We start from the raw sequence: 57,671 nt of genomic DNA, 5'->3' as shown, positions 1-57,671 counted from the left end.
CAAGGAGATAGATTCGCCCACCGCAAGGTGGATCGCCGCGGACGCCCTGAGGGAGCTTACGAGCGACGCCGTTCTCGACCGCCTCAAGAAGAAGGAAAAAGTCAAATAGCAAACCGAGCCTTTAATGATGAATACCCGAAAATGGTCGGATTTTATCCTTACCCTCACAGCCGCTTTCAAAGCTCAATATCAACAACTTGAGCCGACAGCTTGAGCATCTGGCCTAAAAGATTATACAAAATTTAAATACTTTATCGCACTTTTTATAAAACCCGTTGTCAAAATGGAGTGGTCGAAATTAAACCATATTTTCCTTGGCAAAAAAGAGTCTCCTATGCTATTATTTAAAGATACTTTTTGTTCGGCATGGTTTTTTTGGGAAGACTGAAAGATGAATACTAAAAGACTTAACGCGGAATTAGGGGGATTAAGGGCTATCGTCCCCGTGATTCTCGCGATCTTTGTCCTGTCATCCTGCATAACGGACACCTCCGGCAGGGGAAGACGCTTCCCCGAACCGAAGAGCGGCATGGTGGAGACATACCGTGCAGCCGAGACCGACTTCAAATCCGGGAGATATTCCGAGGCCCTGAACGGCTATCTGGTATGTATCGAGGAATACCCGGCCAACACCCTTACGGACAACGCGCTTGTCAGGGCCGGAGACATATATCTGGCCAGGGGAGACCTCTCTTCGGCCCGCACACACTATCTCAGGGTCGTTCAGGAATTCGTCTCGTCGGACAGCTACGACGAGGCCCGCTACAAGCTGGGATACGTGTACTTCAAGTCGGAAAAATACTCCGATGCCGTCGGGATACTCAGCTCTCTCGTCCGCGAGTCGGAGGAGACCTGGGCGGATAACTCGATATATCTGATCCTCGCAAGGAGCTACATCAAGCTGGGGGATACATACCAGGCAGTTTACTGGTTCTCCGAGGCGATAGACAAAGCCGCAGACATATCCTCTAAGAGCGAGGCAAAAAAAGAGCTCAAGCTCTTGGTGGAGGAATACCTGTCGGAGACGGAGCTTATCAGGGTATCCGAGAACATGGAGGGGAAGGAAGCCGGCGGCTACGCCTCCTACGTCCTGGCGAAGAGGTACATCGCAGAAGGCGAGCTTGAATACGCGAGAACGGAGCTCTTGAAGATAGTCAGAAACCAGCCCGACCACGAATACTATTACGAGGCCCAGGGCCTTTTGAAGGAGACCCAGGGCGCCCCGACGTCGAGCGAGATAACCGTTGGGGTGATTCTCCCCCTCTCCGGGCGCGCCTCGATATTCGGCAGAAGGGTAAGGGAGGGGCTCGAGCTCGCCTCAGGCAGCAAGGGCTTCACAGAGGGACCGAAGGTAAAACTCATCTTCAGGGACTCCAAGGGAGACGCCACAACGGCGTCCTACGCCGTCAAGGAGCTTGCGGGCAACAATGACGTCGCCCTGATAATCGGGCCGATGATCAAGGAGGCGGCCATCGCCGCCGCCGAGGAGGCCCAGCGCCAATCGATTCCGATAATCACCCTCACAAAGGAGAGGGATATCACCGATATAGGCCCTTATGTATTCAGAAATTTTCTAACATATCCTGACGAGATCCGCTCTCTGGTAAGGTACGTTATTCAGTCCAAGGGGCTTTCCCGGTTTGCCATCCTCTATCCGGAGGACGACTACGGCAAGGTCTTGAAGGAGCTTTTTTCCAGGGAGGTAAGCCTATACGGATGCAGCGTTGTCGGGGTCAAATCATACACGTCCGAAACGGCGGATTTCAGGGCCACCATGAAGGAACTCATCTCCGCCACCGGAAGCAGCAAGGAGAAGGTCACGTTCGACGCCATCTTCATCCCCGATCACTACAGCTCGGTTGGAATGATCGTGCCGTATGTCTTCTTCTACGACCTTAAAGGAGTCACCCTCCTTGGCACCGACGGCTGGAACAACTCAAATATCTTAGATATCACGGGCGATATGCTCATCGGTTCCTACTTCGCCGATTCCTTCACGCCGCACAGCGACAGACCCAATGTCAAGAGCTTCGTTGAAGATTTCAAGACCGTTTACGGAAAAGAGCCCGGAACCTACGAGGCCTACGGCTACGACACCATCAAGATGATACAGTTCCTCATGAGAACCCAGGGCGTAAGCAAAAGGGATGAGATGATGCCGGCCCTCCTTTCCATCAGGGACTACAAGGGCGTAACCGGAGATACCACGATAGAGAGAAACGGCGATTCCACCAAGGAGCCTTTTATTCTAACGGTAATCGAGGCCGAGGCGAAGCCGACCCTGACCATAACCGAGGAGCCGGAAGAGGGGGTCGCGATAGCAGCGGAGAAAAAGGAAGAGAAGAAGGTAAACCTGATCATAGTGGAGGTCCCGGGCTCATACCGGAGGTAGAGATGCGTAATGTTGATATTAATATTAAGAGGGCGGCATTAATAGCCGCCCTTTTCATTTTTTCGGCTTTCCTCGCGGTTCCAAGGTTATCCCCTCTCTACGCCCAGACCCCAAAGACGGTTTACGTAAAAGAGGTAATCGACGGGGACACCATAGTGCTGTCCGACTACAGGACGGTCCGCTACATCGGGATCGACGCCCCGGAATCGGGGGGACTCAAGCCCGTGGAGTATTACGGGATCGAGGCCAAAAAAATCAACAAGAAGCTGACCGAGGGGAAAGAGGTTAGGCTCGAAGCCGACCTCGAGAGAACCGACAATTACGGGAGGACGCTCGCTTACGTGTACGTGGATGATATGTTCGTAAACCTGAGGCTGGTCGAGCTGGGGGCCGCCGTTGCCCTTCCATATCCCCCTAACTTAAAGCACTACGGTGAGCTCTCTCACAAGATGGAGATTGCCAGAAAAGAGGGGCGAGGCATATGGGCGGATGTCAACAGATGGGTGATACCCGCCGAAGACGCGGGAAGACACATCGGCCTTTCAAAGACTGTGGTGGGAAGGGTAAAACGTACGGAAGACAAGGGCTTCGGCGTCTTTTTGAACTTCGGCGAGGATTTCTCCACCGACTTCACGGTCTTTATACCGGCGAATAATCTCCAATATTTTAAAGACGAGGGGATCGGCGATCCCGCATCCAAATACAGGGGAAAGGTCGTGGAGACGACCGGAACGATAAGGGAGCGCAACGGACCCTCGATAACCGTCAGGCACCCTGGTCAAATATATATCAGGAGATAGCCCCCCTAAAAAACACACATTTGGACAAATCACTCGACAGATTATAGAACAACGCTATTCTCCACCCTAACGCTCCTTTCATCCCCCCCCATGATATTTGTCTAACAGAGACCGGACCCCCCGGACAATCCGAACGCCCCTCAATCAGAGCGGTGTATCCTATACGGCCGGGCGGAACATACTTTTTTCTACTCCACACCCTTTGGATCTGAAGTTCATCGGATCGCTTACTGCGCAAGGTCAAAGGAATTTTTTTCACAGGAGGCGGGGTTTTGAGGGGGGCAAAACTTCACTCTTCTGCAACCGGCGGCGACTATGACATTGGCCGTTTATTATTCAGCTCCTCATAGATTCAACCGACCTGTCGTGATTTGCCCACAAAAAAATTAAGGATGGAAAACAATTCCCGCCGAACCTCGAAGAAAAGCGAATGTATTTGATCAAAACGCTCTTGCTGGGAAACCGTAATACAATCCCCGCCCATTAAAAAGCTGAACTATCTTTTTGATAGCCCAAAATCCAAGGGAGCGGATTGAAAAAGATCAATCCCCCCCATTTAAAAATCCCCGGCATCTCTTATCTAAGGATCAGCACCTCAAGTCCCCGACCGGCAAACCCCCTTATTGGTGTGAAACAGATTAAGCAGGCCGTTTTTTTCGGCGAGGCCGCTACTTCTTGGACGGAATCAAGACCTGCGGCTCGGTCAGGTAAAAATTCCCCTTCACGATCCAATCCTTCAAAATGTCGGCTATCTCACGCGCCTTCACAAAGCTCGACAAGGGCACCGTCTGTATCTCCTTCCCGTTAAGGACTATTGTCCCCGATTTCAGGGCGGCGTAGGTGGTCGTCCCCAGGGTCTTTCCGGTTCCCTGGGGGTAGTCCACGCTGTAGTCTACGATCTGGGCCGTTATCTCCTCGTCGGAGACGGAGGTGTGATACGCCATCTCCTCGTTGAGGATGGGGATCGGCACCCCGACCCCCACGGCCATGGAGCTGCCGTACCCCATAAGGCTCACCCCCACGAGGAATTTGGGGCTCATCTTCTTTAGCTCCCCCATTACGGACAGGGTCCCGGCGGGAACCATGGGGACGCCCTTCTCGCCTCTGACCGGCTTCGGATTATGCTGGGTCCCGTGCCATATCACGTAGCCCTCTCCGCCGCCCAAAAATATCCTCGTGCCGAGCCCGATCGTCCTGAAGTAGGGATCGTTAAATAGAGGGGACAGCACGCCGGCGCTGCAGTAGTTGGCGTTCTGGAGATTCGGCCTTAGAACGCCCATATAAGTATATATGGTCTTTTTGCCCAGGTTGACCCCGACGTTGTAGTTCTGATAGGCGTTTCTCGGATTTAACAGCATCGCGTAGGGGAAATCCTTGAGCCCCATCTTCTTTTTCAAGACCTTGCTCGGGTAGCAATCCGTGCCGTAGGACTCGGCGACGAATTCGACCCTCTCCCCGGCCACTAGGTCCTGAATCACGTGTCCCCCCCCGTACGGGAAATGTCCCGGATAGACTTTGTTCAGGGGGTCGTCCAGGGAGGGCTCCGTCACCCCGAGATAGAAGTCCACCGCCGCAATCCCGGAATAGGCGGGGACGTTGTTCAGAAGTACCCTTGACGCCCTTATCTTGGGCGTCGAGTGACCGAAGTTGAAAAAAGCCCCGGAAGAGCACATAGGTCCGAAGGTTCCTGTCGTGACCACGTCCACCCTCTTTGCGGCGTTCACCTCCCCCTCGCTTCTCACTATATCGACCATCTCCTCCGCGGTGACCACCACGACCTTTCCGCTCTTGATCTTCTGGTTGATCTCTTCAATGCTTTTTTCAACCTGATATTTGCCCATTTCGCTCCCCCGAAGTCATCATATGACAAATAAACGGGACATTAGTCCCCTGATTAAAACAATTCGCAAATTTGGATTTACCAACGCGAGTGCCCGTTCGCACTCCAAATGATAAAGTGCCGTTGAGGACATGGCACAAGGCCGACAAGAAATATAGACCGCTGGCCTGCCCGCGTGTTCGAACCACTCGCCCTTTCCGCCTGTTCTACCCGCCCGCCCTGCACGCTTCGGCCCTCCCCCGCATTAGCCCCTAACGGCATTTGTTGATCGGGAGGTGCCTCGGCCTTACGTTATTCTCCCCGATGTAGATCCTCCTGATATTCCTCTTTCCGTCTATCATAAGGTCAAATATCACGCACGGGGAGTTCCCCTTGACCTTGAAATTGAAGCCCTTTTTCTCGTCCTTGGAATTAAAGGAGAACTCTATCTTACGCTCGTTCACCACGGAGACTTCCCTTCCCTTTAAATCATCTTTCAATACCTTGTCTCCCGACTTATCCACATCCGTCCCCTCTATCTTCTTCTCAAGAAGCTCCCACTTTTCCCCCTTCTCCTTCTCGTCTATCCGCTTTTCCCTCTCCTTTTTCAACTTCCCCTTCTTTTTGTTCGCCTCTTCCTCCTTCCCCATGATCCTCGAGACGTATTTAAAGATCGTCTCGACGATCCCCTTTTCCTCCTTCTCGACCACATCAAACTCCCCCCTGGTCAGGATGATCTCCCCGGAAAAGGTGTGCGGTGTATCGCCGGTTATCGTCACTATATGCCAGACCTTGTTGTTGTCCCTCCATAGATAGTACCCGTAGTCGCCGTCATCCTTGATCTTCGGCTTCCCCTCATAATTCACCGCAAAACAGCAGTCGGCGGAAAATATTAAAGCCGCGAGCAAGATTACGACAACCACCGTAAAGATATGTCTTAATCGCCACCTATATAACATCCTTTACGATCCCCCCTATCTGTAAATCCTCACCGGCCCCGTCTCGGCATCAACCCTCCATGTAGCCCGTTATCTCCCCGATTCGCTTGTAGAGGGGTGCCAGGGCGTCGTAGGTTTTCAAAAATACTTCCTTGTATAGCCCGTCGTATATCTTGTGGTTCTCCTTTATGGGCTGAAACTCCTTTCCCGTTCTGACCATCGCCTTTACCGCCTCGTCAAAGCCGCCGAACATACCCGTTCCAACGGCGGCGTCTATTGCGGCGCCCATGCCGCACGTCTCGTAGGTGGCCATCCTCTTTGTGGGGAGGTTGAAGATGTCCGCGGCGATCTGAACCGCCATGTCGCTCCTGGAGCCGCCCCCCCCGACCCGAAGCTCCTTTAAGGGCACCTTCGTGTCTCCCTGGGCTATCTCGCCTAGCCTCCTCAATTCATACCCTATCCCCTCTAAGATGGCCCGGTATATGTGAGCCCTTGTGTGGACGCTCCCGAAGCCGATTATGGAGCCCTTGGAAAATTTCAGGGATGGATGGGGTGTCCAGTATGGCTGGAGCATCAGCCCCATTGAGCCGGGGGGAATGTCCTTTATGACCTCATCGAGAACGGCCTCGGTAGCCATGTTCCTCTTCTTCGCCTCGATCGCCTCTCTGTATCCCAACTCCTGGGTGAACCACCGCGCCATCCAGAAGCCCCTATAGATGAAACACTCCAGGTTCCACGCGTCCGGCATGGAGGAGCACCAGGTGAAATAGCGGACCTTTTTGTTCTCGATGAATTTTTTAGTCACGATTTCGAGCGTGCTGGCCGTCCCGAAGGAGATCATACCGATATCCGGGGTAATGGCGCCGGCGCCGAGGGACTCCGACTGCTTGTCGCCGGCCCCCACCACGATGGGAAGCCCCTCAGGAAGTCCAGTCTCTTTCGCGGCCTCCTTGGTCACGTGACCCAAGACCTCGTTCGGCTTGAAAAGCTTGGGGAGGTGATCTCTCTTTATCTGAAATACGTCGAAGACTCCCTGGATGCCGAACCAGTCGAACTTCTTCGATTCGATGGGCCAGTAGCCGACGTACATCGACGCCGAGTCGTTAAACTCCCCGGTGAGCTTGTGGACGAACCAGCTAGTCACCTGGCAGAACTTGTGGGTCTTTTTGTAAATCTCCGGCTCGTAGGCATATATCCAGGTGAACCTGGAGTTTTTCTGTATAAGATTGATCATCTCCGACTTGCCGATGAGGCCGAAGAGGAGCTTTACCGAGGCGCTTACCGGTGGAGGGTCTTCGGTAAAGCGCTGGTCGAGCCAGATGATGGAGTTCCTCAGCGGATTCCCCTTCTTGTCCACAGGGATCACATTTCCCCGCTGGGCGGTTATCCCCAGCCCGCCGAGCTTCTTCGGGTCGAACTTCTTGCTCTTCATCACCTCTTTGGTCACGACGCAGAGCTTATTCCAGTAGTCTTCAGGCTTCTGCTCCGCCCAGCCGGGCTTGACCGAGAAGTAGGGATCGTGTGGGGCCTGGGCCTTCGCAAGCTCGTTGCCCTCCCTGTCGTAGACTATCGCCCTGACGCTCTGGGTGCCGCTGTCGACCGCCATTACAAATTCTTTTTCCATAAATACACCTATTATAAGATTATGTTAAAAAAACGGCTCCCATGTGGGATCAAACTTTTTATAGTAGTCAAAAAAACGCTCCCTGGCCGACCTCGCCTTTTTGATCAGGTCTTCCTTCGTAATTACCCCCCTATCGAGGAGGATCTCCTCCAGCTTGATCATCGCCTGCTGGTAGGGGAGGCAGCCGTAGAGGAAGGTGTCATGGCCTTCCAGGGTTATCCTGTTTCTTATCTCCCTCGTCTCGCCGGAGGCGCCGATGGCGCAGTCGCCGAGGAAGAAGGTGTTTTTGTAGTCCCATTTTTTCCCAGGCGGGACCTTGGGGTCGACCCCCACGATCAGGCTTGCCCCCTCCTTTATCTTGGCTAAGCTCCCCAGCACTACCGCCGCCATCAGCCAGCAGGCGTGGCACGCCCCGCCGATGTAGACGTCCACGTTCGGGTAGACGCCGGTGACCATGGAATCTATCGGCTGGGTGTAGTTCAAAGGCAGTGCGAATTTCTTCGCCACATCTTCGATTTTTTTCCCCACTACGTCGATTCGGGACGGATCGGCGACGCCGATTCCGTCGTGGGCGGCGATCCGGGTCGTCCCCACCACGAAGGGGTTTTCTATCCCCATGACCATCGACGAGACGGAGTCCACCGAGACCACGTCCTCCCCGGCTATGATAACTCCCATCGGGACCGGAAGCCCCGCCTCCCCGGCGCCCATCCCCTCCATGCCGATGAGTCCGTCAACTAAAGTAAGGTCAGGCTTTCTCACCTTTACGATGTCCACCATGTGCTGGTCGAGGTCGTCCCTGTGGCCGAAGTAGCGGTCCCCCTCGTTCAATATACCCTGGAGGTTCTTTATCCCCAGCGTCACCATCGTCATCGTGTGGGTCTTGAGGGCCGGAACATCGATGAACACGTCCGCGTCCTTGATCGCCTTAGGGTAGTCGATAAAGTGAAGTACCTTCCCGCAGGGCACCATCACACACTCCTTCTCGGCGTCCTCGACGCCCATGACCTCCCCGCCTGCGCCCTCCACGGCGTCCTTTATCCCAAGAAGCCGCATGACATCGACGGTCTTCATCCCCCGGGGCAGTTTATCCGATCCCGACTCCCTATCGATATTCACCCGCTTGATGAGGCTCCCCACGCTGACCCCCTCTATCACGGCCACCTTCTTCGCCCCGGCCCCGACACATAGAGAGACGAGGGCCTTGATTACCCTCCTGTCAACTGAGACCGGCGGGGGAAAGGGGGCAAAAAGGTTCGGCTTTATCGCCACGGTCTGTCCCGGTTTTACGAAGCGCCCTATCCCCCCCACAAGGTCGACCGCTTCCTTTACCATCTCCGCGATCCCCCTTTCATCGATCGGCGCGGGGGGTGCTGTCTTCGATTTTACTATTGATACCTTGAGCTTTTCCGTCATATGTTCTCCAGAGACCTCGATATCTCTTCTTTTATTCAACATTTTCCGATTATCTTATATCACATTTAAAAAATATTCTCAACGAATTCTATCAAATAATGCGTTACATTTTAAAATGGCATATAAAAACACCAAAATAAAAAGGCCGGGACAGATACGCCCCGACCTTCTTATATGTAACAAATCCGGTTATGGTGCCGAAGGCGGGACTCGAACCCGCACAGGCATAACCCACCACCCCCTCAAGATGGCGTGTCTACCAGTTCCACCACTTCGGCACGGCCTTTATATTTATATAGTAAGAATATATTTGTCAAGTTATTTTTGGCAATCACCCTTAAAATATTTGTAATGGGAGCATCGGGACAAGACATCGATAAAAATCCCTGCCCAAAATAAATTTCTGCTCCTCAAAAAAACCCTGCCCCCCCATGAAATCCGCCCCCAAACTCTTTGCCCACGCCTTTTTAAAGTTTTATTCGGCGTCCCCGCCGAGGTCTTCGATGTCCGGGCCCTTAGGAAGCTCTTTCTCCACCCCGGGTTTTGCCTCCTCGTCCTTCATAATCGACGACGAGCCAACGTCCACGGAGAAGTAGGCGAGGGTGAGGCTTGTTATCATAAAGACCACGGCGGCTATGGTCGTAATCTTATTGAGAAAGGTCGCAGGCCCCGAACTTCCGAAAAGGGTTTGGCTTGACCCCCCGAACGCGGCCCCCATATCCGAGCCCTTGCCGGTCTGCAAAAGCACGATAAGAATCAGGGCGAAGCACACGATGACGTGAAATGCCGTTATAACCGCTGTCATTATCTTCTCCTTATTACATTCCCGATCAAACGACCGGGAATTAAAATATTTAATTTGCTGATATATCCACCCACCAACACTAACCCCTAATCCGCCAACCCACCTAATCCGCCAACCCACCTAACCCGCCAACCCACTTAATCCGCCAACCCACGATATATCGGATCCGGGGCAACCTTAAGCGCCACCCCGGGATAGAAACCAGATTGTTAAGTTTGAATCCCTTGATGAAATTGACAACCCCCCCCCTTCCCCAATCATCTCCAACCCTCCCCTTTATTTACTCTCCCCTCTTTATCTTCCCCCCTTTCCCCCTGCTCCCGGCCCCCCCTAACCTTCCCACTTCACTATCTTCTCGAAGGAGTCTGCCTTCAGGCTTGCCCCCCCGACGAGCGCCCCGTCGATGTCGGGCATGGAGAGGAGCCCCCAGACGTTTTCCGGGGTCACACTACCACCATACAATATTTTTAGATTATTTGCAAGAGATTTATCGATTTTATCCGCTGCGAGCCCTCTTATGAACTCGTGCATCTCCTGGGCCTGTTCCGGTGCCGCCGTCTCTCCGGTGCCGATGGCCCAGACCGGCTCATAGGCGATGACGAGGTCTCCCAGCCCTTCTTTGATAATGCCGGAAAGGCCGGCGACTATCTGTCTTTCCACCACGTCCCTTGCTCTTCCCTCTTTTCTCTCAGAGAGCTTTTCCCCCACGCAGAAGATCGGGACGAGGCCTGCGTTTATTGCCGCCCTTATCCTTTTGTTTATCTCTTCGTCGGTGTCGCCGAAGACGTTTCGTCTTTCGGAGTGTCCTATGATTACCATATGAGCGCCTACCGCCTTTATCATCTCGGCGGACGTCTCTCCGGTATATGCCCCCTTCTGTTCGTAGAATAGATTCTGGGCTGAGAGTTTGATGTTTGACCCGTCCAGAACCTCGCCCACGGCGTAGAGGACCGTAAAGTTCGGCGCCACGGCAATTTCTCTGTCCTCAATGTCCCCGATCCTCTTTACCAGCTCCGACGCAAGGGAAATGGCGTCTTTCAGCGCCATATTCATCTTCCAGTTAGCCGCTATCAGCTTCTCTCTCATCTCTTATCACCTTTTCTTCTAGGGCGGCGATAGCCGGGAGCTTTTTACCCTCGAGGAGCTCGATAAAGGCGCCGCCGCCCGTTGACACGTATGAAACATTTGCGAGCTCCCCGGCCTTCATCACTGCGACGTCCGTATCGCCCCCGCCGACGATCGTCAGGGCGTATGATTTGACCACATTGGACACCATGGCAAAGGTCCCCCGGGAGAAGGCGTCCATCTCGAACACCCCCATGGGCCCGTTCCAGATGATCGTCTTTGCGTTGTGAAGAACCTCTCCGAAGAGGGTTGTGGTTGCGGGCCCTATATCCATAATATGCCAATGCTCCGGTATCTCCTGAACGGGCACGATTTTCGTCTCCGCCCTGGAATCAAACTTTTCGGCCACAACGGCATCTACGGGGAGATACAGCTTTACGCCCTTGATATTGGCCTTTTCCATAAGGCCCTTAGCCTTCCAAACCAGGTCTGTCTCCACGGGGGAGCTTCCCATCTCGTAGTTCATCGCGGAGAGGAAGGTAAAAGCCATGGCGCCGCCGATTATGAGCTTATCGACCTTGTCCAAAAGATTTTCGATGGCCCCGAGCTTATCGGCGGCTTTGGCCCCGCCGAGGATGGCCACAACCGGCCGAGCGGGGTTTTTTACGGCCCTGTCGAAATAGTTGAGCTCGTTTTTCATCAGGAACCCGGCGACACAGATATCGAAGTACTTCGTTATGGCGTGGACCGAGGCGTGGGCGCGATGGGCCACCGCAAACGCATTATTAATATATATATCGGCAAGCTCCGAAAGCTCCTTTGCGAACTTCTCGTCGTTCTTTGTCTCCCCGGGATGAAACCTGAGGTTTTCCAGCAGCATAACGTCTCCGGGCTTCATCCCCTTGACAAGCTTCTGCACCTCGGGGCCGACGCAGTCTGGAGCCATTATCACTTCCTTGTTAAGGAGTCTGGAGAGCCTTTTGGCCACGGGCTTCAGGCTCAATTTCTCGACGACCTCCCCCTTGGGGCGTCCCATGTGAGACATCAAGATCACCTTACAGCCCTCGTCGAGGGAGTAATTGACGGTAGGGAGGACGCTCCTTATTCTGAGGTCGTTCGTTATATTGCCAAGCTCATCCATCGGTACGTTCATATCGACTCTGACGAGCAATGTCTTCCCCTTGATATCAATATCATCTATATATGTAATACTCTGTCCGGTCATAACCGTTTTCCTCAATAAATCAACGCTAACTATATTATATCCTAAAACGCCCTCAATATCGGCCTTGTTCTCGACAAGCCAAAAAAACAAATCCCCGGCTGACCGCACCCTCCAACCCAAAACAAGCCGAGCCGTAACCTCCCATCAATCTAAAAACACGATTCAAGTATCCTCGGGGGCCTTTCGGTTTTGAGTTTACAGCCTCTCCCCGACGTAGCTCGTGAGATCTACAAGCCTCTCGCTGTAGCCGCTCTCGTTGTCGTACCAGGCTATCACCTTTATCAATCCACCCTCGATGGCGGACGTGAGCTTTGCGTCAAAAATGGATGAATAGGGCGAGGACTGGTAGTCGATGGAGACCAGCTCCTCCTCGGTGTATTTCACGATCCCCTTCATCTTCCCGTCGGCGGCTTTCTTCACGGCTGAGTTTATTTCGTTCACATCCGCGGTTTTTTTCAACTGGGCGGTGAAATCGACCAAAGACACGTTGGGCGTAGGGACTCGAAGGGCCATCCCGTCGAGCTTTCCCGAGAGCTCCGGGATCACCAGAGAAACGGCCGCCGCGGCCCCCGTGGTTGTGGGGACGATGGAAAGCGCCGCCGCCCTCGCCCTTCTCAAGTCTTTATGGGAGCCGTCCAATAAGCGCTGATCCATCGTGTATGAGTGAACCGTGGTCATAAGGCCCCGCTCGATCCCGAAGCTGTCGTTAAGAATTTTAACTATCGGGGCCAGGCAGTTTGTGGTGCACGACGCGTTTGAAATAACGTGGTGAGATTTCGGGTCATATGTATCTTCATTTACGCCGATCACTAAGGTTGCGTCCACGTTCTTTCCCGGCGCCGCAATCAAGACCTTTTTTGCCCCTCCGGCAAGGTGTCCTTCCGCCTCGCTCCGTTTTCTGAATTTCCCCGTTGATTCGAGCACGATATCGGCGCCCAGATCTCCCCAGCCTATCTTCGCAAGGTCTCCCGTCTCCCGAACTATAGCGATCTTCTTCCCATCGACCGTGATGGAATTATCGTCGTATTTAATATCTTTATCGTAAACACCGTGGATGGAATCGTATTTCAAAAGGTGGGCGAGAATCCTGGATTCCGCGCGACTGTTTACTGCGACAACATCGATGTTTTTTCTTTCGAGAATAACCCTCAAACAATATCTTCCAACGCGGCCGAAACCGTTTATGCCAACTTTCAGATTCATATTGTTACCTCCGAAAAGTCGATTTTTATCACATTTTTTTTTATCAGTCAACAATAAAAAACAACCAACAAATACAGTGGTACAATTCCCCTTGAGCTATTATTGAATCGATATTTTTTGTATTTGTCTTGGCAGGACGGCGAGATTTGTATTTATATCACCGACTATGTTTTATTTTATAGAAACATTATACTTGATTGCGGATTTATTGCCGAAAGAATCTTACCCTTGATTTGTGTTTTTTTACGCTATTAGGCTGACTATAAAAAGAATCCCGTTTTTAATAAAGCATTTTCAGTATATTTTAGATTGGATAGAAAGTGGGGGGGCGAGATGGGGTGGGGGGGGTATCGTCCTTTTATTTATGCTCTTTGCCTGTTGAGGTAATGTCTTCGTGTACAAAGCCGACCAGTTTCCCGGAGAAGTCGAGGATTTGGCCCGGGTCGTACCCGTTCTTTTTCAACTCCCGGTACATCGTCTTAGCGAGAAGATCCATTCCCTTGGAGTTCCCATTGGCGCAGTGGTTAAGGCCCCCGTTACCGAGAAGTTTCCCATTCCCGTTAACCTTGCCGTTTACCGATTTTTGTATGTCTACCTTCTTGCTGTCTGCAACCATTTTTTTTGAAGAACTCCCGATAATACTAAAAAAAACCCACTGCCAGGCTGTCCGCTGTATTGTATAAGTAGCAAAATCCTTGCCACAACAGCCCTTTTTTCATAGAAAAGATTTCAATGATATTAGGTAGTTAAGAAAGCCAAGACAAGGTGTTGAATTTTTTGACGGATTTTATGTCACAGCTGACACATGTGTGTGTCAATTCTGACACATTTGTCCTAAAATGGGGCCGTTAATGTGTCTTATCCTTCATAAGCGCCTTTACCTCCTCGACTATCTCCGGGAGGATCGTGCCGACCTTTCCCTGAATCAGGTAGTCAGACACCCTTCCCGTCAGCTGCGTCGGCTCATCGTTGACCTCGATAACCACGGCACCGACGTTCGGAGACGGCTCCGTAACTGATGTGGAGAAGAATCCGCCCCCCCTCTTTGCGACGAAGGGCAGCTCCGCCGCTGGATAGACCACCGCTGAAGTCCCGGCCACTATCATCACGTCCGCCTTTTTAGCCTCGCTAATCGACCTCTGGAGGGCCTCCGGCGGTATAGGCTCGCCGAAGAATACGGCGTCCGGCTTCAAGATACCCTCGCACTTTTTGCACCTCGGGGGAAGGCCGTTTTTGGCTATGATCTCCTCGACCTCGGAAAGCGAAAACCGCAGGGAACAACTGATGCAGCGGCCGAACAGGAGGTTTCCGTGAAACTCGATTACGTCTTTGCTCCCACCCTTTTGATGGAGGTTGTCCACGTTTTGGGTGATTACGCACTTGATAAAACCCATTGCCTCCAACTCCGCAAGGGCGATGTGGGCCGGATTCGGCTTCGCCTCGGCCATGTCGAGATCGCCCTCGTGCTTCATCTTGGTGCTCATCTCCCATATCCTCTTCGGGTCCGAGATGAAACGGTCATACATGAACTCCATCGGATCGTATTTTTCCCAGAGGCCGCCCGGGCTCCTGAAATCGGGGATGCCCGACTCGGTGGACACGCCTGCGCCGGTCAACGCCACCACGTGCTGGGCGCCGAAGATGTCCCATGCCGCCCTTTTGATCAGGTCTTTCATCGTATGGTTCCTCTTAAAGTCTATCCTCAGCCCAAAGAATTATCACAGTAGGCGGACGATGACAAGAAAAAAAGATGGAGTACAAGACGAACCTCTTAAGCCGTTGAATAGTTCATCCGAAGACAGATTTAATCAATTAATCACCCCAGCCTGCAGGATATATGACACTTCTCACTGTTTACGTCGGTGTATGTCCCGGAGAGGCACTCCCGACAGAAGGAGGGGGGACGATTCTCGTTGAACGACCTCCTCAACTTCTGATATTTCTTGTTGTTCCAAATATCTGAAAAAGGGTCCTTAACGATATTCCCGAGATAGAGGAGGGGGAAACAACAGGGCCTGACGTTCCCATCGTATCCCACGTAGGCGAAGTCGTAGGGGCGGGGACACATCTTTTCAGGGGTTCTCTCCTTTTTTCCGTTTCCGGTCAAAAACGAATCGGGAAGCCTCGCCTCGATCCCCAGGGCTTCGCAGCGGGCTTTTACCTCTTTCAGTGCGGCGTTTGCCCCATCCTTGTCGAAGAAGAGGCTCCTCTTGACAAGAGGCTCCTTGTACGCTATGAGGTAGTTTATCTCCACCGCATCGGCGCCTATATCATTTACAAAATCCACAAGCGAAGGTAATTCGTCAACGTTATCGACCATGGCCACCGCCGCGATTACCACCTTGGGCTTCATCCCGCCGGTGCCGTTTCTCATTTCAACAAGCCTCTCCACATTTTTCTTCACCCTGTCAAACGACGCCCCGGTCCTTATCGCCTCGAAGGTCTCCTTGACGGGGGAATCGATGGAGACGGTAACCTCGTCTATCCCGCCGGCGATTATATTTCGGGACTTCTCCTCCGTAAGAAGCGTTCCGTTTGTGTAAAAGGACTTGTGACATGAGTACGGGGCCACGATCTCCATGATCTTTGCGAACTCCGGGTGGGCGAGGGGTTCCCCGTATCCGTGGAGGATCAGCTTTTCGAGGTAAGGAAACAAGAATGCGAGGGATCTGAAAAGGTCAATCGGGAGGTTACCGGGCCCGTACTCGAACTCGTTTCTCGCGCAGATATTGCACTTGAGATTGCAGGAGGCGCTTATCTCCACCTGGAGGATCTTCGGATACGACTTTAAGGCCGTCGCCCCGCTTGCCCTCTCCTCGTCGTTCAGCCTGCTGTTTGTTACCGCCCTATCACCGTTAATCAAAACGAACCGCTTTCCTATAAAATCATGAAGTCAGGTCAAATGCCTGGCGAATTCCGAAGATCAGAAAATCCACGGAAACCGCAAGGAGAATGATCCCCATTATACGGCCCAAGACCTTGAGGCCGTTGTGGCCGAGGAGCCTTTCTATCTGGCCGGCGAGACTCAAGAATACGGGGATCAACACAAAGGGATTCAATATGACGAAGAGGCCGGTCGTTATTTTAATATAGTCCAATGAAAATCCCTCGCATGTTTTATTTCAAAAACCGTCAGTCCCCCCAAGAGAATTTCCCCGACTTAGGCACAGAGCTTCAGGATGAGGTTGTAGACGAACTTCACGCCGTTTGTAAGCGATCTCTCGCTTATCCTCTCGTTGTGGCCGTGAATAGCCGCGAGCTCTTCCGTTGTAAGCTCAGCCGGGATTAATCCGTAGGAGACCATCCCGATATCCCTGAAGAAGCGGGAATCGGTAAAGCTCGATGTCACCATCGGGACGACCGTCACGTCCGGATACATATCCTGCGCCACTGCTTTTACGGAGCCGTAAAAGTCCGTATCGACCGGCGACCGGGACGCCGGGCTGTGAAATATCTCCTCGATTTCTATCGAATCGTCCTTCATCGTCTTTTTGATCCAGTCGAGGTATTCCGACTTGTCCGTCCCCGGCAGGAGCCTGTTGTCCAAGGTTGCCGCCGCCTCGTCCGGGATGACGTTCTCCTTGACGCCGGCGTTAAATGTGGTAACGCTTACCGTATCCCTCATCATTGCGCCTATGGATAGATTTTTGCCCATAATATTTCCTATCAGGCCCCGAAGGGGTGGGAGCGCGGTCAACCTCAAAACGCCCCCCTTTATACCACCCATACCGTCCCCCAGGCCGGCCGCAAAATCGACCATTACATCGCTGAAGATTACGGGCCTTTTTCCCCTCTCGATCCTCAACAGCGCCTCCGAGAGGCGAAGCACGGCGTTGTCGGGAAGCGGAACGGAGCCGTGCCCGGGCGTCCCCCTCCTCTTGAGCTTGAGCCAAAGCGGCCCCTTCTCCCCGGCCCCGACGGTTACGAGGGGCCTTCCCTTGGGCAGGGCGTCGGTCACTATCGCCCCCCCCTCGTTCAAGAGGTATTTCCCTTTGAGCCTCTCCCTCTGTTCCTTAACCATGTACCCCGCGCCGTATTTTCCCCCCGTCTCCTCGTCGGCGGTGGCGAGAAAGACCAGGTCTCTCTTTAACTCTATCCCTATACGCTTTACGAGGATTGTCGCCATCAGGTTCATTACACCCATCCCCTTGTCGTCAACGGCCCCCCTCCCCCAGATATGGCCGTCAACGATCTCGCCTCCGAAGGGGTCCCTCTCCCACTTGTCCTCCTCCACCGGCACGACGTCGATATGGGAGAGGAGGATAAGTCCCGAGGTATCGCCGCCGGAGATTTTCGCCGAGAGCCTGGATATTAAGTTGGCCCGCCTTGGCGCAGACCTCATTATCAGGGGCTCTATCCCCTCCCTCTTCAATATCGATTCGAGGAACCGGGCCGCCTCCTCCTCGTCTCCGGGGGGATTTACGGTCCTGATCTTAATATAATCGGAGAGGATTTTTGCGGCCTCCCTTCCTATCTCCTCCCAGTCGATTCCTATTTTTCGGTCCTCAATCTTCATGGGCCGTGACCTTACCTCTCATTGACTTTTTTTCCCCGATAAGCCTCTTCCCCAAAAGGCGCCTCTCCTCGGCGCGCCTTGGGGTTCGGGTGGGAAGCCTCGGCCTCGTCTTGCGGCTCCGCAAATCCAGCTTTTCTCCAAGACGCATCAGGGCGGCCCTCAGGTTTCTGCTCCTGTACCTGCTCTCGGTCCCCACCGCCCTTATCCCAGTGGGCAGGTGGGTCACCCTCACCGCCGTGTCCTTCTTATTTCTCCGCTGGCCCCCTGGGCCGGACGCCCTGAAGTACTCAACCTGAATGTCTTTTTTTCTAAACATCCCTTATAAAAAAAGGGGTTTCCCCCCTTCCTTCTCACCCATGAATATCCTTTAAAACCTGTCTCAATTGAAAACGCCGGGCACGTCCTCTTCGGTTATCGGCCCCATAAAGACACAGCACATACTTTCCGTGTCGATGATCTCTCTTGCAACATCGATTACGTCGTCGGGGGTGATACTGTCTATTCTATCGATTATCTTGTCAGCGTTGACCTGCCTTTTGAAGAATATCTCGTTTCTGACCATCCTCGAAAGCCGGGAGTCGGTGCTCTCCATACTCAACAGCAGGTTACCCTTTATCTGTCCCTTGGCGGAGTTGAGTTCGCCGTCGGTCAGGGGGATTCTGTTCATCTTCACAACCTCCCCGGTCATCACGTCCATCAATTCCGCAACCGACCTCTTGTCCGTTCCGGCGTAGACCCCCAGGGTACCCACCTCCTTGAACGAAGAGAGAAACGAATAGACGGAATAGGCGAGCCCCCTTTTTTCCCTTATCTCCTGAAAGAGCCTTGAGCTCATCCCGCCGCCCAAGACCGTATTCAGGATATACTGGGCGTACCTCTTCGGATGGGAATAGGGGAGGGCTGGAAAGGTGATTAGTGTGTGGACCTGCTCTGTATCCCGCCCTTTAATTATCCTCCCCGGCGCGAAGACGGGACAGGATATATCATTAGGCACTCCTTGGCCGATGCCGCCGAAGGCAGTGTTCAAGAAACCTTCCGCCTGGTTAATGTCGAAATTTCCAACGAGGCCGACTATTATGTTGTCCCTCGTGTGGTGGGCACTCCTGTATTCAAAGAGGGTATCCCGATCGAAGGAGCTTACGGTTTCTATCTCACCAAGAATGGAATAACCGAGGGAGTGCCCCCCCCACATATTTTTGAAGGCGAGGTCGTGGATGTACTCGTCCGGGGTGTCCTCCACCATCTTGATCTCCTGGATCACCACGTCCTTTTCCCGGTTCAGCTCGTCTTTCGGAAAGGTGGAGTTTTTGAAGATATCGCTGATTACGTCAATGGCAAGCTTTAGGTCTTCCTTCAAGACCTTTACGTAGAAACTGGTGTATTCCTTTGAGGTGTATGCGTTCAGGTGTCCGCCGACGTCATCGATCTCCCTGGCGATGTCAAAGGATGTTCTCTTCTCGGTGCCCTTGAAGATCATGTGCTCGACGAAGTGGGCGATTCCGGCCGTCTCCTTGTGGTCAAATATTGAGCCGGACTTGACCCAGATACCCATCGAAACGCTGTGGACATAGGGGATATATTCGGAGAGGAAAGTTATTCCCCCCCCGATTTCGCTTTTTCTAAACATATTTATTGAGGTCGTCTCTTGTCCCTGGGGCTCGGCCCCTCATCTTTCAGGGCGTCCTTTCTGGAAAGCTTGATCCTCCCCTCCCTGTCGATGTCTATGACTTTTACCCTTACGATATCCCCCTCTTTCAGGACGTCCGTGACCTGATTGACCCGGTGATGGTCGAGTTGGGATATGTGGACAAGGCCGTCCACGCCCGGCAGGATCTCCACGAAGGCCCCGAAATCCATAATCTTGACTACCCTCCCCTCGTAGATCTGCCCGATCTCGGCCTCCTTGGTCAGGTTTTCGATTATGGAGACGGCCTTTCTTGCGGCCTCCTCGTCGTGGGTTGCGATATCCACCCTGCCGTCGTCGGTCACCTCTATCTTCGCCCCGGTCTCGGCTATAATCCCCCTGATGATCTTGCCCCCGGGGCCGATGATGTCCCGAATCTTGTCCGGATTGATGTGTATCGTCAGTATCCTTGGGGCGTATTTAGACAGGTCGGGCCTCGGCCTTTCGATGGCATCCATCATCTTTTTCAGGATGAAAAGCCTTCCCTCCTTTGCCTGATCGAGGGCCTTTCCCAGAATCTCCCTGTCGACCCCCTTGATCTTTATATCCATCTGGAGGGCCGAGATTCCGCTGTCGGTCCCCGCTACCTTGAAGTCCATGTCCCCCGCGTGGTCTTCGTCCCCCATGATGTCGGAGAGAACCGCGACCCTGTCTCCCTCCTTGATGAGACCCATGGCTATCCCGGCCACGTGCTTTCTGATCGGCACCCCGGCGTCCATGAGCGAAAGGCTCGCCCCGCATACGGTGGCCATGGACGAGGAACCGTTCGACTCGAGGATCTCGGAGACGATACGGATCGTATAGGGAAATCCCTCCTCTTCGGGGAGCACCCCGGAGATGGCCCTCTCGGCTAAGGCGCCGTGACCTATCTCCCTCCTGCTCGGTCCCCTAAGGAACCTCGCCTCCCCGACCGAAAACGGCGGGAAGTTGTAGTGAAGCATGAAGGATTTCGTGCTCTCACCGCGCAAGGCGTCTATCCGCTGTTCGTCCTGGGAAGTACCCAAGGTAGCCGTGGATAGAGACTGGGTCTCGCCCCTTGTAAAGAGGGCGCTGCCGTGCGTCCTGGGGAGAAAGCCCACCTCTATATCTATATCTCTGATCTCGTCAAACTTCCTGCCGTCTATCCTGACACCGTCGTTGAGGACGATCGATCTCATGACCTTTTTCTCGGCATTATCAAAGGCGGATGAGGCCTCCATTATCTTCGAGGCGTCTTCCTCTACGCCGAGGGTATCAATATAGTCGGCCTTCAATTGACCGAGGGCGCCGTTTCGCTCCCGCTTGATTCTGATCTTAAGCGCCTCGGAAATCTTTTTGCTGTTCTTTTCCTCCGCGTCGGAAAAATAGTCCTTCCCGAAAGGCCGCTCCTCGAATTCCCTCTTCTTCTTTCCCACCTCCTCCATCAGCTCATACTGCATATCTATCAGAGGCTGAATGGCCTCGTGGGCCTTGAAGATCGCCTCAAGGGCGACCGACTCATCGGTCTCCTTGAACTTCCCCTCGACCATCACGACGCTGTCCCTGCTTCCGGCGACCACGAGATCCATCTCGCTTATCTCCAGCTCGTCCTCGCCCGGATTTATGATGAAATCCCCGTTTACCCTGCCGACCCTCACCGCCGCTATCGGGCCGTGAAATGGGATATCCGAAATGGAAAGGGCACATGATGCCCCGGTGAGCGCCATTATGTCCGGGTCGTTGTCACTGTCCACCGAAAGGACGGTCGCTATTATCTGGGTCTCAAAATTGTAGCCATCGGGAAAAAGGGGCCGAACCGGCCTGTCGATGATACGGCAGGTGAGAATCTCCTTCTCGCTGGGCCTCCCCTCCCTCTTGAAAAATCCGCCGGGGATCTTGCCCGCGGCGTACGTCATCTCCTGATATTCCACCGTCAATGGCAGAAAATCGGTTCCCTCTTTGGTGGAATCGAGAGAAACAGCCGTAACGAGGACCCTCGAATCTCCATACTTTACCATTACGGTCCCGTCCGCCTGCTTTGCAAGCTTCCCCGTCTCGAGGGAAAACGGACGCCCGTAAAAATCCACTCTCTTTTCTGTAGCTTTTGTCATTTACTTTTTTGCTCCTAAATATTCTATGCGGAGCTATTTTCTGATGCCCAGCCTCTCTATAAGCTTCCGGTATCTCTCGATATCTTTTTTCTTGAGATACTCTAAAAGTCTTCTTCTGTGGCCGACCATCTTCAAAAGCCCGCGCCTTGAAGTATGATCCTTTTTGTGGGTCTTGAAATGCTCCGTCAGCCCGTTTATCCTCTCGGTTAAGAGGGCAATCTGAACCTCCGGAGAACCGGTATCGGAATCATGCTTCTTAAAATTATTGATAACTTCGTTTTTAGTCTCTCTCGCCAAAGACATGTTGTTATCTCCCCTTAATCAATGAAAAACCTTGAAAGGCTTTAGATTCATTTTGTTTTCTCTTTCAGCCTTACTTTTTATAACCACTCTGGCCAGGGCCAGCAGCTTCTCGTTATATATCAACTTTACGACCGCGCCGGGGATATCATATGCATCCCCCTTTCCCCCGGAAACCCTATCCTCAAAAAGCCCTTTATCGAAGAGTAGGGGAGCGCCGTTCACCACCTGATTCGCCTGCCCCTCGTTTATCGATATCTCCATCATGTCTCCCACGGCCTCCCTTAACCCGATGACCTTAGACCATCCTTTGGGCCCCCTCTTCCCGTTGCCGCCTCCCCTTGCATCCCCCAAAACCGCAAACTCCTTAAGTGCCGTCGATTCCTCGATTGAGAAGGGGCCGGATCGCGTCCTCTTAAGGCCCTCGAGGTGGGCCGGCAGTCCAAGGGCCTTTCCTATATCCACGGCCAGGGAGCGGATGTAGGTCCCAGGGGAGCACGTGGCGTCGATCGTGATCCTGGGCCTGGTGTAGTCGACAAGCTCGATGGAAAAAATCTTTACCTCCCTCTCCTCAACGTCAACCGTGACCCCGCTCCTTGCAAGCTTGTAAAGCCTCACCCCGTCGACCTTCAGGGCCGAATAGACGGGCGGACGCTGTCTTATCGTCCCGGCGAAGGACCCTACCGCCTTTCTTATATCCTCCTCGGATACCCCCTCAATATCCGCCTCATCGCATCTCTCGACAATCTCCCCCGTGGAGTCGTAGGTGTCAGTGGCCATCCCCAATACGATCACCCCTCGGTACGCCTTGTCGGTCTTGTCCAGAAAGGGGATCAGCTTGGTCCCCTGGTTTATCCCCATGACGAGGACACCGGTGGCAAACGGATCGAGGGTGCCGGTGTGGCCGACCTTCTTTGCCGAGAGAGCCTTCTTGACCCTCATAACCGCATCGTGGGAAGTAAGCCCGGCGGGCTTGTCGACTATCAGGATCCCGTCCTTAGACATCTTCAACTCCCCCGCTTTTCTTCATTCCGCCGTTTTTTTTTAAGCTCCGCTTCCACGACCTTGAAGACCTCGGCCTTGACATCAAGGAGATTTCCCTCGACCGTGCAGCCGGAGGCGTTCATGTGACCGCCCCCGCCGAAGGCGCCGGCGATCCTTGAAACATCCAGCGGATTTCTCGATCTGAAGCTTACCTTGTACTTCCCGCCGCCGGAAAGCTCACGAAAAAGGATGGCGACCTTTACGCCGGAGACGAATCTCGGGTAGTCGATAAATCCCTCGATAATGTGGGGGCCGCTGTCTGTCTTTTTAAACATCTCCTGCGATATCGTCATCGCCCCGATCCTTTTATCGGCGCTGAACTCCAGTGTGTCCAGCGCCATCTTCAACAGGAGAAGTCGGGACACGGAATAGTTCTCGTTCACCTCTTCCGCAATGGCGTCAGGGACCACCCCCACCTTGACGAGCTTTTCCGATATGCCAAAGGCCCGGTCGTTGGTGTTGGAATATGTAAAAGAGCCGGTGTCGGTCATGATACCGGCATATATGCAGGTGGCCACCTCGAGACTCAGGGGAAGCCCCATAACATTCAATAAATCGTATATTATCTCGCTTGTGGCGGACGCCTCCGTTTTAACGAGATTGATATCCCCAAAATTGGTGTTGGACTTGTGGTGATCTATATTGATAACCTTTCTGAAATTTACCTCAGGCTCAAAAGGCCCTCCGGTCCTCATCCAATCGGTGCTGTCAACGACGATCGCGAGATCAAACGTCCTCCCACTTATTCCATTCATATGATGGATTATTTTATCCGAGCCGGGGAGAAACTTGAAATTCTCAGGCACGGGGTCTTCCATGTACAATACAGGGTCGTGGCCCAATTTGTTTAAAATGCCCTTGAAAGCCAAAATCGAGCCTATGGCATCACCGTCCGGATTCAGGTGACTAGTCAAAAAAAAGCTTTCCGCATCGTCGATAACCCTGGAAATTTCTCTCAGCATGGAAATCAGGACTCTTCCTTCAAATCTTCTAATATTTTATCGATCTTTTCCCCGTAATCCAGAGTTTTATCATACACAAAAAAGATCTCCGGGGTTCTCTTGAGATTAAGATTGGCCGCCAATGTGCTCCTGATGAATCCGGATGCGCTTTCCAGGCCCTTCTGGGTATCCTTAATCAATGAACCGTCCGCGTCCTTTCCCACGCAATAAAAAAAACGGGCTATCCTTATGTCCTGAGACAACTCAACCCCGGTCACCGTAACCATCCCTATCCTGGGGTCTTTGACCTCCATGAGTAGCACCCTGGAGACCTCTTCCAATATCAGATCCTTCAGCCTCTCGATACGCCTTGAGCCGCTTTTTTTCAATTAAAGAAAATCTCCGTCGGAGTAGCTCAATATTTCGATCTGGTGGTTTATCATCTCCGCCAGATCGAGGGACTCCGCATAGTTAACTATCTTGTCCAAATGGGAGTTGACAAAAGACGCGTCATTCCCCAGAACGGCCACCCCTATCACGGTCCTCTGCCAGAGGTTCCCCCCGGCGACTTCCGCACAGGCCGCATTGAATTTATTTTTTATCAAAGAAACCAGCCTTTTAACCACCCGCCTTTTGGACTTCAAAGAGTCAGCGTGATGAATAAAAAACTCCATCCGACCTACTCCCACAACCATTTTACAACTCCCGGGCTACTTCCTCAATCTCGTAGGCCTCGATGATATCTTTAGGCTGTATATCGTTGAAGTTATCTATCTTTATTCCACATTCGTAACCGCTGGCAACTTCCTTGGTGTCCTCCTTGAACCGCCTCAACGAAGACATCTTGCCCTTGAAAACCACCTCGTCATTCCTGATCAGACGAACATTCGATCCACGGAGTATCTTTCCGTCAATAACATAGCTTCCCGCCACGGCGCCTATTTTGGGCACATTAAAAATCTCCCTGACCTCGGCCCTTCCCAGGGTCTTCTCTACATACTTCGGCGCGAGCATTCCGGTCAGCGCCTTTTTGATATCATCCACACAGTCGTAGATGACATTGTAGAGCTTGATCTCCACGTTCTCCTTTTCCGCCAGCTCGGCAACCTTCGGCTCTGGACGAACCGAAAAACCGATAACTATCGCATCGGAGGCGGATGCCAGTATGACGTCCGACTCCGTGATACTTCCCGTGGCTCCGTGGATGATCACGACCTTTATTTCATCGGTAGAGAGATTGATGAGATTTTCAGACAGCGCCTCGGCAGACCCCTGAACGTCGGCCTTTATAATCAGGTTGAGCTCCTGTTTGCCCTCCCTCTTGATCCTTTCATACAGGTCTTCGAGGGTTACCTTTGCCTGCGGCACCACCATCTCCTTTTCCCGTGATCTCATCTGCCGGTGGCCCGCTATCTCCTTCGCGTCTCTTTCGCTTTCGACCACTATCATCGGATCACCGGCATTCGGCACTCCACCAAGACCGAGGACCTCTGTGGGGATGGAAGGTCCCGCGCTTTCTACATTTTCCCCCTTATCGTTGATGAGGGCCCTTACCCTCCCGCCGTAGAGACCCATTACAAAATGATCTCCAACCTTCAGCGTCCCCTCTTTGATCAAAACCGTCGCTATAGGTCCCCGTCCCCTGTCAAGCTTCGCCTCAATAACCACTCCCCTGGCATGCTTGTTCGGATTTGCGCTGAGCTCCAGAACCTCGGCCTGAATAGCGATCATTTCCAAAAGCCCGTTGAGATTCTTCTTCTCCTTGGCCGATATTTCAACGAAAATGGTATCCCCCCCCATCTCTTCCGTGATGAGGCCGTACTCAATTAGACCTTTCTTTATCTTTGAAGGATTTGCCTCCGGCTTGTCTATTTTGTTCACAGCGACTATGATCGGAACGCCGGCGGCCTTTGCATGATTTATCGCCTCAACCGTCTGCGGCATCACACCGTCGTCCGCCGCTACGACCAAGACGACAATATCTGTAACCTCGGCCCCCCTGGCCCGCATGGTGGTAAAGGCCTTATGGCCTGGTGTATCCAGAAATACGATCTTCTTGTCGGCAATGTCGACCTCATATGCACCGATGTGCTGGGTTATCCCCCCAAGCTCCCCTCCCACGACGTTGGTCTGCCGAATAGCGTCCAGCAGCGTCGTTTTGCCGTGATCCACATGCCCCATTATAGTCACAACGGGGGGCCTTAAGACCAGGTCCTCCCTCCTGTCGTCGACTTCCTTTATTATCGATTCTTCCTCAAACGCGACATTTTCCACCTCGTACTCGTAATCCTGCGCCACGAGGGAGGCCGTGTCCATATCTATGACGTTGTTTATAGAGGTGGTCGTTACTCCTAATTCCATTAACTTCTTAATAATGTCCGCCGCCTTTACCCCCATCTTCCTGGCCAGCTCTCCCACGCTGATTACCTCCTCTATCTTGATAACCCGCTTACTCGCCTTGGGAGTGGTAATCAGGGGCTTTTTAAAGACCTTCTTTGCCGGTTTTGCGGCCTTTGCCTCCTTCTTCTTCGGCTTTTTCCTCTTCTTCTCTTCCCTGAACTGCTTGCCCTCGTCCCATTTAACGGCATCATCGGTCCTTATCAAGATCTCTCTCTTCTTGAGCGACCTCTTCTGGGGCTCCATTGAAACATCTTCCTGTTGACGCTTCTTCTTTTTCCTTCTCTTCTCCGCCTCCTTCTTTGCGGGGGCCGGGGCCGTACCAACAACAGAGGGTGATCCTTCCTTCTCCCCTTTATCTCTCTTGAACTTTTTGTCTTTTCCGTGGAGGATATCCTCCTTCGTAGGCTTCTGAATTACCTTGGGCCTTAAAATCTCGGTAATCTCATCTTTGGAAACGGTCTTCAGCCTTTTCCTTAAGACCCTCTCTCCCTTAACTTCCGGCGCTTTCGCAGCCTTATCTGCTCTATCCCCTCCCTCAACCGGAATGTCTTCGATCTTAGGCGTAGATTCTTCAGCAGTTTTTAACTCCTCCTTCGCCTTAATCTCTTTATCCGCCTTTTTTGGCATCTCCCTCTCATCGGCCCTCTCTGCCTTTTCAGACTCTCTCCTCCTTATCTCTCTTTTGTCCTCCAGCTTCCTTTCCTCCTCCCCCTTGGACACGGCCTCAACCTCACCTTCAGCCACCTCAACATCTTCGGCCGCCTCCTTTTCCTCTTCCTCCATGCCCTCCTGTACAACACGCTCCTGGGGCTTCTTCTTGGCTCTCCTTCTTATTACGGTGGGTTTTATCCTCTCTTCGACCACATCGGCGCCCTTCTCCTTGATGATCTTGTCCTCGAGAATTTTTACCTCTTCCGGTTCAAGGATCATTTCCGGGTCGTCGATGTCTATGCCCATCTCCTGAATCTTCAACAGGAGCGCTCCGTCGTCCACCTTTAACTTTCTTGCAAGTTCAAAGACTTTCATCTTTGCCATAAAAGAATTACCCCGTTTTCTCTGACACTGCGTTACATTTAAGACCTATATTAATACTATTATGAATACCACGATGAAATTTACAAAAATCTGTGATTGCCTCTTTATTGTCAAGATTCGCCGTCCAGAAGCTTCTTGGCGGACTCTATGATACTCTCTGCCTTCTTCTGTCCGATTCCTTCGATCTTGCTCAGCTCGTCTATGCTGCTCTCGGCGATCTTCTTTACGTCATCGAATCCCCCCGAAATAAGGAGCTCCCTCGTCTTTTCCCCGACCCCCTCCAAATTCACGAGGGAGACCGACGCCTTATCTTCCACCGCCTCGGCCGCGGCCCCTTCCCCCTTGACTATCTCCAACGCCGAATTGTAGAGCTTCTCGGCGGTTTTATGTCCAAGGTGCGGGATATTCGAGAGAAATTCGAGGCCCGCGTTCACGACGCCCTCGGGGGATGTAATCCCTTCCTGATAGAGTATCTCCGCCGTCGCAAGGCCCACCCCTGGGAGCGCGCCCAGGGAGTAGATCGCCTCGGCGAACTGCTTTTCCCTCTTCGAGGAGCTCTTGATGTCCAGCCTCCACCCCACAAGCTTTGAGGCGAGGCGCACATTCTGTCCCTTTTTGCCTATTGCGAGGGAGAGCTGATCGTCCTCGACGATAATCTCCATGCTGTGCTCGTCCTCATCTATCACCACCTCGCTGACCTCAGCCGGGGAGAGGGCGTTGCAGACAAACTTGACCGGTTCTTCGTTCCATGGGACTATATCGATCTTCTCGCCCCTCAGTTCCTGGACGATGCTCTGAACCCTGGATCCCTTTATTCCGACACAGGCCCCCACCGGGTCCACATCCTTGTCTCTGGAGTAAACCGCTATCTTGGAGCGTTCCCCCGCCTCTCTCGAGGCGCCCATTATCCTGACTATCCCCTCGCTTATCTCTGGGACTTCAAGCTCGAAGAGCTTTATCAAAAGACCGGGGTGGGTCCTGGAGAGGATTATCTGGGGGCCCTTCGATTCCTTCAGCACCTCGAGGATATAGGCCCTAATCCTGTCCCCCTGACGGTAACCCTCCCGGGGTACCTGCTCCTTCTGGGGGATGATCGCCTCGGCCCTGCCAAGATTGACGTATATTTGACCGCGTTCGAAGCGCTGTACCATTCCGGTGATCAGCTCGTTTACCTTTTCGTGGTATTCGTCGTAAATATTCTCCCTCTCGGCGTTCCTCACCTTCTGGATTATCACCTGCTTTGCGGTCTGGGCGGCAATCCTTCCGAAGTCGGAGATATCCATCTTGAAGCCGAGGCTGTCTCCGATTACAGCGTCCGGATCTGATTTATGGGCTTCCTCGATGGAGAGCTCGTTTTCGGGATCTGTGACCTCCTCTACTACCTCCTTGAATTCAAAAAGCTCGACCTCGCCAAGCTCATTGTTGAAGGTGGCCTCGATCTCCCTCAAGGTCCCATACTTCTTCTTGGCGGCGGTGAGGAGCGCCGACTCGATAGCCTCGATCAGAACCTCCTTGGATATGCCCTTCTCCTTTTCGATCTGCTCCAAGACGTTGTTAAGGCTGTAGTATTGCATAGTCTGCCCTGCGGCCGGTTTCACCTTAAGAATCCTCCAAAATATGTAATGCCTTCAATTATAATAACTCTAAAAAAAACCCTGTATTTCATTTCCCCCCAATTTCCGTCGTCTATAAAACCCTTATTCTATATAACCTTTTCACGAGTATCATTCAATCATTTTGACGCTTAATCATACCGCTTTTTAATCATGTCGCTTTTACTCATATCTATATATGAGCCTTGCTCTCTTAATATTTTTCAGAGGGATTGAGAGCTCCTCTTCCGTCCCCTCCCTTATCAACACACCCTCCCCCGACACACCCAAGATAGTCCCAGTAAAATTTTTCCTCTCTTTAAGAGGCTCCCTGACCCTGATTTTGACCTCACTTCCCGTATACGCCCTGAAATCTTCCTCCCTCCTCAAGGGCCTTTCCAATCCCGGCGAAGAGACCTCCATGGTATACGGGGAATCGATCGGATCCTTGGCGTCGAGCATCTTGCTGATGGCCCTGCTTACTTCGGCGCAATCTTCCACGTCCACACCGCCCCCCTCGGGACCCTCGCGGTCGATGTAAAACCTCACGAGCCACTTCCCCTTCCCCCTTTGAACCTCGAGCTCCACCAAGGAAAGACCGTGAAGGTCACACGCCTTTTCGCCTATGCGCCAGAGGACTCCCTCCAGTCCTTCAAATATCCCTTCCTGTTCCAAGATAACAGCCTACCCGACCGATTCGCTTTGTCAAAGCCTAAAAAACTATCGCAAAGACCCTAAAAATAAAAAAAGCGGGCCTTAAGAGCCCGCCCTTTAAAAAGCAGACCCAAAACTCCATATCACCTAAGAATGCGCACTAACATCGTCTATTAAAACAGAGACAATATTCAACAAAAAGAGCGATACCAAATACATCAATCTAACGGCCCTTTCGCTGTCTTAAACTGGAGCGGGCAACGGGGATCGAACCCGCGACTTTAAGCTTGGGAAGCTTACACTCTACCATCTGAGTTATGCCCGCAAAATTAAGAATTGACACCGTAATAAGCTGTCAAACCCTCTATTTAACCTTAAATTATATTTAATATTGCCAAGAAAGTCAATATTTTTATCACTTATTTCTATATTCAACCATATTCAAACGGAAAAGGGACCCTTCAAGAACGTTCAAGACGCGATTGAAACGGGTCCCTGACCGCTTTCTTAGTCTATCTCCAGGGCGTCCAGAAGCTTGTCTATATCCACATCACTTCCACCTTGATCTTTCACTTCCGGCTTCTTTGCAACGATCAAATTATCCTCTGCTTGAAGGTTCATCGCCCCCCGGGTTATAGGAGCGGAGTCGTTTCTCTGTCTGGCAATCAATCCCATATCCCCCAATTCATCGATATGCTCGGCCTCGAGCTTGGGCCGTACAAACTCCTGGGGAATAGGGATCGGAATTATCTTCTGAGACTCCAATTGTTTCAACAGCTCCTTTGACGCCGCCCTGAGGCCCAGCTCCCTTGCGACGTTTTCTATTATCTCCCTCCCTATTACATCAAGCTTTTTCAACATACCTTCCAGAAGGGCATTGTCGCATATATTGTTTATGAGCCTCGGGATCCCCTTGGAAAAGGTCTGGATTACCTGGACCGCCTCCCTGGTAAAAAGCATCTTTTTTGCGCCGGCCACCCTCAACCTGTGTTTTATGTAGTTTTCGGTGGATTTGAAGTGGAAACACCCCAGCTCGTATCGAACCGCAACCCTCTGGTTGAGGGGCTCATCCTGCCTCAGGTTTTCTTCCATCTCGGGAAGCCCGAAAAAGATAAACGATATGAACTTTCTGCCCGGAATCTCGAGGTTCAAGAGCCCCCTGAACTCCTCCATGATCGACCTGTCTTTCAGCATCTGAGCCTCGTCAACAAGGATCAGCGCCGATCTTCCCTCCTCCTGTATTTCAACAAGCCTTTCATAGAGCTGACTCAAAAGCTTCATCTTGTCATCGTTTGGACTCTCGACACCGAGCTGGGTCGCGATCTTCTTGAGGAGCCAGTCCGCCGTGATCCCGGAGTGGATGATAACAAGCATCGAGGCCTCGAACCTGTCTTCGGGAAGGGACATAAGGAGCTTTCTGGCAAGGGTGGTCTTGCCCGTCCCAACGTCCCCCAAGAGAATTGCAAGGCCCTTCATCGACTGGGCGACATACAGGAGCTTTGCCAGGGCGGTGGTATGCTGGGCGCTCTCGTAATAAAACCTGTTGTCCGGCGTGTTGGAAAACGGATCCAACTTCAAGCCGTAATATTCGTAATGTTGCATCTTTAGAAACGGTATTTATAGGTCTCTTTACACCAAAAAAACCTCGCCTTCGAGAAAGGCACTATGAAGCGTTAAAAAGGTTTCCTATTTATTGACAAGCAAGACAAGAAATTTTCAACTCTTTACCAAAAATCTTTATGAATTCCCTCGCCCCTTTAATTATGTACCTCACCCTAAACGAGCGGATTGTCGGCAGCTATTACAGTATTATATAATATTTTTCGGAAAAATAAATGAAATGCTCATAAAACCGACCAACCCCCTTTATCTTCTCCGGAGCTGAAGCCCATCCTCCCAGCAAACGACCAACCCCCTTTATCAATCCCGGACTCGAAGCTTATCCCCCCTGCGGCCGACCAGCCACACCTTTCATCCCCCCGACTCTAAACCCGCCCACCCTGAGGCTACCCCACCTATCATCCCCCAGACTGAAAATCCATCCCCCCCGCGACCGACTACCTCCCAACCCCCTTCTTATATATAGGGCACCCGACCTCTTAAAACAGGGACGGAGCCGTTGTCAGACGTAAGATATCTTGTCTTTCTTCCCCACTACGGAGGGCTCCTTCTCCTTCTTTATTTCGACAGGCTGTGACGTCAGGCCCGCCAGGGTCTTCACCTTTTCGGAGACGTCCCTGAAATCTTCCTTTTCATTAAAGATGCTCTTATATATCGGATACGCCTGATCTATGTCGTTGTCGGCCTCATAGGAAAGCGCAAGCTCGTATAGGAGGCCGTGTCTTTCGTCGGCTTTTATTTCCGGGGTGTCGAGGGCCTCGCGGAAGTAATCGATGCTCTTTTCAAAATCCCCCATATCCCTGTGGGTGACTCCCATCATAATGAAACTGTCGAGCCTTTTTTTGGGGTCGTTTACCGAGATATTAAATGACTTTATCGCATCGTCAAAAAGTCCCATCTCCCTGTATGCGATTCCGAGGTTGTAGTGGGTGTCATAATCCTCTTTCCCGAACTGCTTTTCAACGCCCTTTTTGAACTCGTCGAAGACATCTTCGAAGGAGTAATGCTCGTCCTCGCCCAAAAGCCCCGCTCCACCCTTCGATTCCAGAGACATGTCTTCGTCGAGGACCACCCCCTCCAGCTCCTTCCTGAGATCGAAATACTCCTCCCCCTCGCTCAGGGTATCGTCCTCGGGGGTCATGCTGATAAGTCCTCCCCCTCTATCCATATCTCCAATGTCAACATGCTCGGCAACGACCTCCTCCGTGGTGAATTCCACGCCCTCATCCAAAAATCCGTCATCCACCGATATCTCGATCGGCTCCGCGCCCATATCGCCAAGCTCTATAGATTCCGGTATCTCCATATCTTCGATGGGCTGCATCATCTCTTCATCCATTGCCAGCCCCATCTCTTCGACATCATCCTGTACGATATCGAACGTATCGATATCTTCCGAGGGAATCGCCTCGTCAATCATGGTCATATCGTGCCCGGAATCGAGCTCCATCGCCCTCGTTTCCGCATCGTCCGCTACATCATACATTCCCTTTCTCTTGGCGACGGAGGAAATATCAAAAAAAATCTCCGCCGCGCGCCTGAGATATTCGTCTTTCTCCTCCCCCGACTGGGAGATTTCGAGATACAGCTCGGCGAGTCTCATTTTCGGGGATATATATTCCGTATTTTTATTGTTGTATGCTTTCAGGACTTCGGCCGCTTCCCTGTACTGTCCGTATTTTACGTATGTGTCGACCTTCAACATCACCATTCGTCCTTCGTTGTCAATTACCTCATCTTTTAGATCCACTCCCGGCTCTACTTCAAAGGTGGCCGGCTCGGACATCTCGTCGGCTCCCGTAACCTCCTCGAATACCTCCGCCTCCAGAACATCCCCGTCCTCCATCTCTATGACATCGGCCTCAATGACATCCTCTATGACGTCGCTTTCGCCGGAAAACCCCCTTACGTCCCCTTCTATTCCAGAGCTCGTCATGTCCCCGGTAACAGCGCTTGTGAGATTGTTATAGAGCGCCTTGTAATGCCCGGCCTTCTCCTGCTGTCTCTTCCCCTGGAAATAGACCATGAGCTCTGTGTAGAGCTTGCCGAGGAGATCGGTCCTCCCCAGCTTCTCGTAGACCCGGGCCAGCTCTTCTTTCGCCTCCATAAACTCTGGATTGACTTCGAGCAGCTTGTTCAGAATATCGGCGGAAGCCTTATAGTCCTGCTTTGCCAAAAGGATCCGAGATTTCATATAGAGGAGTTTTCTGTCATCCGGGGCAACCTTCAGACCCATATCTATGCGGCCGCTGGCGAGATCGAGCCTGTTGCTCCTGATATATATCTCGGCGAGGACGGAAATCATGTCAACCCGATCGGGATGATGTTTGATGAGCTTCTCATAGAGACTCACCAGGTCTTCCCCCCTCCCCTCCTTTTTGAGCTGTTCGCCTATCTTGACGTATTCGTCGAGGCTCTTGTCAACGAATTTACTGCGATAGTACGCATCGGCGAGCTTCATCCTCAAGGCGAGATTCGAGGGAGCCATCTCCGCCATCTTGTCAAGGGTGTCCAGCGCCTTTCTCGTATCCCCCTTCTTATCGTAGTAGGAATAAACGAGCTGGAACTGTTTTATGGCGTCTCCGATCAGGTTTTGCTTGTGGTATAATTCCGCGAGCTTGAGGTTGATCTGAATCTGGACGGGATCGAGCTTAAGAACTTGTTTGTAAACGGCTATTGCCCTCAGGTAAAATCCGTCTTCGGAATAGAAGTTCGCCACATAGTTATATTCCGATATGGCCTCGGCCCTTTTGCCCTCTCTGGCGAATAAATCACCGAGTTTTTGGCGTACCTTTATATCCTTAGGATCTTCCTTTACAATCCTCTCATATTCTCTTATAGCCTTGTCATACTGGCCCTTCTGAAAGAATTTCTGAGCCGCCAGCATTGACTTGTTTTTATCAAAAGCCATGACTAAAAAAAACAATTAACCTTTTGTAATATACTAAATTAGGCAAAAAAAGTCAATAGTATTACGCCAATTAATTTCCCCATTCTTTCCGAATTTACGCAGGAAAACCCTCCCCCAGACCCATCAAAACACACACTTACCGCCTTCAAGGAGTCAAAGGCGGAAGGTGAACACGGTATTCCTTCAATCCCAAGCGAAAGGAGAACACCACGCCCCTCCTCCAAAAACGCTGACGTTTGCCTAAAACAATTTTCATTGAAATTACATTGTATAAATAACTATTTTTATATAAAAAATATGTGAGCACAGTCACTTAAGGATCAATTAGAGACCAAAAGCCGAAAACCCGCAGTCACGGCGAAGATTCATATATATTTGTTCAAAAAGCGGATATCGCGATACCCATCTATAAACTCCGGATCCTTCATTATCTTCTTGAACAGGGGAATGGTTGTCTCTATCCCCTCTATGTGAAACTCCGAAAGGGCCCTGCTCATCCTCTTTATGGCCCCATCCCTGTCCCTGGACAGTGTTATCAGCTTCACGATCAACGGATCGTAGTAGGGATTTACATACGCCCCGGAGAAGATGGCGGAGTCTACCCTGACCCCAGGCCCGCCGGGGGGGATGTATCTCGTTATCACGCCGGATGACGGGGTGAATCTGAAGGGGTCCTCTGCCGTTATCCTGCACTCCAGGCTGTGTCCCTTGTATTGAACATCCTCTTGACTCAGTCCGAGCCTCTCCCCGAAGGCCAGCATGATCTGCCACTTGGCCACATCTATTCCGGTAACCATCTCGGTCACCGTGTGCTCAACCTGGATTCTCGTGTTCATCTCCGAAAAGAAATATTCACCGCCGTCGGTGACGAGAAATTCCACGGTCCCCAGATTTGAATAGTTCACGGAGCGGGCAAACTTAACCGCCGCCTCCCCCATCTCTTCGCTGAGCTCCCTTTCGACCACCGGCGACGGGGATTCCTCGATAATCTTCTGATAACGCCTCTGGATCGTGCAGTCCCTGTGCCCCAGATGGATTACGTTCCCCTCCATATCGGCGACGATCTGGAATTCTATGTGTCTTGCCTTGTCGAGATATTTCTCGACGTATATCCCCGGATTTTTGAGATAATCCTGGGCCTCCCTCTTGGCATTGTGGAAGCTGTCCAGGAAATCCACCTTTTCCGGGACCACCTTGACCCCCCTGCCGCCGCCTCCTCCCACAGCCTTGAGAATAACCGGAAATCCGAGGGATTCCGCAACGCTCAACGCCTCCCTGTCATCCACGAGGGCCGTGTCGCTTCCGGGGACAACGGGGATTCCCGACCTGTTCGCCTCCCTTTTTGCGGCGATCTTGTCGGCCATCAGCGACATCGTATCCACGCCGGTCCCAATAAAGACGATGCCCGATTTCTGGCACGCCTCCGCAAATTCCAGGTTCTCCGAAAGGGGGCTGTACCCGGGGTGTATTGCGCCCGCGCCGGTAATCTCCGCCGCGGACAGAATCGAAGAGAATTTTAGATAGCTCTCCTTGATATCCGCGGGCCCGATACAGACCGCCTCGTCCGCGAGCAGGACGTTCAGGGCGTCCCTGTCGGCCTCGGAATAAACCGCAACGGACTTTATCCCCAGCTCCTTCAAGGAGCGGATTATCCTTATTGAAATCTCACCCCTGTCGGCGACAAGAACTTTTTCAATCATTTTTTTTCTTTATAAGAAAGAGCCTATATACTATATGGGCTCCAAAAGGAATAACGACTGGCCGTATTCAACGGGCTGGCCGTTCTCGACAAGGATAGACACAATGATACCGTCGGACTCCACCTCTATCTCATTGTTGAGCTTCATAGACTCGACAATACAAAGGACGTCCCCCTTTCTGACCTCGCTGCCCACCTCGACAAAGGGGGGGGAATCGGGCGAAGGCGATCGATAAAAGCTGCCCACGAGGGGAGATACAACCGCGACGAGCTCGCTTCCCTCCGGGACGCTCCCCTTCGGCTTATCCAAAGACGGATTTTTCTCTACCGATCCGCCCAGGTTTCTCTTGATCATAAGACGCTCGCCGGAGCGCTCGATCTCTATCTCAGAGATATCCGTTCCATCGATCACCTTGATAATATCTTTTATCTCCTTGAGATTCATTCCATTTACCGCCTTTTTTATTCAGCCTCTCTATTCAGGCTCTGTTTAGGTCTATTTGGATATGCGCTCGATATACTCGCCGGTCCTCGTGTCTATCTTCAAGAGATCCCCCTCGTTGAGAAACAGGGGCACCTGCACGACCAATCCGGTCGACAGCGTAGCAGGCTTTGTGCCACCGGTGGCGGTATCTCCCCTAACCCCCGGATCGGTCTTTTCGATCGGGAGCTCCACAAAGGTCGGGAGCTCAAGGGAGATGGGGTTCCCCTCGTGATAGAGGACGGTAATTTCGAGCCCGTCGGAAAGGAAATCCGCCGAATCCCCCACCTTATCCTCCTCAATGAATATCTGCTCGTAGTTTTCCATATCCATGAAGTAAAATCCCTGATCGTCACGATAGAGATACTGCATCTCCTTCTCGAGGAGGTCCGGTTTGTCAACTTTCTCGCCGGACCTGAAGGTCTTTTCCGTGACCGCCCCGTTTATCAGGTTTCTCAGCTTGGTGCGGACAAACGCCCCCCCCTTCCCCGGCTTTACGTGTTGAAATTCCACGATTATATAGGGCTTCTTGTCTATCTCTATCTTCAATCCCCTTCTGAACTCCGCTGTAGAATACACTTAAAATCCCCCCAGCAAACTATTTATAAGACATTACTTTAATCAGGCTAATACTTTAAAAGATTTCTCAAGCGTTGTCAATACATTAGGGGCATCTTCCGTAACCAGGACCATGTCCTCGAGACGCACCCCGCCCCATCCGGGGATGTATATCCCCGGCTCAACGGTAATCACCATTCCCGGCGATAAGACGGCGTCCCCCAGGGGGCTGAGGACCGGCGGCTCATGGACGTTCAGCCCCACGCCGTGGCCCGTGCCGTGGGAGAAATATTTGCCGTATCCTTTTTCTTCGATATGACCCCTGACCGCCCCGTCCAGCTCCACCGCGGAGATCCCGGGCCTCGCCCGTTTTATCCCCTCTATCTGTGCTGTGCGAACGACCTCGAACACCTCCCTCTTCTTCTCGTCGGCCTCTCCGACCGTATAAGTCACCGTCTGGTCCGAAGCGTACCCCATAAACTCCGCCCCGAAGTCGATTATCAAGAGGTCTCCCTTTTCAAGCTTCCTTTTCCCCGGCTGAGCGTGGACGACGGCTCCGTTTTCCCCCGACGCGACGATGGTCGGAAAGGGCGTCGGCCCCGACCCCCCCCTTCTCATCGCGTAATCCAGCTCCGCGGCGATATCCGCCTCGGAAATCCCCGGGGCGATCATCGGAATTATCCCGTTTAGGGCGTCTTCCGAGATCTTTATCGCCCCGATTATCATCTCAACTTCCCCCTCCTCTTTCACGGCGCGAAGCCTTGACAGGTCGTCCCTTATCGGCGTTATTGATGCCGATCCTTTGACTAAGGGGACCTCCTTCAGGCTCTCATAGAGAAACAGGGTCATGTTGTGAGATTCGACGCCGATCTCCTTGATGGATAGATCGGCTATCGCATCGGCAATGCCGTCGACCTTTTTTTTGTACTCCTCGACGGGAAAGTCTTTAACTTCTGCTGAGGCCTGGGTCGTGTAACGGCCGTCAGTCAAAAAAACCCCCCGGGCCCCGCCGACAACCAGGACGCCGTCGCTTCCGGTAAAGCCGGAGAAGTACCTGACGTTTTTCATGTCGGTTATTACGATTCCGGAGAGGGACAATCCCTTGAAGAAACTCCTCAGCCTCTTGATCCTGTCCTCGATCATATCAACTCTCACCGACGAGGGCCTCAATGGCCATGAGTCCGAGGCGGTATCCCTCCCTGCCGAATCCGGAAATTACGCCCACGGCCACGTCCGAAATATATGAGTGTCTTCTGAAGTCCTCCCTCGAAAAGATGTTGGTCAGGTGAACCTCCACAAAGGGGACCGCCACGGCCAACAGCGCATCCCTAATAGCCACGGATGTATGGGTGTATCCCCCCGCATTTATCAGGATTCCGTCAAAGACATCCGCCTCTTGAATCCTATCAACAATCTCGCCTTCCGAGTTGGACTGGAATATCTCGACTTCGATCTTCAGGCCCTCGGCGGCTTCTTTTATGAATTCCTCCAGATCTGCATAGGTAAGGTAGCCGTAGACCTCCGGCTCCCGCAGGCCCAACATGTTCAGGTTGGGGCCGTTTATCACCAGGACATTCATGTTTTTACCTTCCAAAGATCCAAAAAGAAAAAGCTGCGGGATTAAATACGCATTGCACAATACTTAAACAGCCAAAACAGAGTGTACAATGCTAAATATGCAGCCTTTATATTTACAGGATTGATAAACCGGTTTTTTACATAAGCTCCCTGAGCTTCAGTGATCCAATCCTGATTCTGTATCTGCTTAACGCCAAGTCCGTCTTTGGATTGATTATAAGGATGAAATAGTAATCCTCGGAAATCATATGGGAGATGACGACGAATTTCTTCATGGTTATGGTAACGTCTTTCAAATCCTCGAGGTGAAGTATGGAGATAACCTTTTGAACTTCGGCCATAATACCCGCAAATTCCGCACACACCATGTCTGCATCAAGCCCGAACCTGTCGCTCTGATATTTTTCAATGGGAATACCGTCCCTCCCTATAATCATGCCGGCGAGGCTTCCGGGGACCAAGTCAACTACCTCCTCCAATACACTCCTGAAATCGACCATCTTTAAGCGATTCCCAAAACGATTAAGAAACGACCTGTTTGCCGTCATCTGCTTTATATAAATATTATACGCCGTTAGAACTTAAGTGAAATATAAAAGCATGTTTTTCAGTCAAACCAGAACCGCATATCTTGAGGTGATACAACCAAAATCTCTTTCGGCAATTCATCCAACCCTTTTTTCAACAGACTTCTAAATAGAACTTTTTATCAAAATCGAACGAGTTAAAGACACCTTTACTAATACAAACACATTACAATCATCCGTTTTTTTCAAAGCCGAAATCTCCCTGCCCACCTCCCTCTTTCCTCCCCCCCTTTCCTCTTCGTCCTTTCCAGTCCTGAAATCCCCCAACCTCTCTCCCCCTTTCCTTTCCCCCTTTCATCCCCTCCTTCCACCCCCTACTTCCATCCTCCAACCCCCGCAACCACCCAAATCCTGCCATCAACGAATTACGTCATCCTCCTATACTTCCTCACATTCTGCAACCATTTCTGCAGGCTCTGGATGTTACTGTTGAGGATATCCTCGCTGACAACCGCCGTATCTCCCAAAGCTTCTTCGTCTTCCATCGAGATTTCTCCCTTTCCCTCCGTTGCCGTTATCCTGCCCAGCTCGTTTAACTTCTTCCTAACATGGCTGAGCTTTTCTTTTAAGGTTCTCCTCGTGGGAAAGGCGTCGCTGAGATCTTCGTAAATCGCCAGCGCCCTGTCGAAATATCCCTGTTTTACGTATATATCCGCTATGGTCTCCGTGGAGATATCCACCTCTCCGCCCAAATTTCCGGCGCTTGACTTGTCTTCATATTCTTCCATATCCGCCGGACGTACCTCCTCCACGTCGTCGTAGTAATCTTCCGAGACTGTATCCTCAACCGCCGTCTCGTCCCCGAATTCCGCTATTTCGGCCTCTTCCTCTTCAAAATCCTCCGGAGGTTTAGTCTCGATCTCGACTTCGACGGCTCCCTCCTCCATTTGGGAGAATTCCTCGACGGCCCTTGAAAGGTCGTCCATACCCTCCCCCGAAGTAAACACCTCGTCGAGAATGCCAAACTCATCATCCAAATCGGCCTCCTCCCCTCCCGCACTTTCCCCGTACCCCTCCCCCTCCGTTAGATCTACAACTTCCACATCATCGGCAGATATATCCAGCTCATCCTCCCCCACAGTCTCGGCAGGTTCTGAATCAAGGGGGATTTCATCAACTTCGGTGAACCTTATCTGCTCGTCTTCAGTAAAAATATCTTCATCCACCCCCCCAGCCTCGATGTCCTCCCCTCCCTCTTCGAGATCCAGCTCTCCCTCTTCCTCGTAAATCCCCAGCTCTTCCTCGTCCGGCTCCGGCTCGACCTCCTCTATATCCTCCAATATCTCTTCATCCGCCGCTTCATTTTCGATCTTCCGAACCTCGCCCGCAGGCTCGGCCGAATCGGGGCCGACCTCGATCGTCTCCCGCTCGGCCCCTTGAGCAGCTTGTTCCGCCTGTTTCCCTTCCAGGACCTCTTCCTCTACCGCTTTGGCTTCTCCCTCTTCCTCTTTTTTCGCCTCCTTGATTGCCGCGGAGAGCGGATTTATTCCGGCCTTAACATCTTTTAGCTTCGCCGCAACCTCTTCGTCTTCGGGCGACATAGAGAGGACCTTCCCGAAAAAGACCCCGGCCCCGTTAATATCCTCTTCAAAGAGGTGGACATCGCCGAGGACCTTATTTGCGACGATATTATTAGGAGTTATGGAAACGACCTTTTCGAGCTCCTCCTTGGCCTCCTTGATCATCCCCTTGTCAAAGTAGGCCCTCCCCAAGGCAACCCGGCCGCTCATATAGTTCGGGTACTTCTTGACCCCTTCGACGCAGAGGTGGATCGCCTCGTCCAGCATTCCCTGCTTGCGATAGCACTCGGCAAGGGCGGCAAAGACCCGGGAGCTCGGATTCTTTGCGAGCATAGACTGGTACTTTTCCATCTCCGGGGTGATGACTCTGGTGCCGAGATGGGACGGCCCCCTGATCACAACGGGAATGGATTTTTTCCCGACGACCGGGGAGGCGGGTTTCGGGGCTTTTGGCCCAACTCCACCGGCACCCCTAATCCCTGCTTTATCATCAGCCATGAAGCACCCTAAAATTCAATAATATCAACTATATCTGAGACCCTCTCCATTTTTAAGCTAACACACCCTATGCCCTCTGTCAAGACAAAATTAATTGCCTCGCCACTGGCCTTTTTATCATAATTAATCACGCTTTCATATTCTCCTTTTGAAAATTTTGGCAGCGAAAGATCAAAGCCGTAATCTTCGAGAAGATTCAACATCCTGTCTTGTTCCGATCCCGACAACAACCCCATCTTTCTTGAAATCTCGATCGATACGGCCATCCCCTTTGCAACGGCCATTCCATGTTTTACAACCCCGTACCCGGTGAGATTCTCCACCGCGTGCCCAAAGGTGTGCCCGAAGTTAAGGACGGCCCGAAGCCCGGCCTCCCTCTCGTCCCTCGACACTATATCCGCCTTGATTTTAAGAGAGGACTTTATTATATACTTAATCGCTTCCCCGTCCTTATTCAGGATTCTATCCCTCTTCGATTCCAAATAATCGAAGAGCTCCCGATCCGATATTATACCGTACTTGATTACCTCGGCAAGACCGGAGAGAAACTCCTCCTCCGGAAGCGTTTTGAGGGTATTGATGTCAATAAGCACGAACTTGGGCTGGTAAAAGAGCCCTATCAGGTTCTTCCCGCTGGGGTGGTTTACGGCGGTCTTTCCTCCAACCGAGGAGTCGACCTGGGACAGGAGGGTTGTAGGTATCTGCACGTAGGGGATGCCCCTCATGAAACTCCCCGCCGCGAACCCCCCCAAGTCTCCGATCACGCCCCCCCCGAGCGTCAAAAGTGGGGTTGATCTTGCCGCCCCGGCCGTAACAAGGGAATCGTAAACCTTGCATAAAACGTCAAAATTCTTGGATTCCTCCCCGTCCGGCACTATGATCCTTGTGACCTCGATCCCGGCGTCCTTTATTGCCGCCTCGAGTCTCCCGAAGTAAAGGGATTCCACAACCGGATTTGTGAGGACGCACACATCTGCCGCTTCTAAAAGCGAGCCGGCATCGTCCAATATTCCAAATCCTATATAAATGGGATAGGACCTCTCCCCCAGATTGACCTTAATCTCTTCCATCTTTCACGTAATCAGAAAACGCCTTAAAAACCTCCGCCGCAATCATATCCGGCCCCCCCTTTTCCGTATCTACGCTCAGGTCGGCGAAAGCATAGAATCGGCGTCTTTCCTCGATCTTCTCCTCTATCGCCCCAATCTTGTCCTCCACGTTGAGAAGTGGCCGGTGGGTCCGCCCCCCCACCCTTCTTAAGATCTCCCCTGCCGAGGCCTCGAGACAGACCAAGACACCGTTTTGTTTGAGCATCTCTACATTCTCCTCCCTGATGAGCACCCCGCCCCCCGTGGATATGACGAGATCTTCCATCGAAGACACCCTCCTTACGGCCTCCGACTCCAGCTCCCTGAAGCGGTCTTCTCCGTACCTGTCAAATATCTCTTTGATGCTGATGCCGCTTTGTCTAACTATCTCATCGTCGAGATCTATAAATCTCCTCCTCATCTTCCTTGCGAGGATACTCCCCACCCTCGACTTCCCCGTGCCCATAAATCCGACTAATACGACGTTTTTCCCCATATTCAGTAAAGGCTTATCCTGTCGAGATAGCTCTTATAGCTCCTCGATATATCCTCGAGATTGTCTCCCCCAAATTTTCCCAGAAACTCGCCGGCCAACACCACGGCAACCATTGCCTCCGCAATAACGGAGAGGGCGGGAACGGCCATGACGTCGGACCTCTCGGCCTGGGCGCTTATCTCCTCCTTCGATCTGATGTCCACGGAATGGAGGGGGCTCATGAGGGTCGGGATAGGTTTCATGGCGGCTCTCACAACGATCGGGGCTCCATTGGTTATCCCCCCCTCTATCCCGCCGGCCCGATTCGTCTTTCTATAAAATCTCCTCGACTCGTCGAAGAATATCTCGTCGTGGGCGTCTTTCCCCCTTTTCCTTGCGGTTTCAAAGCCGTCTCCGACCTCGACACCCTTTACCGCTGGGATGCTCATGAGGGCCGCCGCAAGCTTAGCATCAAGCCGGGTGTACCATTGCTCCGGGCCTCCGAGCCCCGGCGGGACTCCGGCGACAACGACCTCCACCACGCCGCCGAGGGTATCCCCCTCCCCCTTTACTTTGTCCACGGCTTCCTTCAAGATTTCATCCTCGTCGGTAACCGGCAGGGAAAATATTGATTTCTGGGCGTTTTGACCCCTGACGCTCAGCGGGGTTTCCCCCGGATCGATTACCATATCTCCAATGGACAGGACATAGCCGAAGAACTCCACATCAAATTGAGACAGGATGATCTTTGCCAGCGCCCCTGCGGCGGTTCGGGCGGCGGTTTCCCGGGCGCTCGCCCGCTCCAGGACGTTTCTGAGATCGGTATGGCCGTACTTGATCCCTCCGGCGAGGTCGGCGTGGCCAGGCCGTGGTCTTGTCACCTCCCTGCCGGCATGGATAACCTCGACGGGATCCATGTACGGGGCCCAGTTTTCCCAATCCTTGTTCTCGATTAAAAAAGCGACCGGACTCCCTATGGTAAATCCGCCCCTGATCCCCGAGAGTATCTGAGCCTTATCCCGCTCTATGGCCATCCTCCCGCCCCTCCCGTATCCCTTCTGCCGCCTCTTGAGCTCAGAGTTTATATCGTCCAATTTTACCGGGAACCCCGAGGGGACGCCGGAAATCAACGAGATTACACCCGGCCCGTGGGATTCCCCCGCCGATACGAAATGAAACATAATCCTAAATAAAAAAAGTCCTTTAAAAAATTCAGGCGATCAAAAAACAAGACATTATGTGGCTGTCCCGCCCTTCGTGAAAACTCTTTTATGAGAATCCGGCAAAACTTGTCCGATATACCGCCGTAATCGAACGCCTCAATCACACCTCACACTTTAAAAATCCTTTATTGCGATTCGACAACGGTGGAAAATAAACAAAAAATAAGCGCACCCGAAAAAACGGGCGCGCATTTATTATGGGGAGAGATAATCTCCCTACTCGTTGATCTCGGAGACAACACCCTCGCTCTCTCTGACAATTGTGGGAGTCACAAAAATCAAGAGCTCCCTTCTTGTATCTTCCGTTGTCCTTGTCTTAAAGAGCCATCCCAAAACGGGGATGTCCTTAAGCAGCGGAAGTCCCAGGTCAACATTCGACTTTCTCTTTCTGTAAAGCCCACCGATCACCACCGTGTCGCGGTTATTTACCAATACCTCAGTGTCAATCTCCTTGGTATCGGTAATATAGTAGGTATTCAGGACACCGTCCAGCGTAATGCTGACCGCGTCTCCAAGAGTTGTATGGGTGAGCTCCACATCCAGTCTTACCCTCTTGTCCGCGGAGATGGTGGGAGTAATCTTGAGATCCGTGACGATATTTTGATATGTAATCTCCGATTCCGTGCTGACATTGCCTTCTTCACTGGTTTCGGTTGTAACGTTTCGTATCGGTATCCTCCTCGTAATGGACAACTCCGCGGCAACGTTGTTCAGCACCCTTATCTTCGGGGATTCTATAATCTCCACCTCCCCCATGGATTCGAGTGCCCTTAATTGAATATCTAGCCTCAAGGTATCTTCGAGGAGACCGATTACAACCGAGGCGCCGCCGACGCCGAGGGCGGAAGACGGGACGGAGGGGAAGATCGCCCCGAAGCCGGAGTCAAAAATATTCGTGTTGTTCAAAAATGTGTTCGCCAGGGTACCGCCGGTGGTCTTACTTCCGCTGTACCCGTTGTTGGCATCATCGTCAAAGTGTGCAATGACCCAGTTGACCCCCAGCTCCTGCGTGAAGGTGTCGCTCGCCTCCACGATCCTCACCTCGAGGCGTATCTCGGGCGTTGCAACGTCGAGTTTTTTGATCACCTTCAAGATATCATCGAGCCGGGCGGCAATATCCGTGATCAGCAGTGACTGGGTCTGGGTAAAGGTCGTTATCGATCCCCTGGCGCTGAGCATCGGCCTTATAACGGCCTGAACGGCTGTCAATGGCGCGTAGCTAAGATCGACTTTTCTCGTAACGAGATCCTCCAGCTCCTCCTGGGCCCTTCTGGACGCCAGCTCCGTGGTGCGCTCCCTGGCAAGGGTTGTCCTTCTGGCAATACGTATTACGTTACCCACCCTCGTCATGCCGAGACCGGTGGTAGACAGGATAATATCGAGGGCCTGATCCCACGGGACCTTCACCAGACGTAGGGTAATCCTGCCGCGAACGTCCGAATCGACCAGCATATTGAGGTTGCTTACCTCTGCAATAAGCTGGAAGATGTTTCTAATGTCGGCGTTTGTAAAAACAAGGGATATCTTCTTTCCCGTGTATTTGGTCTCCCCGTCCCCCGTCTCTCCGAACGTATCGCCTCCGGGACCCGTGACCTCAGGGGCCGCCACCTCGGACTCCGTGGTGGATGGGGTTTCCCCTGGCAGTGTTGCGGGCTGTGCAAGGGTTATATCTTTGGGCTTTACGCCCTCATCCTCGATCTTCGTAGTATCGGGAGCCAAAGATACCCCCTCCCTCTTAGAGAAATCGACTATTATATTGGTGCCCTCGGAAAAGTAGTTGTATGCAACCCTCTTTGAAAGCTCAACGATAACCCTCGCAGACGATACACCCCCGGTCTCGGTCCTGTACGTTTTGATACTCTTTATTGGGCCATCGGACTTCGATACGTCGAGGCTCTTATTCAAAGATTGATCTATCACGGCGTTTGGAATGTCCACGACCACGCTAGAATCCGAGATCATCTTCGCCGTATAGTCCGCCGTGCCGCTCGCGCTTATGATCACCCTTGAAACGTCCGCCTTGTCTTCATATTTAATCTCGTTCAGCTTTACCGCTCCTCCCGATAAAGGCGCAGACGGCGTTTTCGAGGCAGGCGTCGTGGTCTCCGCTGTATCGGACTCAAAGGCGGTATCGATGGCCTTGCCGAAGACCACCATCAACTTGTTCTCTTTGGAGTAAACATTGTATTTATTGAGACCGCTCGAGATCCCCGACTCGAAAACGAACCTCACCTTGTCCGGATGAATCCCTATCCTGATATTCTTTACATCCTTGCTGCCCACCTCGATCGATTTATTCGGATAACTGCTCTTTACACCGCTGATATCAACCACAAGACGATACGGGTCTTCAAGGACGAAAGACTCGAAGTCCTTTACATATCCGTCCGCAAATATGGTGATCTTGGTTCCGGAGACGTCATCCGATTTCTCCACGTTGATGATCTTTGTGGCGGAATTGGTCCATTTCTTCTCTTCGGTCTTGGGGGCGACTTCACCCGTTTTCGGAACGGCACCATCCTCAAGGGCCGAGGTTCCCGCCCCATCGAGCCTCTGAATCTCGATCTTGAGGGTGTTGCCCACCTGCTCAGGAATGAGATAGTTGGTATCACCGACGAGATATATCTCCAACCTGGCGACATTCTTCCCGTCTGTGGTCATATTCTTTTGATTGATGGTGCTTATAGTCCCGTTTTCAACAGATACCTTCTTTTCGGATTCCTCGAAGAGCGCATTGGGCATATCAACCACCAACCTCAATGGAGACTCCAACCGATAGGGTGTGTAATCAAGCTTGCCCTCGGATTTCAGGGAAATGATCACTTTGTCTTTCATCTCCGTAACCGATTCGAGCTGGACACTCTTTCCCTTCATCGACGTTGAAGTGCCCGGACCTGTAGCCGTGGTTGCACATCCGAAAATAATTAGTGTGAGTATCAAAAGGAGTATCGATCCAAAAGGAAATTTTAATAATTTTCTAAGTAAAATCATCTATTTCCCCTCCATTACTTTACTTTCAAGGTCTCAATTGTAGTTTTAGGATTGTCAAAATAGTCCGTAAATTCAACCTGAACGCGAATCTCGCTGGGAGTGATTGCAATGACCTTCCCATTCGCTATTTCCGTGCCCACATAGATGTTGTAACCCCTCTTTGTGGGATCCTCGATCATGGCCACCCCCGTATCCGTCTCGGGATCGTAAATTATCGCCTTTACCGTTAACTGGGAAAGTTTAAATTTCTGCAACGGCGTAAGCTCTTCCTCAGGCTTTTCAATCTTCTTTTCAATTTTTACATTATACGGCCTGAAGGGATCCCTCTTCTTCGTAGGATCATATTTAAATTCTTTATCGATAATGAATCCGTCTTTCTTGGCCGCAGTATCATCCTTAGGCATTTCGGATCCAGGAGAGGCCGGAAGGAGTGCGATATCTTCCCCGATGACATTCCCTTTCCCGGAATCCTTCTCCGTTCCCTTGTCCTCCACGGAAGGCTTTTCCGGTTCGAGCTTTTCGGGCGCTTCCGCGGTTTCGGTGTCCGACTCCTTCTTTTCTCCCTTCTTCTCGGGCTTTTCTCCCTCAACCGTCTCCGGAGCTTTCGTCTCCTTTGGAGTCTTTGCATCTCCGTTTGGAGGCTTTATAGGCACGCCTTTCCCCTTATCCTCAACGGGAGTCTTGTCCTCGGGTCCTGGGGATTTCACTTCTTCCTTCTTTTCCGGTACGGGTCCTTTGGCGATTTTCTCCTTTTCGGGCTGAACCGTTTCATCACCCTCGGGCTTGGCTGGAATTCCCTCCGTTTCTTCCTCTTTCACCCCCTCGCCAGGGGGCGTCACCTTATCCTTGGGCCCGGTACTTTTCTTGATTACATTCGGATCATTTGGATCGCTGAGTTTTTGCCTCTTGGACACTTCCTTTTTTGTCTCGGACTTTAAAAAAGGTATCTTGTCCATAATATCCGAACATCCCCCGAAAAGGGACACGCACAAAACAACCACCAACAAGCTTAAGTATTTATGTTTTCTCAACATCATTCTTATTACCAAAGATTCTTAATTAGGGAACTTAAACGTTACGGCCGTGCAGGATATCTGAAGGATTACATTTCCTCCGCTTATGCTGCTTTTCTTCATGGTGATATTTCTCACATTAATAATCCTGTCCAAGGTTCTGATCTTATCCAAGAATACGGCGAAGCTGTTGTAAGTACCCTTTACACTAATGGAAACCGGAACCTCGATATAGTTTTTTTCTTTTATGTTCTTCTCCTTGCCCGGCTTGAACAAAAGGAAATCAAGGCCGGATTCCTTTCCGCTGGTCGAGATATATGACAATATGTCGGGTATTTCCGAGCTCTTCGGAATCTCTATCTCGAGGATTCCGAGCTCCACCTCAAGCTTCTTCGCCTTCGCTTCAAAGGCCGCCAGATTTTTCTTGGTCTCTTCGAGCTTTTGAAGATCCTTCTCTAATTTTGCCACGGCATCTTCTTGCTTTTTCAGCTCCACTTTTTTGCCGGTATAGATCCCGAAGTAATACCCCACGCCTAAAAGAATCATCAATCCAAGAAGTATCAAACCCCTTTGATACCCCGGTATCTTGTTTATTACATCCAACGAAAAGGCCACAGGTTAGATCCCCTTTAACTATTAACTATTACTTAAAACGACAACAAAAGGAAGATTCAATTATCCACATCGATTCCATCTCAATAAACAACATGACATTGTCCATAAAAATTACTTTCTAGATCCGCAGGGCATATAATCATAAGTCCACTCAAAAAGGAACAATACTAAGATACTATTTTTTCTTTTTCTTCGCCGGTTTCTTTTTTGCGGGCTTCTTTTTCTCCGCCGGTTTCTCCGCTACCTTTTCTTCTTCGCCCTCCATCTTTGGATACATAACCCCCATACTCAGAGCGAAAGTATTTACCGTAAGACCCTCCTTTTGGGACTTCTTGCTCTGAGTTAAAGTAATGCCCTTGAAATAATTACTGCTATCCAAATTTCTCATAAAGGTTGCAAGGGTTTCGTTGTCCGCCGTATACCCCTTTATGGTCAATTTCGAGCCCTTAAGCTGGAAATCATCGATCCAGAGCTCCCGGGGCATAACGTCCGCTATTTCATCCATCACCATAACGGGGCCGTTCCGCTCGGACTGGAGGTTCCTGATAACATTTCGCCTCGATTCCAGATCACTCACCTGTTTCTTGAACTTCTTCAGGGCCTCCGCCTCTTTTTGCAGCGTCTTTATATCATTGTCTAACTTTTCCTTCTTCTCAATCGTCTCTTCAATTTTTTTCGTAATTCCAAGATGGAAATATCCGATAATCCCCAGCGTGGCAATGAGCGCCAGAACCGCTATAACAACCTGCTGACGCAGCGTTTCTTTCTTTTTTACTTCCCTTGTTTCGAGGAGATTTATCTTTATCATTTGTCGCCACCCCGCCTCAAGGCCAAGCCGACCCCCACCGCTCCAAACGGCGCTATATCCTGAATATATGATGCGTCGAAGAGCTTCTCGTTAAAATCAATGTTCGCAAAGGGATTTACCATTTCCACGTTTGTGCCGGATTTGTCCTTTATGACCCGGCTCAGCCCGGGAGTCTTTGACGTTCCTCCGCTTAAATAGATTTTGCTGACCGAATCGCTGGTCCCCTGGGACAAGAAGTAATCGATAGTCTTCTGTATCTCGGATGCCACGAGGTCCCCCGAGACCTGATTAATAACGTTTATAATCTCTTCTTTGGATACGTCCCTTCCGCCCTTGCCCAGCTTTAACGACTCGGCCTCGTCATAACTGATCGAAAAGCGCTTCTGAAGCTCCTCGGTATATTGATTTCCCCCGGAAGATATGTCTCTGGTAAAGGCGGACACTCCGTTCTTGATAATATTGATATTGGTAAAGCTGGCGCCGACATTTATAAGGGCTATGACATCCCCGCTGTCAAACTGATAGTTGACGTCATACATATTCTCCAGCGCAAAGCAATCGACATCTACAACCACGACGTTCAGCCCAGCCTCACTTATAACCGCAATATATTCACTTATTACATCCTTTTTCGCCGCGGCAAGCATTACCTCCATCTGCCCCGATCCGTCCTCCAGGGTTTCCAGTATCTGGAAATCTATGTTGACATCGGAGATATCAAAGGGTATATACTGCTCCGCCTCCCACTGAATCGACTCCTCCAGCTCTTCCTGAGACATGGTGGGAAGGGTGATTTTCTGAATCCTGACGGCGTTTCCGGAAATCGATGTGGCCACATCCTTTACCTTCACCTTCAATCCGGTCACAAGACTCTGGATAGCGTCGACAACGGCCGCCGTATCCATGATTGCACCGTCGACTATCGTCTCGGGATGCAGCTCCGCTATCCCGAAATTTGTCAGGTTGTAGCCCCTCTTAGACTCCTTTATCTCAAGTAATTTTATCGAGCTGGAGCCTATATCTATGGCTATCAGATCTTTCTTTTTCCCTATCATTTCTTAGCACCCAGACCGTTTATGCAGAATCCGTAAAAACCTTGTCCTTATCGTTCAGTTTAAGATCCAAGGCAAAGAGAATCTTCCTCTTGGTGTCCATGCGACAGTCCTTCCCCTTTTCGATCCTGTCAATCGTAAGAGGCGAAACGCCCGCCTTTCTGGCAAGCTCCGCCTTGCTCATCAGGAGCTTCTCCCGGTACTTCTTAACGTTGTTCTGATTAGAATTTCCACTCATGATACTTATCAAAAAAAATTAAATAGATAAAACCAGTTACCCTTTTGGCTATATTATAGTGAAATTAGCGCTAAAGTGTCAAGTATTTTCTAATTTTATGTATAAATTATATAAAATTATACTTATCTTATCATGCATCTTGTATTAATGACCTTTCTTTTAACTATATCTTGTGTCGCGATTTTTCAAAAAACCGATAAACGAAGGGTCATTTTGCGACACAACGGTCCCTCCCGGTCTCCTTCGCCCTGTAAAGGGCATCGTCTGCGCCCTTCATCAACTCCTCCACAGACGGCCAATCCCCGGGATAAGATGCAACCCCAACGCTTACCGTGACGGAGATATTTCCGCTCCCTGCCCTGATCATCCCCTTCTTCACCGCCCTCCTGATCCTCTCGGCGGTTGCAAGTCCGCTCTCCCTTGATATCCTCGGGAGCAGAACCGCGAACTCTTCCCCCCCTATTCTGCTGACAATATCCACCTTCCTCGTGATCTTTAAAATCGTGTTGGAGACCTCCTTTATCACCTCGTCCCCGGCCGAGTGTCCGTAAGTGTCGTTGATCTTCTTGAAAAAGTCGATATCGATTATCAGAAGCGACAGGTTCTCCGAATATCTCTCGGCCTGCTCCCACTGCTCCCTGAGCGCCCTGTTAAACCTCCTCCTGTTGAAAAGCCCCGTCATCGGGTCGGTTACGGCAAGCCTGTTCAGCCTCTTCATCAGCCTCAACCCCACCATCGAAACCGCCGTCATGTTGATGATAACCTCCATGATCCTGATATAAAACCTATAGGGAAGGCGCTCAGAGCGCAAAATAAGAACAAAGGTTCCTATAAGCTCCTCCTCCGAGACGAGGGGGAAGATCATAAAAGCCCTCCCCTTTTCTATCTTGTGCTTTTGGCCAAAAACATCTCTTCTTTTACCCCCCCCTTCATAAACGAGATATTTCCTGTTTTCGAGCACCCAGCCGACCAGGGAATCGCCGTTTTCAAACCTGATCTTTCTATACTTTTCGGCATCTTCCCCCCAGTAAGAGATGACGACGCTCTCATCGCCGCGACTGGAGGTGAACGCCATGCTCTTTACCGGAAGCATCCTTGCCGCCGCCGCAAACACAATATCCAATACATCCCCCACCTTCTTCGCCTCGGCAAGCTTCCTGCTGACGGCGTAAAGCTCCTCAAGCTCGCGAAGATTCACGACAAACCTCGATAGGTGCACCCTGTACCCCACCATCTCCCCGACCATGAACGCCACGAGCCGAAAGATGGGGAGGCGCCCTTCCGATTCCCCGTCATCGATACGGCCGTCGAACACCAAAACCCCCTTTACCTCCCCTTCGTCAAAAACCGGGACGACCGCCAGAATAGATACACCGGAGGGTGTATCGATGTAATAGTCAGGATCGAGCTTCCCGCCCCCGCCTTCACCGTGGATCGTGAGCGGCCTTCCCGTCCGCATCACCGTCCTAAAATGTTTATCTTCCACCGAAGAGTCGAAGTTGAATTCACCCTTCAAAGACGAGCCCTCCCTCACCCGGAAGCCACCGCCCTCCATATCGGGGACAAGATAGCAGATCCCGTTTACTTTAAGCGCATCCCTAGCCCCGTCGAGGATCTCAAACATGGTGTCGTCGACATTGGCCAGGGTCTTTACCGCCTCTTTCTCGATGGTCTCGCCTGACACTCCACCCTTTTCAACGAAAGCCCCTCCCTTTACTCCCTTCAGATCTTCCTCAAACCTCCTTAGCCTCCTCCCGATCTCGGCCCTCTTTACAAACTCTATCCTGCCGTAGAGGAGGAAAAATATGAAAAACAGGGAAGATACGACCGTCCGCTTGAATACCATTTCGGTTATCTCGACGGGTCTTTCAATGACATAAACTGATATAATATCTGACACTGCGAGGAACAAAAAGGTGCCAATACTCACCTTTATATCCAGAACTACGGCCAAAATAGAAGCGGTGAGAAACAGCATCGGGTAGAGGGACGAGTTTGAAAGGCCGGTTATATGGATTACGACGATCGTGAGGACCGCAAAGATGAGGGCGAACTCGATCTCCGTCAGGATTGATCTTCCGCTGCCCCCAAGCCTGACCACCGCCGTCAAGAATAGGGGCACAAGGGGCAGGGTCAAAAGGATTCTTAAGCCTGCGTCATTTTTGTTGGATGCGAAATATCCGGTGAAGATTAAGAGGATATAAAGGGCCGTGATTACGAGAACTACAATATCAAAAGCGTTGAAAGAATCGAAAAATCCACTTAAGGGGAAAAATCTCTTTTTCAGTTCTCTAATCCTTTCAGATACTTTTCCGCCTCTCTCGCCAGCGGCGTGTCGGGAACCAGCTTTATTACTTCACTGAACTCCATTTTGGCCGCTAAACTTCTCTTTTGTTCGAGATAGATTATCCCCAGCATATAGTGAGCCTGGGCAAGCTCGGGATATTGCTCCAGCGCCTCCTGGAGAACGCTTTCCGACAAATCGAACCTCCCCATCTTCCTGTATATCCGCGCCAGCTCGAGGTACGGTGGAATGTATTCCGGCTTCAATCTGATCGCTGTCTTCAGGTTTTCAACGGCTCCTTCGTAGTTGTTCATCTTCGCATACGCCACGGCTATGTTGTAATAGGCGGACTCCGGCTCGTGAAATATGATATTTTCAAGGGATTTTTTCAGCTGTACGATCGCCTCGTCGTAACGCTCCATAGCTATCAAGACAATCCCCTTGCCTACGTACGCCTTCGAAAAATCTTTATCCATGAAAAGGGTTTTATCGAAATAGTCGAGCGATAGAGCATACCTCTTGAGCTCGTAGCACGTCTGACCCATGGCGTAGTAAAGCTCCGGTGTCTTTTTATATTTTTCCGCCTCTATAAACTCCACCATGGCATAAGTCGGTTTCCCGGCGCCCAGGCGGGAAAGACCCGTGTTGTAGTGAAGGGTGTATCTCGCCCCCTTGATATCCTTCGGCTGCCCCTCCTTGTCTGTTTCATTTTTCGGGGTCGTCACACAGGCCGTCGATAAAAGAAGGATTAATGCCAAAAAAGAGAACGCCGTAATGAAAAGCGGACTTTTTTTCATGATTTACCTACATTCCTTAATTGTTCCTAAAATTACAAAGATATAAGAAGTTTTACAAGATCCTTTTGATCCTCTTCAACGAAGAACTCCGACTCCGTTTTTCTTGCGACCCTCTCCCGAACCACCTTATCATCATCGGTCCTGATCTTCGAAGCGGAAATATCCGGGATATTCTTCACCGCCGATTCAACGACGATTGAGACCTTATCTTCCGCCTCGGCTATTCTCTTTGAATCCGCCTCGATCTTTATCTCCGCCTTCACTCCTTCACGCTTGGGCTTATCTACGATTCCCCTCACCACCCCTGAACTCTTGACCTCCAGATCGCTCGAATCATCCACCATAATATCATCGAGACTCTCATACTTCACCTCTTCTTCACCCCGAGCCCCGCCGGAGGATTCGATTCGATCCGAGTCATCCTCCTCTTCTACCGGCACCTCCTCATACACCTCTTCTAAAACCTCTTCGTATTCTTCCTCTTCATCTTCCACTTTTACAATTTTTGTTCTCTTCTCCTCTTTTTCCCTCTCCTCCCGCTTCCTTATATCCTTTAGGTTCTCAGCAAAGGGGACCAGCCTCCTGATGAAGTTTTCCCTTAAAGCACCAGCGCGCTCATCAAGCATATTCTTCTTTACGATCATAAAACCCATATCCTCGATGAAATTCACCGCATCGGTCTCGACCTGGTGTATCTTCGATTCCGTAGTGGGACACTCGTCCGAGGTAAAGAAGAGGCGCTTATCCTCCATCACCATGTGAAGGCAGACATAGACGTACCTTCCCTTCCCCTCCTTGGCGGAGATTATATACGCATCCGCCTCCTGGGCCGGCCCGGAAACGGCGACGAAGGGCCGGTTCCCCGATGAGACCACCGCAACTATCTCGGAGGACTTTAAATCAAGCCTTTCGATTTTTGGATTTAGAGTAAACATCACGACCAGCGATATTTTTCGTAATAATTTACCAGAGATAGCTCCCTTTGTCAATCCCTTGTCCTTATTGCCCCAAAAGACACCATTGACCCTACAAATATCGCCCCGATAAGTCTCCTTAAAAAAGGAGCCGGCTTTAAAAGAAAAACTCCTTGATAAAGAAACGGACATCTCCTATACTATACGATATCTATATAATAATTGAGCTTAAGCCTAAATCAGGGAGGAAATTCGATGCCGGTTTACAAAAGAGAGTTCGTATTCTCCGGAGACGATCTTACCATATACGATTTTCCCGAAAAGACGAGAATCATATATCCCCCGGGGCCGTTTCCAGCCATCGCCGACGAAAAGGCCGCAATCGTCAACGCCCTCGACCGCCCCCTGGGCACGCCCCCCTTGATCAGCATGGTGGACCCGACATCCAGGGTGACAATCGCCTTCGACGACCCCTGCATCCCGGTTCCCCCGATGATAAAAGACACGAGGGGCCAGATCATCGAGGCGGTTATCGAAAAGCTCTTCGCCGCCGGGATCAAGAAAAAGAATATCCGGCTGATCTGCGCCGGGGGCATACACAGGAAATGGACGCTGAGGGAGCTCTCGACCATTTTGGGACGGAAGGTAACGAGGGAGTTCAGGAAAAACATCTCGTGTCACGACGCGGAGGATCCCGCCTCCATCGTATCCCTTGGGAAGACCGAGGCGGGCGAAGACGTCGAGGTAAACCGCTCCCTCGTGGACTCGGACCTTGTTATCTACGCAAACCTCAATTTCATCACGATGAACGGGGGCTGGAAGTCCGCGGCGGTCGGCCTCTCCACATACAACAGCATACGCAGCCACCACCATCACAAGACGCTCAAGGTCGGCTCCCTCATTGACCCCGAGACCTCCGCCATGCTCTCCTCCATATCGAGGATGGGGGAGATAATCGAGAAGAACACGAACTTCTTCATGGTAGAGACCGTCCTTAATAACAGCGTCTGGCCGAAGGCTATCGCCAAACACCTTACCCCGATAGGGAAAGACATTAGGAGAAAGCCGTCGCCGATAATCAGGGCCGTCGTCCCCGCATCCAGGATGACGCCGAGCGTGATCAAGAAGAAGATCAGCAAATCCCTCTCGGCGGGTTATCGAATGATCGGCGTCAACGCCGGAAAGGTGGACCTTGTTCACAAAAGGACCCTCGAGCTCCTGTTTAAGCAGCAGAACATCCCGGTAGAAGGCCAGTCCGACATCGTCGTCTATGGGGTCCCAAACTTTTGCCCCTACGCCGCCCTCTCGAACATTAATCCGATCCTCGTTATTGTCATGGCGATGGGCTATTATTTCAACTTCTACAGGGGAAAGCCACTGGTCAAGAAGGACGGTGTCATCATCATTGCAAATCCCTTTGAGGAGCAATTTCACATGAGGCACCACCCTTCCTACTACGACTTTTACATGAACCATCTGCCGGAGTACAAGAACCCGGAGGACGTCCCGGAGGAGCTGGAGCTTCAGTTCGCGAAGGATGAGAGATATATTGACCTCTACCGGAACGAATACGCGTACCACGGCGCCCACTCGATCATAGCATGGTACTGGGCATCGAAGGGGCTGAATCACCCCCAGAAGATAATCGCCGCGGGCGTAAAGGACAAAAGGGTGGCCGAGAAGCTGGGGCTTCTCCCCGCGAAGGACCTCACCGAGGCGATCGCCATGGCCGAGGAGATCATGGGGAAGGACGCCTCGCTGACGTACCACTTCCTGACGCCGCTCTCCGCCGTTGATGTGAGATAGTTTTTAATAAGGTGGTGTAACTTCTTAATTTAAAATTTCCGTAGAAATCAAACACTTTTTAGCGAATCAAATATTAACTATTATAACAAGACATTGCTATTAAAAAATAATATTGGAGCAAAGAATAATGATTAATTCATTTGAAATTGAGGGGGAGTGGTGGCTGCCGGAAAATCCTGATAACAAGGTTAAGGGCAAGCTTATTTATAATCCGGGACAGACTCCAATTTTAGATCTGTCGGGAGTCTTATCCAGTTTAAATGTAAAAGAAGGCAAAACAACAAGATTAGCCTTGGGTGAATTAATTAGTAAGGATTTCATTTTAGGAATTTCAAATTCAGGGGAAAAAGCAACTCTTCATAAATGCTATTCAATTAATCCAACAACAATTATAAAGGATATTGTCGTAGAGAAACAAACTTTTGACATTCAATACATCTTTAGAGGTGAGCATTTTAATAATAAAGACGATATAAAATTCCAAGCCTTAGTACTAAAGTATCTCTATTTTGACACTTGGACTAAATCCTACACTAGACGTGAGGGTAGCAAAATTAAATTTATAAAAATAGATATTAGAGAAGACCTCAACCTCTATTTTGTTTTACAAAATAATGTCGAGCTGCCAATTAACGAATTGAATAATTTAGAAAATATAGAAAATAGCATAATACTCCACCCTAAAGAATCAAAAAAGTATTTTGATTACGATGATGATATGGGTCTAATGTTCATGTTCTTTTCATTCGCAATTTCTAACAGAACACATCCATTATCAATTAGAGGTTTAACAGATAACCATGATGAAGTTGAGGTCTTTTTTAGAATACGAGGTATTACCAATTTGCCTGAAACCTTAGTAGAAAAACAATTTCTATTTAGTCTAAGAAGTATCCAAATTAAAATAGAATATTTAATAGTGAGCTGGTTCAAAAAAGGAAGTCAACTTGAACTTGAACTTGATATTGTTTTTAGCCTTTTTCTAAGAACTATCTACTTCCCTGAAATGCACTACGAAATTGATTTTTTAGTAATAGCTCAGGCAATTGAAACATTTCACCATCGGATATCATATAATAAGAAAGATGAAAGGTATGAAGAAGATTATGTATCTGATGATAACTATAACAAAATATGCAAGAAATTGTACGAAGCACTTGATGAGGAAATTCCAAATATTAATGATAAAAGTGCTAATCACTTAAAACAACATCTTATAAAGTATTTAGAACTGGGAAATAAATATTCCTTAAGAAAAAGACTAAAAGAAATTGAAAGAAAATACCGTTTAATGGAAGTGTTTTTTAGTTGTAAAAGTCAAGCACCTTCCGTACAGTATGTCCTCTCGGGGCCGCCGATTTAGGCGGCTTCCTTTGGTATCTCGTTTCTTTTC

The 57,671-nt window shown here is 51.1% G+C and carries 51 protein-coding genes and 2 tRNA genes (1 of these 53 running past the window's edge); 5 read left to right on the top strand and 48 right to left on the bottom strand.

Annotation, left to right across the window (positions count from 1 at the left end):
- The 3 genes from JW984_12310 to JW984_12300 form a co-directional block, all read left to right on the top strand.
- Window positions 1-109: the end of a DNA alkylation repair protein gene (locus tag JW984_12310; GenBank protein MBN1573970.1), read on the top strand. Its footprint begins 635 nt before the window's first position; only the last 109 of its 744 coding nucleotides appear in the window; its start codon lies off the left edge, out of view; it ends in the stop codon at window positions 107-109.
- 282 nt (window positions 110-391) lie between these two features.
- A complete protein-coding gene (locus JW984_12305) occupies window positions 392-2,392 on the top strand; it encodes a penicillin-binding protein activator (GenBank protein MBN1573969.1) in 2,001 nt (666 codons plus the stop codon).
- A gap of 2 nt (window positions 2,393-2,394) precedes the next feature.
- Window positions 2,395-3,192, top strand: a complete 798-nt coding sequence (locus JW984_12300; protein MBN1573968.1) for a thermonuclease family protein — start codon at window positions 2,395-2,397, stop codon at window positions 3,190-3,192.
- Window positions 3,193-3,860: 668 nt separating this feature from the next.
- Here the strand turns inward: JW984_12300 and JW984_12295 are convergent.
- The 48 genes from JW984_12295 to JW984_12060 all read right to left on the bottom strand — a co-directional run bounded on the left by JW984_12295 (window position 3,861) and on the right by JW984_12060 (window position 54,547).
- A complete protein-coding gene (locus tag JW984_12295) occupies window positions 3,861-5,033 on the bottom strand; it encodes a homocysteine biosynthesis protein (GenBank protein ID MBN1573967.1) in 1,173 nt (390 codons plus the stop codon).
- Between the two features lie 250 nt (window positions 5,034-5,283).
- Window positions 5,284-5,970 (bottom strand): hypothetical protein, encoded by a 687-nt coding sequence (locus JW984_12290; GenBank protein ID MBN1573966.1) that lies wholly within the window; start codon window positions 5,968-5,970, stop codon window positions 5,284-5,286.
- 49 nt (window positions 5,971-6,019) lie between these two features.
- Window positions 6,020-7,573, bottom strand: a complete 1,554-nt coding sequence (locus tag JW984_12285) for an FGGY-family carbohydrate kinase (protein ID MBN1573965.1) — start codon at window positions 7,571-7,573, stop codon at window positions 6,020-6,022.
- Window positions 7,574-7,597: 24 nt separating this feature from the next.
- On the bottom strand, window positions 7,598-9,031 hold the full coding sequence (locus JW984_12280; GenBank protein MBN1573964.1) for a DUF362 domain-containing protein: 1,434 nt from the start codon (window positions 9,029-9,031) through the stop codon (window positions 7,598-7,600).
- Window positions 9,032-9,181: 150 nt separating this feature from the next.
- Window positions 9,182-9,267, bottom strand: a tRNA-Leu gene (locus tag JW984_12275).
- Window positions 9,268-9,464: 197 nt separating this feature from the next.
- Window positions 9,465-9,794: a preprotein translocase subunit SecG gene (secG, locus tag JW984_12270; protein ID MBN1573963.1), complete on the bottom strand. Its 330-nt coding sequence runs from the start codon at window positions 9,792-9,794 to the stop codon at window positions 9,465-9,467.
- Between the two features lie 330 nt (window positions 9,795-10,124).
- The gene (locus JW984_12265; protein ID MBN1573962.1) at window positions 10,125-10,880 is read right to left on the bottom strand and encodes a triose-phosphate isomerase; all 756 of its coding nucleotides are present in this window, start codon (window positions 10,878-10,880) and stop codon (window positions 10,125-10,127) included.
- Entirely contained in the window at window positions 10,855-12,084 is a 1,230-nt protein-coding gene (locus tag JW984_12260; GenBank protein ID MBN1573961.1) for a phosphoglycerate kinase, read from the bottom strand. The genes JW984_12265 and JW984_12260 overlap by 26 nt, the downstream gene beginning before the upstream one ends.
- A gap of 195 nt (window positions 12,085-12,279) precedes the next feature.
- Window positions 12,280-13,287 carry a type I glyceraldehyde-3-phosphate dehydrogenase gene (gap, locus tag JW984_12255; protein MBN1573960.1) on the bottom strand — a complete coding sequence of 336 codons (1,008 nt, stop codon included), beginning with the start codon at window positions 13,285-13,287 and terminating at the stop codon, window positions 12,280-12,282.
- Between the two features lie 358 nt (window positions 13,288-13,645).
- Window positions 13,646-13,903: a hypothetical protein gene (locus JW984_12250; GenBank protein ID MBN1573959.1), complete on the bottom strand. Its 258-nt coding sequence runs from the start codon at window positions 13,901-13,903 to the stop codon at window positions 13,646-13,648.
- 232 nt (window positions 13,904-14,135) lie between these two features.
- On the bottom strand, window positions 14,136-14,963 hold the full coding sequence (locus tag JW984_12245; protein ID MBN1573958.1) for an NAD-dependent deacylase: 828 nt from the start codon (window positions 14,961-14,963) through the stop codon (window positions 14,136-14,138).
- A gap of 140 nt (window positions 14,964-15,103) precedes the next feature.
- The gene (locus JW984_12240) at window positions 15,104-16,150 is read right to left on the bottom strand and encodes an SPASM domain-containing protein (protein ID MBN1573957.1); all 1,047 of its coding nucleotides are present in this window, start codon (window positions 16,148-16,150) and stop codon (window positions 15,104-15,106) included.
- A gap of 22 nt (window positions 16,151-16,172) precedes the next feature.
- Window positions 16,173-16,385, bottom strand: coding sequence for a hypothetical protein (locus JW984_12235; protein MBN1573956.1), 213 nt, complete (start codon window positions 16,383-16,385; stop codon window positions 16,173-16,175).
- Between the two features lie 62 nt (window positions 16,386-16,447).
- Window positions 16,448-17,803, bottom strand: coding sequence for a M20/M25/M40 family metallo-hydrolase (locus JW984_12230; GenBank protein ID MBN1573955.1), 1,356 nt, complete (start codon window positions 17,801-17,803; stop codon window positions 16,448-16,450).
- On the bottom strand, window positions 17,793-18,119 hold the full coding sequence (locus JW984_12225; GenBank protein ID MBN1573954.1) for a peptide chain release factor-like protein: 327 nt from the start codon (window positions 18,117-18,119) through the stop codon (window positions 17,793-17,795). The genes JW984_12230 and JW984_12225 overlap by 11 nt, the downstream gene beginning before the upstream one ends.
- Window positions 18,120-18,182: 63 nt before the next feature.
- Window positions 18,183-19,430, bottom strand: a complete 1,248-nt coding sequence (locus JW984_12220) for an insulinase family protein (protein MBN1573953.1) — start codon at window positions 19,428-19,430, stop codon at window positions 18,183-18,185.
- A 2-nt stretch (window positions 19,431-19,432) separates the two neighbouring features.
- The gene (gene pnp / locus JW984_12215) at window positions 19,433-21,556 is read right to left on the bottom strand and encodes a polyribonucleotide nucleotidyltransferase (GenBank protein MBN1573952.1); all 2,124 of its coding nucleotides are present in this window, start codon (window positions 21,554-21,556) and stop codon (window positions 19,433-19,435) included.
- 33 nt (window positions 21,557-21,589) lie between these two features.
- On the bottom strand, window positions 21,590-21,859 hold the full coding sequence (gene rpsO, locus JW984_12210; protein MBN1573951.1) for a 30S ribosomal protein S15: 270 nt from the start codon (window positions 21,857-21,859) through the stop codon (window positions 21,590-21,592).
- A gap of 18 nt (window positions 21,860-21,877) precedes the next feature.
- Window positions 21,878-22,861 (bottom strand): tRNA pseudouridine(55) synthase TruB, encoded by a 984-nt coding sequence (truB, locus tag JW984_12205; GenBank protein MBN1573950.1) that lies wholly within the window; start codon window positions 22,859-22,861, stop codon window positions 21,878-21,880.
- 2 nt (window positions 22,862-22,863) lie between these two features.
- Window positions 22,864-23,862 carry a bifunctional oligoribonuclease/PAP phosphatase NrnA gene (locus tag JW984_12200; protein ID MBN1573949.1) on the bottom strand — a complete coding sequence of 333 codons (999 nt, stop codon included), beginning with the start codon at window positions 23,860-23,862 and terminating at the stop codon, window positions 22,864-22,866.
- A 5-nt stretch (window positions 23,863-23,867) separates the two neighbouring features.
- On the bottom strand, window positions 23,868-24,230 hold the full coding sequence (gene rbfA / locus JW984_12195; GenBank protein MBN1573948.1) for a 30S ribosome-binding factor RbfA: 363 nt from the start codon (window positions 24,228-24,230) through the stop codon (window positions 23,868-23,870).
- Window positions 24,231-24,515, bottom strand: coding sequence for a DUF503 domain-containing protein (locus JW984_12190; protein ID MBN1573947.1), 285 nt, complete (start codon window positions 24,513-24,515; stop codon window positions 24,231-24,233). It abuts the gene before it with no gap.
- Window positions 24,516-24,537: 22 nt separating this feature from the next.
- On the bottom strand, window positions 24,538-27,276 hold the full coding sequence (gene infB / locus JW984_12185) for a translation initiation factor IF-2 (GenBank protein ID MBN1573946.1): 2,739 nt from the start codon (window positions 27,274-27,276) through the stop codon (window positions 24,538-24,540).
- Window positions 27,277-27,386: 110 nt separating this feature from the next.
- Window positions 27,387-28,874 carry a transcription termination/antitermination protein NusA gene (gene nusA / locus JW984_12180; GenBank protein ID MBN1573945.1) on the bottom strand — a complete coding sequence of 496 codons (1,488 nt, stop codon included), beginning with the start codon at window positions 28,872-28,874 and terminating at the stop codon, window positions 27,387-27,389.
- Between the two features lie 177 nt (window positions 28,875-29,051).
- On the bottom strand, window positions 29,052-29,543 hold the full coding sequence (locus tag JW984_12175) for a ribosome maturation factor RimP (protein MBN1573944.1): 492 nt from the start codon (window positions 29,541-29,543) through the stop codon (window positions 29,052-29,054).
- A gap of 228 nt (window positions 29,544-29,771) precedes the next feature.
- A tRNA-Gly gene (locus JW984_12170) sits at window positions 29,772-29,847 on the bottom strand.
- Between the two features lie 182 nt (window positions 29,848-30,029).
- Complete coding sequence (locus tag JW984_12165; GenBank protein ID MBN1573943.1) at window positions 30,030-31,124, bottom strand: AAA family ATPase; 1,095 nt, start codon at window positions 31,122-31,124, stop codon at window positions 30,030-30,032.
- A 520-nt stretch (window positions 31,125-31,644) separates the two neighbouring features.
- Window positions 31,645-34,053, bottom strand: coding sequence for a tetratricopeptide repeat protein (locus JW984_12160; GenBank protein ID MBN1573942.1), 2,409 nt, complete (start codon window positions 34,051-34,053; stop codon window positions 31,645-31,647).
- 365 nt (window positions 34,054-34,418) lie between these two features.
- Window positions 34,419-35,753 carry an acetyl-CoA carboxylase biotin carboxylase subunit gene (locus tag JW984_12155; GenBank protein MBN1573941.1) on the bottom strand — a complete coding sequence of 445 codons (1,335 nt, stop codon included), beginning with the start codon at window positions 35,751-35,753 and terminating at the stop codon, window positions 34,419-34,421.
- A 30-nt stretch (window positions 35,754-35,783) separates the two neighbouring features.
- Window positions 35,784-36,197 (bottom strand): acetyl-CoA carboxylase biotin carboxyl carrier protein, encoded by a 414-nt coding sequence (accB, locus tag JW984_12150; GenBank protein ID MBN1573940.1) that lies wholly within the window; start codon window positions 36,195-36,197, stop codon window positions 35,784-35,786.
- 51 nt (window positions 36,198-36,248) lie between these two features.
- Window positions 36,249-36,812 carry an elongation factor P gene (gene efp / locus JW984_12145; protein ID MBN1573939.1) on the bottom strand — a complete coding sequence of 188 codons (564 nt, stop codon included), beginning with the start codon at window positions 36,810-36,812 and terminating at the stop codon, window positions 36,249-36,251.
- Window positions 36,813-36,854: 42 nt separating this feature from the next.
- A complete protein-coding gene (locus tag JW984_12140; GenBank protein ID MBN1573938.1) occupies window positions 36,855-37,946 on the bottom strand; it encodes an aminopeptidase P family protein in 1,092 nt (363 codons plus the stop codon).
- Window positions 37,936-38,370, bottom strand: coding sequence for a type II 3-dehydroquinate dehydratase (gene aroQ, locus JW984_12135; protein MBN1573937.1), 435 nt, complete (start codon window positions 38,368-38,370; stop codon window positions 37,936-37,938). Before aroQ ends, JW984_12140 begins: the two co-directional genes overlap by 11 nt.
- 136 nt (window positions 38,371-38,506) lie before the next feature.
- Window positions 38,507-38,869 carry a hypothetical protein gene (locus tag JW984_12130; protein ID MBN1573936.1) on the bottom strand — a complete coding sequence of 121 codons (363 nt, stop codon included), beginning with the start codon at window positions 38,867-38,869 and terminating at the stop codon, window positions 38,507-38,509.
- Window positions 38,870-39,061: 192 nt separating this feature from the next.
- On the bottom strand, window positions 39,062-39,223 hold the full coding sequence (locus JW984_12125; protein MBN1573935.1) for a hypothetical protein: 162 nt from the start codon (window positions 39,221-39,223) through the stop codon (window positions 39,062-39,064).
- Window positions 39,224-39,321: 98 nt separating this feature from the next.
- Window positions 39,322-40,974 (bottom strand): hypothetical protein, encoded by a 1,653-nt coding sequence (locus JW984_12120; protein MBN1573934.1) that lies wholly within the window; start codon window positions 40,972-40,974, stop codon window positions 39,322-39,324.
- Window positions 40,975-40,982: 8 nt separating this feature from the next.
- The gene (aroB, locus tag JW984_12115) at window positions 40,983-42,044 is read right to left on the bottom strand and encodes a 3-dehydroquinate synthase (protein MBN1573933.1); all 1,062 of its coding nucleotides are present in this window, start codon (window positions 42,042-42,044) and stop codon (window positions 40,983-40,985) included.
- Window positions 42,031-42,558, bottom strand: coding sequence for a shikimate kinase (locus JW984_12110; GenBank protein ID MBN1573932.1), 528 nt, complete (start codon window positions 42,556-42,558; stop codon window positions 42,031-42,033). The genes aroB and JW984_12110 overlap by 14 nt, the downstream gene beginning before the upstream one ends.
- 2 nt (window positions 42,559-42,560) lie before the next feature.
- Window positions 42,561-43,718, bottom strand: coding sequence for a chorismate synthase (gene aroC, locus JW984_12105; protein ID MBN1573931.1), 1,158 nt, complete (start codon window positions 43,716-43,718; stop codon window positions 42,561-42,563).
- Between the two features lie 258 nt (window positions 43,719-43,976).
- On the bottom strand, window positions 43,977-46,634 hold the full coding sequence (gene pilQ, locus JW984_12100) for a type IV pilus secretin PilQ (GenBank protein MBN1573930.1): 2,658 nt from the start codon (window positions 46,632-46,634) through the stop codon (window positions 43,977-43,979).
- Between the two features lie 131 nt (window positions 46,635-46,765).
- Entirely contained in the window at window positions 46,766-47,707 is a 942-nt protein-coding gene (locus JW984_12095; GenBank protein ID MBN1573929.1) for a pilus assembly protein PilP, read from the bottom strand.
- 99 nt (window positions 47,708-47,806) lie between these two features.
- Window positions 47,807-48,379, bottom strand: coding sequence for a type 4a pilus biogenesis protein PilO (gene pilO / locus JW984_12090; GenBank protein ID MBN1573928.1), 573 nt, complete (start codon window positions 48,377-48,379; stop codon window positions 47,807-47,809).
- A gap of 175 nt (window positions 48,380-48,554) precedes the next feature.
- Window positions 48,555-49,187: a PilN domain-containing protein gene (locus JW984_12085; GenBank protein MBN1573927.1), complete on the bottom strand. Its 633-nt coding sequence runs from the start codon at window positions 49,185-49,187 to the stop codon at window positions 48,555-48,557.
- Window positions 49,184-50,242, bottom strand: coding sequence for a type IV pilus assembly protein PilM (pilM, locus tag JW984_12080; protein ID MBN1573926.1), 1,059 nt, complete (start codon window positions 50,240-50,242; stop codon window positions 49,184-49,186). The genes JW984_12085 and pilM overlap by 4 nt, the downstream gene beginning before the upstream one ends.
- A 19-nt stretch (window positions 50,243-50,261) precedes the next feature.
- Window positions 50,262-50,477, bottom strand: a complete 216-nt coding sequence (locus JW984_12075; protein ID MBN1573925.1) for a helix-turn-helix domain-containing protein — start codon at window positions 50,475-50,477, stop codon at window positions 50,262-50,264.
- Between the two features lie 208 nt (window positions 50,478-50,685).
- The gene (locus JW984_12070) at window positions 50,686-52,614 is read right to left on the bottom strand and encodes a diguanylate cyclase (GenBank protein MBN1573924.1); all 1,929 of its coding nucleotides are present in this window, start codon (window positions 52,612-52,614) and stop codon (window positions 50,686-50,688) included.
- A gap of 146 nt (window positions 52,615-52,760) precedes the next feature.
- Entirely contained in the window at window positions 52,761-53,558 is a 798-nt protein-coding gene (locus tag JW984_12065) for a tetratricopeptide repeat protein (protein ID MBN1573923.1), read from the bottom strand.
- A 32-nt stretch (window positions 53,559-53,590) separates the two neighbouring features.
- Entirely contained in the window at window positions 53,591-54,547 is a 957-nt protein-coding gene (locus JW984_12060; protein ID MBN1573922.1) for a hypothetical protein, read from the bottom strand.
- 180 nt (window positions 54,548-54,727) lie between these two features.
- Between JW984_12060 and JW984_12055 the strand changes: the two genes are divergently transcribed.
- Window positions 54,728-56,278, top strand: a complete 1,551-nt coding sequence (locus JW984_12055) for a DUF2088 domain-containing protein (protein ID MBN1573921.1) — start codon at window positions 54,728-54,730, stop codon at window positions 56,276-56,278.
- A 127-nt stretch (window positions 56,279-56,405) separates the two neighbouring features.
- Entirely contained in the window at window positions 56,406-57,641 is a 1,236-nt protein-coding gene (locus tag JW984_12050) for a hypothetical protein (GenBank protein ID MBN1573920.1), read from the top strand.
- Window positions 57,642-57,671: the final 30 nt, after the last annotated feature.

It is taken from the genome of Candidatus Zymogenus saltonus (assembly GCA_016929395.1).
Taxonomy (GTDB): Bacteria; Desulfobacterota; Zymogenia; order Zymogenales; family Zymogenaceae; genus Zymogenus; species Zymogenus saltonus.
The sequence above is the reverse complement of the archived record's forward strand: the minus strand, read 5'-3'. Positions and strand labels throughout refer to the sequence as shown.

Coding starts and splice junctions, on each gene's coding strand:
- JW984_12305 (MBN1573969.1), top strand. CDS start 392: ATGAATACTAAAAGACTTAACGCGGAATTAGGGGGATTAAGGGCTATC.
- JW984_12300 (MBN1573968.1), top strand. CDS start 2,395: ATGCGTAATGTTGATATTAATATTAAGAGGGCGGCATTAATAGCCGCC.
- JW984_12295 (MBN1573967.1), bottom strand. CDS start 5,033: ATGGGCAAATATCAGGTTGAAAAAAGCATTGAAGAGATCAACCAGAAG.
- JW984_12290 (MBN1573966.1), bottom strand. CDS start 5,970: ATGTTATATAGGTGGCGATTAAGACATATCTTTACGGTGGTTGTCGTA.
- JW984_12285 (MBN1573965.1), bottom strand. CDS start 7,573: ATGGAAAAAGAATTTGTAATGGCGGTCGACAGCGGCACCCAGAGCGTC.
- JW984_12280 (MBN1573964.1), bottom strand. CDS start 9,031: ATGTTGAATAAAAGAAGAGATATCGAGGTCTCTGGAGAACATATGACG.
- secG (MBN1573963.1), bottom strand. CDS start 9,794: ATGACAGCGGTTATAACGGCATTTCACGTCATCGTGTGCTTCGCCCTG.
- JW984_12265 (MBN1573962.1), bottom strand. CDS start 10,880: ATGAGAGAGAAGCTGATAGCGGCTAACTGGAAGATGAATATGGCGCTG.
- JW984_12260 (MBN1573961.1), bottom strand. CDS start 12,084: ATGACCGGACAGAGTATTACATATATAGATGATATTGATATCAAGGGG.
- gap (MBN1573960.1), bottom strand. CDS start 13,287: ATGAATCTGAAAGTTGGCATAAACGGTTTCGGCCGCGTTGGAAGATAT.
- JW984_12250 (MBN1573959.1), bottom strand. CDS start 13,903: ATGGTTGCAGACAGCAAGAAGGTAGACATACAAAAATCGGTAAACGGC.
- JW984_12245 (MBN1573958.1), bottom strand. CDS start 14,963: ATGAAAGACCTGATCAAAAGGGCGGCATGGGACATCTTCGGCGCCCAG.
- JW984_12230 (MBN1573955.1), bottom strand. CDS start 17,803: ATGAAGATTGAGGACCGAAAAATAGGAATCGACTGGGAGGAGATAGGA.
- JW984_12225 (MBN1573954.1), bottom strand. CDS start 18,119: ATGTTTAGAAAAAAAGACATTCAGGTTGAGTACTTCAGGGCGTCCGGC.
- JW984_12220 (MBN1573953.1), bottom strand. CDS start 19,430: ATGTTTAGAAAAAGCGAAATCGGGGGGGGAATAACTTTCCTCTCCGAA.
- pnp (MBN1573952.1), bottom strand. CDS start 21,556: ATGACAAAAGCTACAGAAAAGAGAGTGGATTTTTACGGGCGTCCGTTT.
- rpsO (MBN1573951.1), bottom strand. CDS start 21,859: ATGTCTTTGGCGAGAGAGACTAAAAACGAAGTTATCAATAATTTTAAG.
- truB (MBN1573950.1), bottom strand. CDS start 22,861: ATGTCTAAGGACGGGATCCTGATAGTCGACAAGCCCGCCGGGCTTACT.
- JW984_12200 (MBN1573949.1), bottom strand. CDS start 23,862: ATGCTGAGAGAAATTTCCAGGGTTATCGACGATGCGGAAAGCTTTTTT.
- JW984_12190 (MBN1573947.1), bottom strand. CDS start 24,515: ATGGAGTTTTTTATTCATCACGCTGACTCTTTGAAGTCCAAAAGGCGG.
- infB (MBN1573946.1), bottom strand. CDS start 27,276: ATGGCAAAGATGAAAGTCTTTGAACTTGCAAGAAAGTTAAAGGTGGAC.
- JW984_12165 (MBN1573943.1), bottom strand. CDS start 31,124: ATGCAACATTACGAATATTACGGCTTGAAGTTGGATCCGTTTTCCAAC.
- JW984_12160 (MBN1573942.1), bottom strand. CDS start 34,053: ATGGCTTTTGATAAAAACAAGTCAATGCTGGCGGCTCAGAAATTCTTT.
- JW984_12155 (MBN1573941.1), bottom strand. CDS start 35,753: ATGATTGAAAAAGTTCTTGTCGCCGACAGGGGTGAGATTTCAATAAGG.
- accB (MBN1573940.1), bottom strand. CDS start 36,197: ATGAATCTCAAGGAGATAAAAGATATTATCAAGGTGATCGATGGAACG.
- aroQ (MBN1573937.1), bottom strand. CDS start 38,370: ATGAATGTCCTGGTGATAAACGGCCCCAACCTGAACATGTTGGGCCTG.
- JW984_12130 (MBN1573936.1), bottom strand. CDS start 38,869: ATGGTCGATTTCAGGAGTGTATTGGAGGAGGTAGTTGACTTGGTCCCC.
- JW984_12120 (MBN1573934.1), bottom strand. CDS start 40,974: ATGGCTGATGATAAAGCAGGGATTAGGGGTGCCGGTGGAGTTGGGCCA.
- aroB (MBN1573933.1), bottom strand. CDS start 42,044: ATGGAAGAGATTAAGGTCAATCTGGGGGAGAGGTCCTATCCCATTTAT.
- JW984_12110 (MBN1573932.1), bottom strand. CDS start 42,558: ATGGGGAAAAACGTCGTATTAGTCGGATTTATGGGCACGGGGAAGTCG.
- aroC (MBN1573931.1), bottom strand. CDS start 43,718: ATGTTTCATTTCGTATCGGCGGGGGAATCCCACGGGCCGGGTGTAATC.
- pilQ (MBN1573930.1), bottom strand. CDS start 46,634: ATGAAGGGAAAGAGTGTCCAGCTCGAATCGGTTACGGAGATGAAAGAC.
- JW984_12095 (MBN1573929.1), bottom strand. CDS start 47,707: ATGGACAAGATACCTTTTTTAAAGTCCGAGACAAAAAAGGAAGTGTCC.
- JW984_12085 (MBN1573927.1), bottom strand. CDS start 49,187: ATGATAAAGATAAATCTCCTCGAAACAAGGGAAGTAAAAAAGAAAGAA.
- pilM (MBN1573926.1), bottom strand. CDS start 50,242: ATGATAGGGAAAAAGAAAGATCTGATAGCCATAGATATAGGCTCCAGC.
- JW984_12075 (MBN1573925.1), bottom strand. CDS start 50,477: ATGAGTGGAAATTCTAATCAGAACAACGTTAAGAAGTACCGGGAGAAG.
- JW984_12065 (MBN1573923.1), bottom strand. CDS start 53,558: ATGAAAAAAAGTCCGCTTTTCATTACGGCGTTCTCTTTTTTGGCATTA.
- JW984_12055 (MBN1573921.1), top strand. CDS start 54,728: ATGCCGGTTTACAAAAGAGAGTTCGTATTCTCCGGAGACGATCTTACC.
- JW984_12050 (MBN1573920.1), top strand. CDS start 56,406: ATGATTAATTCATTTGAAATTGAGGGGGAGTGGTGGCTGCCGGAAAAT.